52 protein-coding genes (2 of these 52 cut by a window edge) are annotated in these 57671 nt (G+C 40.7%); 31 read left to right on the plus strand and 21 right to left on the minus strand.

Going from position 1 to position 57671, the window contains the following annotated elements; translation table 11 throughout:
* Both KQP79_RS04375 and dnaA read left to right on the plus strand, forming a co-directional pair.
* Positions 1 to 241 carry the final stretch of an MlaD family protein gene (locus KQP79_RS04375; protein ID WP_004307978.1) on the plus strand. 653 nt of this gene lie to the left of the window's left edge, so the window shows 241 of its 894 coding nt (coding positions 654–894); its start codon lies beyond the left edge, outside the window; its stop codon occupies positions 239 to 241.
* Between the two features lie 351 nt (positions 242 to 592).
* The gene (dnaA, locus tag KQP79_RS04380; protein ID WP_004299347.1) at positions 593 to 2005 is read left to right on the plus strand and encodes a chromosomal replication initiator protein DnaA; all 1413 of its coding nucleotides are present in this window, start codon (positions 593 to 595) and stop codon (positions 2003 to 2005) included.
* Positions 2006 to 2116: 111 nt separating this feature from the next.
* On the opposite strand, the gene KQP79_RS04385 is transcribed toward dnaA, so the two are convergent.
* Positions 2117 to 2860: an NADPH-dependent oxidoreductase gene (locus KQP79_RS04385; protein WP_008024992.1), complete on the minus strand. Its 744-nt coding sequence runs from the start codon at positions 2858 to 2860 to the stop codon at positions 2117 to 2119.
* 284 nt (positions 2861 to 3144) lie between these two features.
* Here KQP79_RS04385 and KQP79_RS04390 point away from each other — a divergent pair, with 284 nt between their 5' ends.
* The 4 genes from KQP79_RS04390 (at position 3145) to folB (ending at position 10214) form a co-directional block, all read left to right on the plus strand.
* The gene (locus KQP79_RS04390; protein ID WP_004299345.1) at positions 3145 to 5688 is read left to right on the plus strand and encodes an adenosylcobalamin-dependent ribonucleoside-diphosphate reductase; all 2544 of its coding nucleotides are present in this window, start codon (positions 3145 to 3147) and stop codon (positions 5686 to 5688) included.
* Between the two features lie 131 nt (positions 5689 to 5819).
* Positions 5820 to 8501 carry a 4-alpha-glucanotransferase gene (locus KQP79_RS04395; RefSeq protein ID WP_004307977.1) on the plus strand — a complete coding sequence of 894 codons (2682 nt, stop codon included), beginning with the start codon at positions 5820 to 5822 and terminating at the stop codon, positions 8499 to 8501.
* A 302-nt stretch (positions 8502 to 8803) separates the two neighbouring features.
* Positions 8804 to 9856: an acyltransferase family protein gene (locus KQP79_RS04400; RefSeq protein ID WP_055235721.1), complete on the plus strand. Its 1053-nt coding sequence runs from the start codon at positions 8804 to 8806 to the stop codon at positions 9854 to 9856.
* A complete protein-coding gene (folB, locus tag KQP79_RS04405) occupies positions 9840 to 10214 on the plus strand; it encodes a dihydroneopterin aldolase (protein ID WP_008641030.1) in 375 nt (124 codons plus the stop codon). The genes KQP79_RS04400 and folB overlap by 17 nt, the downstream gene beginning before the upstream one ends.
* A gap of 407 nt (positions 10215 to 10621) precedes the next feature.
* On the opposite strand, the gene KQP79_RS04410 is transcribed toward folB, so the two are convergent.
* Genes KQP79_RS04410 through mtaB form a run of 4 tightly spaced genes read right to left on the minus strand, consistent with a single transcriptional unit; the run spans position 10622 to position 14428 of the window.
* The gene (locus tag KQP79_RS04410) at positions 10622 to 11146 is read right to left on the minus strand and encodes a methylglyoxal synthase (RefSeq protein ID WP_004306620.1); all 525 of its coding nucleotides are present in this window, start codon (positions 11144 to 11146) and stop codon (positions 10622 to 10624) included.
* Positions 11130 to 12179, minus strand: coding sequence for a glycosyltransferase family 2 protein (locus tag KQP79_RS04415; RefSeq protein WP_085931580.1), 1050 nt, complete (start codon positions 12177 to 12179; stop codon positions 11130 to 11132). Before KQP79_RS04415 ends, KQP79_RS04410 begins: the two co-directional genes overlap by 17 nt.
* 2 nt (positions 12180 to 12181) lie before the next feature.
* Complete coding sequence (locus KQP79_RS04420; RefSeq protein WP_061447782.1) at positions 12182 to 13105, minus strand: lysophospholipid acyltransferase family protein; 924 nt, start codon at positions 13103 to 13105, stop codon at positions 12182 to 12184.
* 3 nt (positions 13106 to 13108) lie between these two features.
* Positions 13109 to 14428, minus strand: a complete 1320-nt coding sequence (mtaB, locus tag KQP79_RS04425) for a tRNA (N(6)-L-threonylcarbamoyladenosine(37)-C(2))-methylthiotransferase MtaB (RefSeq protein WP_061447781.1) — start codon at positions 14426 to 14428, stop codon at positions 13109 to 13111.
* Between the two features lie 110 nt (positions 14429 to 14538).
* On the opposite strand from mtaB, the gene KQP79_RS04430 reads away from it, so the two are divergent.
* On the plus strand, positions 14539 to 16212 hold the full coding sequence (locus KQP79_RS04430; RefSeq protein WP_061447780.1) for a long-chain fatty acid--CoA ligase: 1674 nt from the start codon (positions 14539 to 14541) through the stop codon (positions 16210 to 16212).
* A 159-nt stretch (positions 16213 to 16371) separates the two neighbouring features.
* Positions 16372 to 16593 (plus strand): hypothetical protein, encoded by a 222-nt coding sequence (locus KQP79_RS04435; protein WP_004306615.1) that lies wholly within the window; start codon positions 16372 to 16374, stop codon positions 16591 to 16593.
* 88 nt (positions 16594 to 16681) lie between these two features.
* Here KQP79_RS04435 and KQP79_RS04440 read toward each other — a convergent pair whose 3' ends face one another.
* The 8 genes from KQP79_RS04440 to rpsF all read right to left on the minus strand — a co-directional run bounded on the left by KQP79_RS04440 (position 16682) and on the right by rpsF (position 24315).
* Positions 16682 to 17590 (minus strand): sugar phosphate isomerase/epimerase family protein, encoded by a 909-nt coding sequence (locus KQP79_RS04440; RefSeq protein WP_061447779.1) that lies wholly within the window; start codon positions 17588 to 17590, stop codon positions 16682 to 16684.
* Between the two features lie 145 nt (positions 17591 to 17735).
* Positions 17736 to 18602, minus strand: a complete 867-nt coding sequence (locus tag KQP79_RS04445) for a DUF1080 domain-containing protein (protein ID WP_004299334.1) — start codon at positions 18600 to 18602, stop codon at positions 17736 to 17738.
* Positions 18603 to 18640: 38 nt separating this feature from the next.
* On the minus strand, positions 18641 to 20128 hold the full coding sequence (locus KQP79_RS04450; protein WP_061447778.1) for a Gfo/Idh/MocA family oxidoreductase: 1488 nt from the start codon (positions 20126 to 20128) through the stop codon (positions 18641 to 18643).
* 12 nt (positions 20129 to 20140) lie between these two features.
* The gene (locus KQP79_RS04455; RefSeq protein WP_032841836.1) at positions 20141 to 21253 is read right to left on the minus strand and encodes a Gfo/Idh/MocA family protein; all 1113 of its coding nucleotides are present in this window, start codon (positions 21251 to 21253) and stop codon (positions 20141 to 20143) included.
* A gap of 237 nt (positions 21254 to 21490) precedes the next feature.
* On the minus strand, positions 21491 to 23155 hold the full coding sequence (locus KQP79_RS04460; protein WP_061447777.1) for a DUF6377 domain-containing protein: 1665 nt from the start codon (positions 23153 to 23155) through the stop codon (positions 21491 to 21493).
* 82 nt (positions 23156 to 23237) lie between these two features.
* Positions 23238 to 23681 carry a 50S ribosomal protein L9 gene (rplI, locus tag KQP79_RS04465; RefSeq protein WP_004307965.1) on the minus strand — a complete coding sequence of 148 codons (444 nt, stop codon included), beginning with the start codon at positions 23679 to 23681 and terminating at the stop codon, positions 23238 to 23240.
* 14 nt (positions 23682 to 23695) lie between these two features.
* Positions 23696 to 23968, minus strand: a complete 273-nt coding sequence (rpsR, locus tag KQP79_RS04470; RefSeq protein ID WP_004307964.1) for a 30S ribosomal protein S18 — start codon at positions 23966 to 23968, stop codon at positions 23696 to 23698.
* A 2-nt stretch (positions 23969 to 23970) separates the two neighbouring features.
* Positions 23971 to 24315, minus strand: coding sequence for a 30S ribosomal protein S6 (gene rpsF / locus KQP79_RS04475; RefSeq protein WP_004299329.1), 345 nt, complete (start codon positions 24313 to 24315; stop codon positions 23971 to 23973).
* A 160-nt stretch (positions 24316 to 24475) separates the two neighbouring features.
* On the opposite strand from rpsF, the gene KQP79_RS04480 reads away from it, so the two are divergent.
* Together KQP79_RS04480 and KQP79_RS04485 are read left to right on the plus strand one after the other, a co-directional pair.
* Positions 24476 to 24922 (plus strand): MarR family winged helix-turn-helix transcriptional regulator, encoded by a 447-nt coding sequence (locus tag KQP79_RS04480; protein WP_004299328.1) that lies wholly within the window; start codon positions 24476 to 24478, stop codon positions 24920 to 24922.
* Positions 24923 to 25062: 140 nt separating this feature from the next.
* Positions 25063 to 25239: a hypothetical protein gene (locus tag KQP79_RS04485; protein WP_004299327.1), complete on the plus strand. Its 177-nt coding sequence runs from the start codon at positions 25063 to 25065 to the stop codon at positions 25237 to 25239.
* A gap of 77 nt (positions 25240 to 25316) precedes the next feature.
* Here the strand turns inward: KQP79_RS04485 and KQP79_RS04490 are convergent, their stop codons facing one another.
* The 3 genes from KQP79_RS04490 to KQP79_RS04500 all read right to left on the minus strand — a co-directional run bounded on the left by KQP79_RS04490 (position 25317) and on the right by KQP79_RS04500 (position 30064).
* Positions 25317 to 26018: a response regulator transcription factor gene (locus KQP79_RS04490; protein ID WP_004306608.1), complete on the minus strand. Its 702-nt coding sequence runs from the start codon at positions 26016 to 26018 to the stop codon at positions 25317 to 25319.
* A 1-nt stretch (position 26019) separates the two neighbouring features.
* Positions 26020 to 27576 (minus strand): sensor histidine kinase, encoded by a 1557-nt coding sequence (locus KQP79_RS04495; protein ID WP_008025014.1) that lies wholly within the window; start codon positions 27574 to 27576, stop codon positions 26020 to 26022.
* Between the two features lie 331 nt (positions 27577 to 27907).
* Positions 27908 to 30064: an elongation factor G gene (locus KQP79_RS04500; protein ID WP_004299324.1), complete on the minus strand. Its 2157-nt coding sequence runs from the start codon at positions 30062 to 30064 to the stop codon at positions 27908 to 27910.
* A gap of 548 nt (positions 30065 to 30612) precedes the next feature.
* Here KQP79_RS04500 and hemW point away from each other — a divergent pair.
* From hemW to KQP79_RS04545, 9 genes are all read left to right on the plus strand, one after another.
* Positions 30613 to 31743, plus strand: coding sequence for a radical SAM family heme chaperone HemW (gene hemW, locus KQP79_RS04505; protein WP_061447776.1), 1131 nt, complete (start codon positions 30613 to 30615; stop codon positions 31741 to 31743).
* Between the two features lie 19 nt (positions 31744 to 31762).
* On the plus strand, positions 31763 to 32317 hold the full coding sequence (locus KQP79_RS04510; RefSeq protein ID WP_004307962.1) for an RNA polymerase sigma-70 factor: 555 nt from the start codon (positions 31763 to 31765) through the stop codon (positions 32315 to 32317).
* Between the two features lie 90 nt (positions 32318 to 32407).
* A complete protein-coding gene (locus KQP79_RS04515) occupies positions 32408 to 32842 on the plus strand; it encodes a hypothetical protein (protein ID WP_015531372.1) in 435 nt (144 codons plus the stop codon).
* Positions 32843 to 32869: 27 nt separating this feature from the next.
* Positions 32870 to 33748 carry a FecR family protein gene (locus KQP79_RS04520; protein ID WP_004307960.1) on the plus strand — a complete coding sequence of 293 codons (879 nt, stop codon included), beginning with the start codon at positions 32870 to 32872 and terminating at the stop codon, positions 33746 to 33748.
* Between the two features lies 1 nt (position 33749).
* Positions 33750 to 36452, plus strand: coding sequence for a TonB-dependent receptor (locus tag KQP79_RS04525; protein WP_015531371.1), 2703 nt, complete (start codon positions 33750 to 33752; stop codon positions 36450 to 36452).
* Between the two features lie 7 nt (positions 36453 to 36459).
* Positions 36460 to 37458 carry a DUF4249 domain-containing protein gene (locus tag KQP79_RS04530; RefSeq protein WP_008776242.1) on the plus strand — a complete coding sequence of 333 codons (999 nt, stop codon included), beginning with the start codon at positions 36460 to 36462 and terminating at the stop codon, positions 37456 to 37458.
* Positions 37459 to 37646: 188 nt separating this feature from the next.
* Positions 37647 to 37928: a LysO family transporter gene (locus KQP79_RS04535; RefSeq protein ID WP_004307957.1), complete on the plus strand. Its 282-nt coding sequence runs from the start codon at positions 37647 to 37649 to the stop codon at positions 37926 to 37928.
* Positions 37925 to 38533, plus strand: coding sequence for a lysine exporter LysO family protein (locus KQP79_RS04540; RefSeq protein ID WP_004326224.1), 609 nt, complete (start codon positions 37925 to 37927; stop codon positions 38531 to 38533). The genes KQP79_RS04535 and KQP79_RS04540 overlap by 4 nt, the downstream gene beginning before the upstream one ends.
* Before the next feature lie 292 nt (positions 38534 to 38825).
* On the plus strand, positions 38826 to 39182 hold the full coding sequence (locus KQP79_RS04545; protein ID WP_004326225.1) for a hypothetical protein: 357 nt from the start codon (positions 38826 to 38828) through the stop codon (positions 39180 to 39182).
* Positions 39183 to 39245: 63 nt separating this feature from the next.
* On the opposite strand, the gene KQP79_RS04550 is transcribed toward KQP79_RS04545, so the two are convergent.
* Entirely contained in the window at positions 39246 to 40313 is a 1068-nt protein-coding gene (locus KQP79_RS04550; RefSeq protein WP_061447775.1) for a DUF2027 domain-containing protein, read from the minus strand.
* Between the two features lie 187 nt (positions 40314 to 40500).
* On the opposite strand from KQP79_RS04550, the gene KQP79_RS04555 reads away from it, so the two are divergent.
* On the plus strand, positions 40501 to 41193 hold the full coding sequence (locus KQP79_RS04555) for an HAD family hydrolase (RefSeq protein ID WP_004316267.1): 693 nt from the start codon (positions 40501 to 40503) through the stop codon (positions 41191 to 41193).
* Positions 41194 to 41267: 74 nt separating this feature from the next.
* On the opposite strand, the gene KQP79_RS04560 is transcribed toward KQP79_RS04555, so the two are convergent.
* Complete coding sequence (locus KQP79_RS04560; protein WP_008640988.1) at positions 41268 to 42047, minus strand: response regulator transcription factor; 780 nt, start codon at positions 42045 to 42047, stop codon at positions 41268 to 41270.
* Positions 42048 to 42128: 81 nt separating this feature from the next.
* On the opposite strand from KQP79_RS04560, the gene KQP79_RS04565 reads away from it, so the two are divergent.
* A complete protein-coding gene (locus tag KQP79_RS04565) occupies positions 42129 to 42800 on the plus strand; it encodes a DUF1349 domain-containing protein (protein ID WP_004307952.1) in 672 nt (223 codons plus the stop codon).
* Between the two features lie 587 nt (positions 42801 to 43387).
* On the opposite strand, the gene KQP79_RS04570 is transcribed toward KQP79_RS04565, so the two are convergent.
* Positions 43388 to 44440, minus strand: coding sequence for a winged helix DNA-binding domain-containing protein (locus KQP79_RS04570; RefSeq protein WP_061447774.1), 1053 nt, complete (start codon positions 44438 to 44440; stop codon positions 43388 to 43390).
* Positions 44437 to 44985, minus strand: coding sequence for a WG repeat-containing protein (locus tag KQP79_RS04575; RefSeq protein ID WP_061447773.1), 549 nt, complete (start codon positions 44983 to 44985; stop codon positions 44437 to 44439). Before KQP79_RS04575 ends, KQP79_RS04570 begins: the two co-directional genes overlap by 4 nt.
* Before the next feature lie 186 nt (positions 44986 to 45171).
* Here KQP79_RS04575 and KQP79_RS04580 point away from each other — a divergent pair, with 186 nt between their 5' ends.
* The 6 genes from KQP79_RS04580 (at position 45172) to KQP79_RS04605 (ending at position 54758) form a co-directional block, all read left to right on the plus strand.
* Positions 45172 to 46401, plus strand: a complete 1230-nt coding sequence (locus KQP79_RS04580) for a 3-phosphoshikimate 1-carboxyvinyltransferase (protein WP_061447792.1) — start codon at positions 45172 to 45174, stop codon at positions 46399 to 46401.
* A gap of 12 nt (positions 46402 to 46413) precedes the next feature.
* On the plus strand, positions 46414 to 46983 hold the full coding sequence (locus KQP79_RS04585; protein WP_004306591.1) for a Crp/Fnr family transcriptional regulator: 570 nt from the start codon (positions 46414 to 46416) through the stop codon (positions 46981 to 46983).
* Positions 46984 to 47057: 74 nt separating this feature from the next.
* Positions 47058 to 47774 carry an SDR family NAD(P)-dependent oxidoreductase gene (locus tag KQP79_RS04590; RefSeq protein ID WP_009040867.1) on the plus strand — a complete coding sequence of 239 codons (717 nt, stop codon included), beginning with the start codon at positions 47058 to 47060 and terminating at the stop codon, positions 47772 to 47774.
* Positions 47775 to 48402: 628 nt separating this feature from the next.
* Entirely contained in the window at positions 48403 to 51636 is a 3234-nt protein-coding gene (locus KQP79_RS04595; RefSeq protein WP_008018912.1) for a SusC/RagA family TonB-linked outer membrane protein, read from the plus strand.
* Positions 51637 to 51649: 13 nt separating this feature from the next.
* Entirely contained in the window at positions 51650 to 53662 is a 2013-nt protein-coding gene (locus KQP79_RS04600) for a RagB/SusD family nutrient uptake outer membrane protein (protein ID WP_061447772.1), read from the plus strand.
* 346 nt (positions 53663 to 54008) lie between these two features.
* Positions 54009 to 54758, plus strand: a complete 750-nt coding sequence (locus KQP79_RS04605) for an N-acetyltransferase (RefSeq protein ID WP_032851604.1) — start codon at positions 54009 to 54011, stop codon at positions 54756 to 54758.
* A 56-nt stretch (positions 54759 to 54814) separates the two neighbouring features.
* Here KQP79_RS04605 and KQP79_RS04610 read toward each other — a convergent pair whose 3' ends face one another.
* Entirely contained in the window at positions 54815 to 55813 is a 999-nt protein-coding gene (locus tag KQP79_RS04610; RefSeq protein WP_061447771.1) for a M28 family metallopeptidase, read from the minus strand.
* A gap of 172 nt (positions 55814 to 55985) precedes the next feature.
* Between KQP79_RS04610 and KQP79_RS04615 the strand changes: the two genes are divergently transcribed.
* The 4 genes in view from KQP79_RS04615 to KQP79_RS04630 are tightly spaced (at most 13 nt apart) and all read left to right on the plus strand, a layout consistent with a single transcriptional unit that may run on beyond the window.
* Positions 55986 to 56429, plus strand: coding sequence for a hypothetical protein (locus KQP79_RS04615; protein WP_032811120.1), 444 nt, complete (start codon positions 55986 to 55988; stop codon positions 56427 to 56429).
* Complete coding sequence (locus tag KQP79_RS04620; RefSeq protein WP_004307944.1) at positions 56429 to 57238, plus strand: metal ABC transporter permease; 810 nt, start codon at positions 56429 to 56431, stop codon at positions 57236 to 57238. The genes KQP79_RS04615 and KQP79_RS04620 overlap by 1 nt, the downstream gene beginning before the upstream one ends.
* A gap of 13 nt (positions 57239 to 57251) precedes the next feature.
* Positions 57252 to 57665, plus strand: a complete 414-nt coding sequence (gene tsaE, locus KQP79_RS04625; protein ID WP_061447770.1) for a tRNA (adenosine(37)-N6)-threonylcarbamoyltransferase complex ATPase subunit type 1 TsaE — start codon at positions 57252 to 57254, stop codon at positions 57663 to 57665.
* Positions 57662 to 57671 carry the 5' end (the start) of an immunity 17 family protein gene (locus KQP79_RS04630; protein WP_004307942.1) on the plus strand. The gene runs 218 nt beyond the window's last position, so 10 of the gene's 228 nt are visible here — the first part of the coding sequence; the start codon lies at positions 57662 to 57664; the stop codon falls past the right edge of the window. The genes tsaE and KQP79_RS04630 overlap by 4 nt, the downstream gene beginning before the upstream one ends.

Consider the following 57671-nt stretch of genomic DNA (forward strand, 5'->3'; position numbering starts at 1 on the left):
TTTGAAAGAAATAGATTATGCAGCCACTTTCAAAAAAATAGACGAAACACTGGCTAACGTAAAAATACTTACAGAGAAATTAAACAGCAAAGACAACACGCTCGGCCTGCTCTTCAACGACCCGACTTTATACAATAATCTGAACGCTACAACAGAAAATGCAGCCAGCTTATTAGAGGACCTGAAAGAGCATCCGAAACGGTACGTTCACTTCTCATTATTCGGCAAGAAAGATAAGTAGCAAATTCTTGTTATATAGATTTCATCTAAATAACAAGGAGCTTTCAAAAGAAAGTAGATTGCTCTTCAAATGTCTATCTATAAACCGAAATAATATTCCCGTACAAACGTACAAAGATGAGAAAAAACGCTAAATTTAAGCATATAAGATATTAATATACAGATACTTACAAAATCGCAAGAGAGGGTTAGCTGACAGTGTCCGACAACAAATACATAAGTCATTGAAAGTAAACACATTATTGTTCGCATGAAAAAAACAAGAAAAAATAGATTTGTTTTTTCCGAATAAGATTCCCAATTTTGCAAACGTAGAAGTTTTGCTTAATTAATAAATGTATTAAAAGTTACTATGATTGAATCAAATCATGTCGTACTTTGGAACCGCTGTCTCGACGTAATTAAAGACAATGTTCCTGAGACGACATATAATACTTGGTTTGCCCCTATTGTTCCGTTGAAATATGAGGACAAAACTTTAATCTTACAGATCCCGAGCCAGTTTTTCTATGAAATTCTGGAAGAGAGATTTGTAGATCTAATACGCAAGACATTATATAAGGTCATTGGCGAAGGCACCAAGTTGATGTACAATGTCATGGTGGACAAGACTTCGATTCCGAATCAAACCGTGAATCTCGAAGCAAGCAATCGTTCTACCGCTGTTACCCCTAAAAGTATAATCGGAGGAAACAAAGCTCCCAGCTTCTTACAGGCTCCTGCCGTTCAAGATTTGGACCCGCATTTGAATCCCAATTATAATTTTGAGAACTTCATTGAAGGATACAGCAATAAACTTTCAAGAAGTGTAGCAGAAGCTGTAGCGCAAAAACCGGGAGGGACCGCTTTCAACCCGTTATTTCTTTATGGAGCATCCGGAGTGGGAAAGACACACCTGGCAAACGCAATAGGCACGAAAATCAAAGAGATTTATCCAGAGAAAAGAGTATTGTACGTTTCGGCACATTTGTTCCAGGTACAATATACGGATTCTGTACGCAATAACACGACCAATGACTTTATTAATTTTTATCAGACGATCGATGTATTAATCATTGATGATATTCAGGAGTTTGCCGGAGTCACCAAGACTCAAAACAACTTCTTCCATATCTTCAATCATTTACACCAGAACGGCAAACAGCTCATATTAACTTCAGACCGTGCTCCTGTATTGTTGCAAGGTATTGAAGAACGCCTCTTGACCCGTTTCAAATGGGGAATGGTAGCCGAGCTTGAAAAGCCGACGGTAGAACTTCGCAAAAACATTCTACGCAACAAGATACACCGCGACGGATTACAATTCCCGCCGGAAGTGATCGATTATATTGCCGAAAATGTGAATGAAAGTGTACGCGATCTGGAAGGTATCGTCATTGCTATCATGGCTCGTTCCACTATTTTCAACAAAGAAATAGATTTGGATTTGGCACAACACATTGTACATGGCGTGGTTCATAACGAAACGAAAGCGGTTACCATCGATGATATCCTCAAAGTGGTATGCAAACATTTTGATCTGGAACCGTCTGCCATACATACAAAATCCAGAAAAAGGGAAGTCGTTCAAGCACGACAGATTGCCATGTATCTAGCTAAAAACCACACAGACTTTTCAACTTCTAAGATAGGTAAGTTTATCGGTAACAAAGACCATGCAACGGTACTTCACGCCTGCAAAACCGTAAAAGGACAATTGGAGGTAGACAAAAGCTTTAGTGCAGAAGTACAGGAAATAGAATCGTTACTGAAAAAGAGAAACTGAAATTAAGTATAAAGTATAAAGTATTAAGTATTACCCTGGTGCGAAACCGTATAATAAAGCCTGTCCGCATGGATAATACTTTATACTTAATACTTGAAAAATACTTAATACTTATTTCAAGAATCCTTGCTGACGAAGTACTTTCAATAGATTTTCGGACATAAATTCGTTATCTTTCTTTGTGTAACGCACGTCCGTAAAGACTTGAGCCAATGTTTCTTTTTTATTTTCTTCGATAAACTGCTTGTTTTCCGGCAATGATTCTTTGTAGGCATAGAGTTTATCTATTTCTTCCGGTGTATAGTCGTGATATTTTTCATCGTGCACGGCAGCTTCCAAAGGCAAACGGTCTACTTGTGCGGGAATACCATCCGGATAGCCTACCGTTATTGTGGTGAGAGGGAATACCAGTTCGGGGAGTTGGAGGGTATCAATAATCATTTGAGGATTATAAGTGGTAGTTCCCAAATAACAAATGCCGAGTCCTGCTTCTTCCGCCAGCGTACAAAAAGTCTGTGCAACAAGCAAAGTATCCATAGACGCATTCATAAAAGACATTAAATTATCGTAGCCCGGCACTGCTTTCCGCTGTTCACACCATTTGCTGAAACGACGGAAATCAGCACAAAAAGTCAGTACGACTGGAGCATTTTTTACCATCGGCTGATTGAAATGAGCAGGCGAAAGTTTCTCCTTCATTTCCGCATCGCGAGTCACAATCACACTATAAAGTTGCATCCCACCCATCGTAGAAGCACGGAAAGAGGTTTCAAGCAAATCATTTAACAAACTCGGATTTATATCTTTAGGCAGATATTTCCGGATAGTTCTTCTGTTCTTTACGGTTTCAAACATATCTTTTTTTTGCAAAGATATAAAAAGAAAAAAATAATCCACCACACTAGTGGAATAGAATAGTTTTCTTTTTGGAGAACTTTAACCTTTGAACAAAATCCAATTCTAACTCTTTATCAAATACTTAGCATAAACAAATGGAAAACTTGCAACCTGTTAATAAATTAATTCATTTTTATTTTGATAGATGAAAAAACATTCTTAGCTTTGCGCCTACATTTGTTAACGATAAGTAAACTTCTACATATTACTTATTAAAAACGAGATTTAACACAAATTGAATCGTGGAAAAACAGATTTATTCTTACGACGAAGCCTATGAAGAATCTTTACGATATTTTCAAGGCGACGAGCTTGCTGCAAGGGTTTGGGTAAACAAATACGCAGTAAAGGATTCTTTCGGTAATATCTATGAAAAATCCCCGGAAGACATGCATTGGAGAATTGCAAATGAAGTGGCACGCGTAGAATCGAAGTATCCGAATGCGTTAACAGCAAAAGAACTGTATGATTTACTGGATCACTTCAAGTACATCGTCCCCCAAGGTAGCCCGATGACAGGAATCGGTAACGACTACCAGGTTGCTTCACTATCCAACTGCTTCGTTATCGGAGTGGACGGTGCAGCCGACTCTTATGGCGCTATCATCAAAATCGACGAAGAACAGGTGCAACTAATGAAAAGACGCGGTGGTGTAGGTCATGACTTATCACACATCCGTCCGAAAGGTTCTCCCGTTAAAAACTCGGCGTTGACTTCTACCGGTCTTGTTCCGTTCATGGAACGATATTCGAATTCCACTCGTGAAGTAGCTCAAGACGGACGTCGCGGTGCATTGATGTTGAGCGTGTCTATCAAGCATCCGGATTCGGAAGCATTCATTGATGCCAAGATGACCGAAGGTAAAGTGACCGGAGCAAACGTTTCTGTCAAGTTGGACGACGCTTTCATGCAGGCTGCCGTAGACGAAAAGCCGTATGTACAGCAATATCCTATCGACTCTGCCCAACCTACATTCACCAAGGAAATCGACGCTTCTACCTTGTGGAAGAAAATCGTTCACAATGCATGGAAATCGGCAGAACCGGGCGTTTTGTTCTGGGATACGATTATCCGTGAATCTGTGCCTGATTGTTATGCAGACCTGGGGTATAGAACGGTATCTACCAACCCATGCGGAGAAATTCCTCTATGTCCTTACGATTCTTGCCGCTTATTGGCTATCAATCTATATTCTTATGTGGTAAATCCGTTCAAACCGGATGCTTATTTTGATTTCGACCTGTTCCAAAAACACGTGGCTCTCGCTCAACGGATCATGGACGATATTATCGACCTCGAACTAGAGAAGATCGAACGTATCATGACCAAGATTGACGAAGATCCGGAAAACGAAGAAGTGAAACATGCGGAACGTGCACTTTGGGAGAAAATCTACAAGAAGAGCGGACAAGGTCGTCGTACTGGCGTAGGTATCACTGCAGAAGGTGATATGCTTGCTGCATTAGGATTGCGCTACGGAACGGAAGAAGCAACGGAATTCTCTGAAAAAGTACACAAGACAGTAGCTCTCGGCGCCTATCGTTCTTCAGTGGAAATGGCCAAAGAACGCGGTGCCTTCGAAATATATAATAGCGAACGTGAACAGAACAATCCGTTCATCCAACGCCTGGCAGCAGCTGATCCGAAACTGTATGAGGACATGAAGAAATATGGTCGCCGCAACATTGCCTGCCTGACGATTGCTCCAACCGGAACGACCAGTTTGATGACGCAGACCACTTCGGGTATCGAGCCTGTATTCCTGCCTGTTTACAAACGTAGAAGAAAGGTGAACCCGAACGATACGAATGTGCATGTAGACTTTGTAGACGAAACAGGGGACGCATTTGAAGAATACATCGTATTCCATCATAAATTTGTTACTTGGATGGAAGCTAACGGATACGACCCGGCCAGACGTTACACCCAGGAAGAGATTGACGAACTGGTTGCCAAATCTCCTTATTACAAAGCGACTTCTAACGATGTCGACTGGTTGATGAAGGTGAAGATGCAGGGAAGAATCCAGAAATGGGTAGACCACTCTATCAGCGTAACCATCAATCTGCCGAACGATGTGGACGAGGATTTAGTAAACCGCCTGTATGTAGAGGCATGGAAATCCGGCTGTAAAGGTTGTACCGTATATCGTGACGGTTCACGCTCTGGAGTGCTGATCTCTACGAAATCGGATAAAGACAAGAAAGAAGGACTTCCTCCTTGCAAACCGCCTACGGTTGTAGAGGTACGTCCGAGAATATTGGAAGCAGACGTTGTCCGTTTCCAGAACAACAAGGAAAAATGGGTAGCTTTTGTCGGATTATTGGACGGACACCCTTATGAAATATTCACTGGTTTGCAAGATGACGACGAAGGTATCTTGCTGCCTAAGAGCGTAACTTGCGGACGTATCATCAAAAATGTGGATGAAGACGGTACCAAACGTTACGACTTCCAATTCGAGAACAAACGCGGATATAAGACGACCATTGAAGGATTGTCAGAGAAGTTCAACAAGGAATACTGGAACTATGCAAAATTGATTTCCGGCGTGCTTCGCTACCGGATGCCGATTGAACAGGTTATCAAACTGGTTGGCTCTCTGCAATTGAACAGTGAAAGTATCAACACTTGGAAAAACGGTGTAGAACGTGCATTGAAGAAGTATATTCAGGATGGAACGGAAGCCAAAGGTAAGAAGTGCCCGAACTGTGGCAACGAGACATTGGTTTATCAGGAAGGCTGTCTGATTTGTACTACTTGCGGCGCTTCCAGATGTGGATAATAGTCCTACGTATGTTAATTAATATATAAACAAAAGATTAAAAGGAGTCCGGTGCGGCTCCTTTTATTTTTTATTCAAAAAAATGTCTTATACTTGCAGTGTCTTACATATACAATCAAAATCTAATATATATGATTCTATCATTTAATATTGAATACCGCACCAATTGGGGAGAAGAAGTAAGGATTTCCGGCTTATTTCCGGAATCAATTCCTTTACACACCACCGATGGTATCTATTGGACGGCAGAACTTGAGCTTGAAGTCCCTCAAGAAGGGATGACCATCAATTATAGCTATCAGATAGAGCAAAACGGAATAGTTATCCGCAAGGAATGGGACAGTTTTTCGAGATCTATTTTCTTATCAGGCAGCTCCAGAAAGATATACAGAATCAATGATTGCTGGAAAAATATTCCGGAACAACTGTATCTTTATAGTTCTGCTTTTACAGAAGCCTTACTGGCACATCCTGAAAAAGAGAATATCCCGCAAAGATATAAGAAGGGACTGGTTATCAAGGCCTACGCCCCACGTATCAACAAAGATTATTGTCTGGCAATTTGTGGCAACCAGAAATCATTAGGTCACTGGGACCCGGAGAAAGCGGTGTTGATGAGTGATACCAATTTCCCGGAATGGCAGATAGAACTGGACGCCAGCAAACTAAAATATCCGCTGGAATATAAATTCATCCTCTACAACAAACAGGAAAAGAAAGCAGACTGCTGGGAGAAAAACCCTAACCGCTATCTGGCAGACCCGGAACTGAAAACCAACGAAACGCTCGTGATTTCCGACCGATATGTTTATTTCGACATTCCCGCATGGAAAGGGGCAGGAATCGCTATACCCGTATTTTCTTTAAAATCAGAGAAAAGTTTCGGAGTAGGTGATTTCGGCGACTTGAAACGTATGGTAGACTGGGCAGTAAATACTCGCCAGAAAGTTATTCAGATTTTACCGGTCAACGACACCACCATGACTCATGCATGGACGGACTCTTATCCTTATAACAGCATTTCTATTTATGCTTTCCATCCGATGTATGCGGATATCAGGCAAATGGGAACTCTGAAAGATAAAGAAGCGGCATCGAAATTCAGCAAGAAACAAAAGGAACTGAACAGCCTCCCTGCTATTGACTACGAAGCGGTCAACCAAACTAAATGGGAGTTTTTCAACTTACTGTTCCGACAGGAAGGAGAAAAGGTATTGGCTTCCAAAGGTTTCAAAGATTTCTTTGAAACGAACAAGGAATGGCTGCAACCTTATGCAGTCTTTAGTTATCTGCGCGACGCCTACAAAACGCCCAATTTCCGCAAATGGCCGAGACACTCTGTTTACCAAGCGGAAGATATAGAAAAAATGTGCCAACCGAGAACGGCAGATTATCCTCATATCTCGTTGTATTATTATATCCAGTATCATCTGCATCTACAGTTGTTGTCTGCAACCGAATATGCCCGCCAACACGGTGTCGTATTAAAGGGGGATATTCCGATTGGCATCAGCCGCAACAGCGTGGAAGCCTGGACAGAACCCCATTACTTCAATCTCGACGGACAAGCGGGTGCTCCGCCCGATGATTTCTCGATCAACGGGCAAAACTGGGGATTCCCCACATACAACTGGGATGTCATGGAAAAAGACGGATACCGCTGGTGGATGAAGCGTTTTCAGAAAATGGCGGAATACTTCGATGCTTACCGGATCGATCATATCCTCGGGTTCTTCCGTATTTGGGAAATACCAATGCACGCTGTACACGGATTGTTAGGTCAGTTTGATCCTTCTTTACCGATGAGCCGGGAAGAAATCGAAAGTTATGGTCTAACGTTCCGGGATGAATATCTGCTACCATTCATCCATGAATCTTTCCTCGGACAGTTGTTCGGACCGCATACCCATTTAGTCAAACAGGATTTCCTTGAATCGGTTGATAACTCCGGACTTTATCGGATGAAACCGGGATTCGAAACACAACGGGAGGTAGAGCAATTCTTCGCCGGTAGAAATGATGAAGATAGTGTGTGGATTCGGGAAGGGCTTTATTCATTAATCAGCAACGTCTTATTTGTTGCGGATAAGAAAGAGGAAGGTAAATACCACCCGCGCATCGGTGTGCAACGGGATTTCGTATTCCGGTCGCTGAACGAAGAAGAGAAAAATGCGTTTAACAGACTATACGACCAGTATTATTATCACCGGCACAACGAGTTCTGGTATCAACAGGCTATGAAGAAGTTACCTCAACTGACACAATCAACCCGCATGTTGGTTTGTGGAGAAGATTTGGGGATGATTCCTGCTTGTGTGTCGTCGGTGATGAATGATCTCCGGATTCTTAGTCTGGAAATTCAGCGGATGCCTAAGAATCCGATGCATGAATTCGGGCATTTAAATGAGTATCCGTACCGGTCTGTCTGCACAATCTCCACTCACGATATGTCTACGTTGCGTGGCTGGTGGGAAGAAGATTATCAACAGACCCAACGTTACTATAATGCAACGTTAGGACATTATGGAGTTGCACCGACAACTGCCACCCCGGAGTTGTGCGAGGAAATCGTACGCAACCATCTCAACAGTAATTCCATTCTCTGTATCTTGTCTTTCCAGGATTGGTTATCGATAGACGGGAAATGGAGAAATCCGAATGTGGCGGAAGAGCGAATTAATGTTCCATCCAATCCACGAAACTACTGGAGATACCGGATGCATCTCACTCTGGAACAGTTGATGAAAGCAAAAACACTTAATGATAAGATTAGCGAATTGATTAAATACACAGGAAGAGATCTGAATAAATAGAATAAAAGGTACAAGTAACTTTCAAAAAGGATATTTTCCGGACACTACCGACGCGGATAACACTAGATTAAGAACGCTAAAAATCTATGTGATCCGCGTCATTCGTTTTTCAAGGATATATTGATAACAGAGGTAAAATAAGGAGTTTCAAAACATAGTCAACCATTTTTTTCGCAATAATATCATTACTATATATCATACTTTTTCGCTTTTCGCATCATTCGTTTATTTTTTCAATGTTCCTCTTTTTATTCCGATTTATAAAGTATCTTTGCGCCGAAAAAGAGAAATTAAAAGAGATAATGGAAGGCAACCAGAGCAGACGTATCGATTTTGTGGACTTAACCAAAGGAGTCTGCATTATCCTTGTGGTAATGGCACACGTTGGAGGGGCCTTCGAACAACTGGATACGAATTCGATGTTATCCTGTTTCCGCATGCCGCTTTACTTCTTTATCTCGGGAGTGTTTTTCAAATCATACGAAGGCCTGCTCGGATTCATCCTACGAAAAATAAACAAATTGATTATTCCTTTTCTTTTCTTCTATCTAAGTGCATTTCTAATGAAATACATTGTTTGGAAGATTGCTCCGGGGGTATTTCAACTGCCTGTGTCGTGGAATGAACTCTTGGTTGTATTTCATGGACACGACCTTATCAAGTTCAATCCACCGATCTGGTTTCTACTCGCATTATTCAATTGCAACATCCTGTTTTATCTAATTCACTTTCTGCGCGAAAAGCATCTGCCTGTCATGTTCGCTGTGACAATCCTGATTGGTTGCGCAGGATTTTATCTCGGAAAATTACAGATAGAGTTACCCCTGTATATAGATGTTTCCATGACTGCCCTCCCCTTCTATGTGGCCGGTTTCTGGATCCGACGGTATAATTTCTTTCTATATCCCAGCCATCGTTTCGACAAACTGATACCGGTTTTTATTGTATTGGCACTGGTGGTAATGTACTTTACCGCTACCACATTGGGTATGCGTACCAACAATTATGCGGGAAATATTTTTCAAGTATATATCGCTGCGTTTGCAGGAATATTTATGATTATGTTACTTTGCAAAAAAGTGAAAAAGATAAAGGTTGTTTCTTACTTGGGACGATATTCAATCATCACCTTGAGTATTCATGGCCCGATACTTCATTTTTTAGGTCCATTAGTCAGCCGTTATATTCACAATAGTTGGGCACAAGCAAGCGCACTTCTGCTTATAACATTAAGCATCTGCCTTCTGCTCACACCCGTCTTTCTTAAAGTGATTCCACAAATGGTTGCACAGAAAGACCTGTTAAAAGTCAAACAAGATCACACTAAAAAGACAGTATATGAAGATAAACAGTAGCTATATCCTTTTGAAGGAAATTCGTTGTTACGCCTATCATGGAGTCGCACCGCAAGAAAATCTGATTGGAAATGAATATCTCATTGACCTGAAACTGAAAGTGGATATCAGCAAAGCTGCCCGGACAGATGAGGTTGCCGACACTGTCAACTATGCTGAAGTACATCAAGTGATAAAAAATGAAATGGCTATTCCGTCAAAGTTACTGGAGCATGTCAGCGGACGGATTATACAAAAACTCTTTGACCAATTCCCTTGCATTGAGAAAATAGAGCTCCGGCTTTCCAAACGGAATCCGCCAATGGGAGCAGATATAGAATCAGCAGGCATTGAACTGCAATGCAGCAGAGATGAATGATATATTGCTCTATAAATGATATGACGTAAACTAGCAGAATACAGATTAAAATCACTTGCAAGAACTCCCCTTGCCATTATTTCGGAACAATTGGGAATTGTTGTTAGCATACACAATATGCAAACGCAAACTTCCTAATTGAAGTAGAAAAGATAGTGACGGTATATGCTTGTGATAGTGACGCTATCGTTGTCATATACCGTCACTATCCTTACTGGATAGCGTCACTATTTTATAAAGGGAACTCACCAACAACTTTTCTCAATTGATCCATTATTTCCAGTTGAGTATAAACAGGGGATAATTGCCTTATAAACACGCAGATAATACAATTTTAATCTGTATTATCTGCATTATCTTATTAAATAATAGGCAATCCGCTTCTATTATTTACACTCCGAACCGACTTATTTTCTCTTCTTTTTTCTTCGATTTACCGATTCGACAGCCTCCGTCACCACAGGTTTATCCTGGAAACGTTTCGTATAACTGGAATAGTCCGGATGAATACGTTCGTAATCAGGATCCATAAATAACGGACTGGAAATAATATGATCTGCCGTAGAACGGTTACAACAGAAAACTATATTTTCTACACCGGCCAAACGGGTTAATGCTTTCACATCCGTATCATGCGGTTGCAGTGTCATGGGATCCGTGAAGAAAAAGAGATAATCAATCTGCCCATCCACAATACGTGACCCCATCTGTTGGTCACCACCTAACGGACCTGATTTTAAAATCGTAAAATCCCACTCTTCATCAGGATGTTTCTCCTTCAATGCTTCCAATATCAAAGTACCTGTAGTACCCGTACAGTAGAATTTATTACCCATCAACAGTTCCGAGTTCCATAGCACCCATTCGATGAGGTCTTTTTTCATTGCATCGTGTGCTACCAGCCCGATGCCTCTTCTAACCTTTGATTCCATTTGCTATCCTTTTAAAATCCGACAATTGAGAGAACCGTCTGCATCCTCTCGCATAAAACTGCCACAAGATACTACTTTTTGTCCGTTCAGGTATCGGATTCAAAGTTTTTTTTCTCATATTCTCTTCACGGGATAAAGAAAATGACGAACATAGTTGTTTATACTCTTTCCGCGCACGTATCACAGCACGAGCATTGTCCCAGTGCCCTTGCAACAAGAAATTAAACGCTGCCACATAATCGAGACAGGCCCGGATACGCATCACTTTATTTAACTCCTTCTGTGGAAGATTCTTATAGAGCATGACAAGATTATTACGGAAATTAAGAAAAGTCTTACGAGGATTCTCTTTTTTAAGAGTAGCTCCTCCTACATGATAGACAATACTTTGAGGTACACAGACAATCTCACGATTCCGCGAACGAAGTCGCCAGCACAAATCTATTTCTTCCATGTGAGCAAAAAAACGTCCATCCAATCCTCCTACATTCACATAATCAGTGTGCCGGATAAACAACGCTGCCCCCGTTGCCCAAAAAACAGGAATCACCGTATCATATTGGCCTTCATCCTTCTCCACAACTCCCATTATACGCCCCCTGCAGAAAGGATAACCATATTTATCAATAAAGCCACCAGCCGCTCCGGCATATTCAAAATATTCTTTTTGTCGTTGACTTCGTATCTTCGGCTGACAAGCAGCCACCTCCGGATGAGCATCCAAATAAGCAATCATTGGTTCCAGCCAATGCTCCGTCACCTCGACATCTGAATTCAAAAGAACTACATATTCTGCGTCGACCTGCTGCAATGCCCAATTATATCCATCGGCAAAGCCATAATTTTGGTCGAGCACAATCGTTCTGACAGAAGGAAATTCCTGTTGAAGCAAACTCACAGAAGTGTCCGTAGAGCCATTATCAGCTACACAGACCTCAACCCCCTCCCCCTCTGAATAGCGGACGACGGACGGAAGAAAAGTACGAAGCATATCGCACCCGTTCCAATTCAAGATTACAACTGAAACCTTCATCATTATTCTTTCTTCTTATTCAATTCCTTCTGTTCCAGCTGATCAGCCTCTTCTTTGGTTAATTTCCAGCGTTTATGAGACCATAACCAGTATGCCGGTTCCCTGCGAATCGTTTGCTCCAACCTATGGGCAAACATTTCCGTGATTTCTCCTTCTCTTGTTTCTTTCGGTGTTTCCGTCATTAACTTGAACTCCGCTTCACAATACCCTCTACGCTTCTTACTAAGCTCACAATAAAAAACAGGAAAGTTCATCATTTTAGCAATACGCTCCGCACCATCCAGGAAAGCCGTCTCCTGCCCCAAAAAAGTAGTCCAGTATTTATCATACCCACTGGGCCATTGATCGGTAATCAGCCCAACTACCATCTTTTTCCCATCACGTTTCAACTTAATAATTTCACGTGCTGTAGAATGTTTCGGGATATTATATCCCCCGAAACGAGAACGAATACGTTTAAATAATTCGTCCAGATATTTATCTCTCAATGGTTTATAAACTTGCACAGGGACATCTTCCGGTTTCATGATTGATCCCATACCTATTAACCACTCATAATTGGCGTAATGAGGAATCATTACTATAATACCTCCATACTTTTCAGTTAGTTCCAGATATTGCTCCGTATTCTTATAAGTCATTCTTGCACAAAGCTCTTCGGCAGACATATGCAACAATTTCAAATCTTCAAGCATATAATCCGACAAATAGCGATAAAACTTGCGTTCTATCTGTAATCTCTCCGCATCAGTTTTTTCCGGAAATGATCTCAATAGATTTCCCCGAACTACTTTCCGACGATATTTTCCAACACGATACATCAGCAGATAATTTAAATCCGAAAGCATATATAAAATCCGGAACGGAAGAGCTGAAAACAGCCACATTCCACTGTATACCAACCAATAGATAAGTTTTGATCTCATAACTTATATCAAAATTGTACCTTTAAGTGCTGTCATCTCCTCATTAAACTCTCCCAGACGTACATTAACTACCTGATTATCCAGCGAGTCATCACTTTCCACCTCTACACGAATATAATTCTCCGTAAATCCATGCATCGGAGCACCAGTTTTCGATTTTTCCATCAATACCGGCATTGTCTGCCCGATATGACATGCATAAAAAGCCTGTGTCTTTTGGTCCGATAGTGTCAACAGACGTTGACTACGTTGATGCTTCTCTTCCGGAGAAACCACATATTCTATTTTTAAGGCTTGCGTTCCAGGACGTTCGGAATAGCTAAACACATGCAACTGCGTCACATCCAGTCCATCAATAAACTGATAAGCCTGTTCAAAGTATTCGGGCGTTTCTCCACGGGTTCCCACAATCACGTCCACTCCGATAAAAGCATCCGGCATCACCTCTTTTATCTTCCTTACTTTCGAAGCAAAAAGAGCAGTGTCATAACGACGGCGCATTAGCTGCAAAACCTCATCACAACCGGATTGCAAAGGGATATGAAAATGAGGCATAAAACTGCGGGAGTGAGACACAAACTCAATAATCGCATCAGTCAACAGATTGGGTTCTATGGAAGAGATACGATAACGTTCGATTCCTTTAACCTGATCCAATGCTTTTACTAAATCAAAGAAACTCTCTCCTGTTGTTTTGCCAAAGTCTCCGATATTCACTCCGGTCAGAACAATTTCTTTTCCTCCCTCGGCAGCCGCTTGACGGGCCTGTTCAACCATGGAAGCAATAGTCCCGTTACGACTTCGTCCCCGGGCAAAAGGAATCGTGCAATAAGAACAAAAGTAATCGCATCCATCCTGCACCTTCAAAAAGAAACGGGTACGGTCTCCCCGTGAACACGAGGGAGAGAATGAACGGATATCTTTGGTCGTCGTAGTGATAGCTTCTCCTTTTTCATGCTTTTGGAGGTCGCCCAGATATTGAAGCAATTCTCCTTTCTGTTCCGCTCCCAACACTACGTCCACTCCATCTATCTTTGCCACATCACCGGGCTTCAATTGCGCATAACATCCGGTCACTACCACAAAAGCACCAGGGTGTTGTTTTACCAGACGATGAATCGCTTGCCGGCATTTCTTATCCGCCATCTCCGTCACCGAACAGGTATTTACCACACAGATATCAGCTTTCTCTCCTTTACGCGCAGTCCGAACTCCTGCCTCACGCAGAATTTTACCAATAGTTGAAGTCTCTGAAAAATTTAATTTGCAGCCTAAAGTATAATAAACGGCTGTCTTATTTTGAAATACAGTGGTATCTATCATAAGCTGTTATAAACACATTAACTTTGCAAAGTTACACATTATTATTAGTAAAACGCTTTTGGATACGAAAGTTTATTCCTATTTTTGCACAATTCACTAAAAAACGTGCAATGATTAAAGAGAATTTCATTAAACTATACGAAAATAGTTTCCGTGAAAATTGGGATCTACCTTGTTACACAGATTATGGAGAAGATACCCAATATACTTATGGGGAGGTAGCTGAAAAAATCGCCCGTTTACATCTGTTATTCAAACATTGTAGCCTCCGCAGAGGGGATAAGATTTCAGTTATCGGCAAAAACAACGCTCACTGGTGCATCGCCTATATGGCAACCATCACGTATGGAGCAATCATTGTTCCCATCCTTCAAGACTTTACCCCCAACGATATTCATCATATCGTCAATCATTCCGAATCTGTATTTCTGTTCACCAGCGACAGCATTTGGGACAATCTGGAAGAGGAAAAACTAACGGGACTGCGAGGCGTATTCTCACTGACCGATTTCCGGTGTCTTTATCAGCGTGACGGAGAAACCATACAGAAGTTTCTGAAAAATACCGATAAAGAAATGCATTCTTTGTATCCGAAAGGATTTGCCCGCGAAGATGTTCAATATACCACTTTATCCAATGATAAAGTGATGCTATTAAACTATACTTCCGGAACCACCGGTTTCAGTAAAGGAGTGATGTTGACAGGGAACAATCTGGCAGGAAATGTCACTTTCGGTATCCGCACCGAACTTCTTAAAAAGGGAGACAAAGTACTCTCTTTCCTCCCACTCGCTCATGCATACGGCTGTGCGTTCGACTTTCTGACTGCAACCGCTGTCGGCACCCATGTCACTCTGCTTGGTAAAACTCCTTCTCCGAAGATTATAATGAAGGCTTTTGAGGAAGTGAAACCCAACCTTATTATTACTGTCCCGCTAGTGATCGAAAAGATATATAAGAATATCATCCAGCCACTCATTAATAAAAAAGGAATGAAGTGGGCACTCAATATTCCGCTGCTCGACACACAGATCTACAACCAGATATGCAAAAGACTGATTGATGCACTGGGAGGTCGGTTTAAGGAAATCATTATCGGCGGCGCCGCTATGGACAAGGAAGTAGAAGAATTCTTCTACAAAATTAAATTCCCTTTTACTATAGGTTACGGTATGACGGAATGTGGGCCACTAATCAGCTATGCCCCTTGGGATGAGTTTGTACTAGGCTCTTCCGGAAAGATTCTGGATATAATGGAAGCACGTATCTATAAAGAAACCCCTGAAGCAGAAACCGGAGAAATCCAGGTTCGGGGAGAGAATGTGATGGTGGGCTATTACAAGAATCAGGAAGCAACGCAGGAAGTATTCACGCAGGACGGCTGGCTACGCACCGGTGATCTCGGTTCCATGGACAGCAACGGAAATATTTTCATCCGGGGACGCCTCAAGACCATGATCTTAAGTTCAAGCGGACAGAACATCTTCCCCGAAGAGTTGGAAACAAAACTGAATAACCTGCCTTTCATTCTTGAAAGTCTCGTTATTGAACGCAACAAAAAATTAGTAGCACTCGTTTATGCCGATTATGAAGCGTTGGATTCTCTCGGATTAAACAATCCGAATAACCTGAAAACAATCATGGATGAAAATCTTAAGAATCTGAACAGCAATGTAGCCGCTTATGAAAAAATCAGCAGAATCCAACTTTATCCTACGGAATTTGAAAAAACTCCCAAAAGAAGCATAAAAAGATACCTATATAACAGTATTGCTGTCGATTAGCATGTTCTAAAACATACGAAAAAGGGAGAAAAGTAGCTAGTTACAAAAAAAATTATAAAAAAAGTTGGTATTTCGAGAACAACATATTGAAAAAGTACATAACTTTGCAGCGTTTTAATAAAGCAATTGATTGTATTACGTTTTTAAAAAGCAAAGAAAATGAAAAAATTAGTTTTGATGGCCGTAGCTATCGTAGCAGTATCATTCGCATCATGTGGTAACAAAGCAGCTGACGCAGCAAAAGCAACTGCAGATTCTATCCGTATCGCTGACTCAATCGCAGCAGTAGAAGCAGCAGCTCTTGAAGCTGAACAAGCAGCAGCCGCAGCAGCAGATTCTTTGAATGCTGATAGCACTGCAACTGAAACTGTAGCTGAATAATTCAGAAACAGCTTAGAGAGAATTGAAAGTCTGCCATGCAAAAGCATGCACAGACTTTTTTTATGCTTCAATTTTAGCAATTCACACGCTATTTAGCGTATGAACTCTTCACAAAAGGAGCGTCCAACAAATAATCCAAGCTCACTTCCACACTCTCTTCTACCGGCATACTATAACCCTCGATTTCAGCAACGAGATAGTTAACACCTGCAGTTTTTGCATTCTTAAAGATAGCGTCAAAACCTACCATTCCGCTTTGTCCGATCTCTCTGTGATCCTTAACATGGAATATCTTGAAGCGGCCGGGATATTTATTAAAATAATCAACAGGACTGTTTTGTCCGCGAACTACCCAATAAAGGTCCATCTGGAAGAAGACATATTCAGGATTCGTATGTTCCAGCATATAATCATACATTACTTTATCTTCTACTTTCTGAAATTCATGAGCGTGATTATGATATCCAAATGACAAACCTTGTTGTTTGCAACGTTTGCCTATCTCATTAAAATAAGTGCAATATGTATTCAAATCTTTAAGCGTTTTTGGAACATCCATCCAAGGAGCTACGATGTACTTCATTCCTGCAGCTTTATGATCGGCAATACACTGATCCCACCATTGAAGAGACTCTGACAAGTCACCGGAAGCCAATTCTTCTTTGGACAATTGTCTGGTACAATGTGAAGACAAAACTTTTAATCCTGCCGATTCGACATCTTTCTTAAACTGTTGGGGAGTCCGGTCATAAAATTTACCGTTGTTATAATTGGCAGCTTCAACACCGGTATATCCCATGTTTGCCAATTTCTTCAGAAGAGCAGTATAAGTGGGGTCACACTTACCATCTTTATTGTCTACCTTATTCAATATATCTCTGACAGAATAGAGTTGAATAGCTACTTCTTTTTTAGCTTTCTTCTTAGTTTGTGCTGTCATTGCCTGTGGAATCATGAAAAGAGCAGCCAACGCACATAAATAAATTTTTGTTTTCATATAATAGATATCAGGGGATTACAATTATTAGATTTATATAGAAAAAACAGGCACGGATTACACAGACTTCACGGTTACTCTATGGCAATCGCCATTCAAAAAAACGTGAAATACGTGTAACTCGTGCCTTCTTATTACTATTTGATTAGTCCAAAACCTTCACGCGGATGTTGCGGAACCAAACATCATCACCGTGATCTTGCAAACCGATGAAACCTTCGTGATTTTCGCCACCACAGTTATTCAGCAATTCAAATGCCAAAGGCCATTTATCTTCGCTGAACTTACTTGCCTGCAACATATCAGTCCATTGTTTTGTCCACAAATGATATTCAAGTACGTTTTCATCGTTTTGTCCATGAACCACTGTACCTTTATAAACCATAATCTTAGCCTTGTTCCATTCGCCAAACGGTTTAGAGTTTTGAGGAACTGCCGGAATCATGTCATACAAAGAAGCCGACTGACGATTGTTATCTTTACCCAATTTAGCATCCGGATGATTGGCATTATCCAGGATCTGATATTCAGGTGCGGAAATATAAATAGGTTCAAGCACATCATTACCATCTTTGTCTTTAGAAGTAACTTCCTGAGCTAAATACAGAATACCTGAATTGCTACCTTTAGCAACCTTCCATTCCAATTCCAACTCGAAGTTTTTAAATTTGTGAGCAAAGATCAAGTCACCACCATCACCGTCTTGAGCTTCACCGCCGCCAGAACCGTTGAATTTGATACAGCCATCTTCGATTGTCCATTTAGTAGGAACACGGTCTTTTCCATAACCACGCCATCCGTTAAATGTTTCACCATCAAAGATTGTGATATAACCATTTTCGTCAACAGGCAGATTCAAACTATCAGTTTCCGGTGCTTTCAATGATTTAGAGTAAGACAATGCAACTTTGCTCGGTTCTTCCTGAGCATTTGCTTTTTTCTGACCACCGCAAGAAGCAAAAACTCCTGCAGCAAGACAACAACAAGCTAATGGATAAAATACTTTTTTCATGATAATAACGATTTAATTTTTTATCTTTAATTTCTAATTTATCTCGGCATATCAGGCAGTCTCCAGCCGTCACGATAAGTATGTTTCACTAATTCAGCAGCAAACTGTTTCGCATTAATCGGATCAGTCCATGTCTTGTCAAATGTCGGATGACCATCATGAATCTTGAATCCGTCTTTGATAACGGTGCGGATCGTTTCGTTATCACCAATATTCGTAAAGCACATGTTAGCTCCATCCCATTCAAGAGTCTTATTCAGCGCTTGCAAACGAATAGCCAATACACCCATTGCCACCATTTCATTCATTGGTCCGGCTTCTGAGAAATCAGACTTAGTCATGATACGGTTAGATTTATTTTCTTTACATGCACGTACCCAGTCCATCTCGTGACCACCGTTCATAGCATTGGGAACACGACGACAAACCTTTGGCACATTTGGTTTACGACCAGAAAGCAACCAAGGATTCTGTCCATAACATCCGCAAATCAAAGTATCTTTCGTTCCGTGGAAAATAGTCAAACCACCACCACTCTGCATCAGTTGTTTTCCTTCCGGGAATCCTTTCGGACGTTCAGGCATCATACCGCCATCGTACCAATGTACTTCCACTTCAGGCATAGCTACTTTCGGCATATTTTCACGAGCAGGGAAAATCATTTTCACATGCTGTGCCTGCGGAGCACAAGCATTCAACAATAAAGTAGATGACCCTTCCACTTTAGTAGGATATTGCAATTTCAATGCTCTAAACGGCTGATGCAAAATATGGCAAGCCATATCGCCTAATGCACCTGTTCCATAATCCCACCATCCACGCCAGTTCCAAGGATGATAAATAGCATTGTAAGGATTCATTTTAGCAGGACCTGTAAACAAATCCCAATTCAATGTGCTAGGAATTTTATCAACCTTTTCAGGAACATTCAATCCTTGCGGCCAAATAGGACGGTCTGTCGCACATTCCACCTTAGTTATATCACCGATTTCACCATTCCAAATCCATTCGCATACCAAATCCGTACCTTCATCCGATGAACCCTGATTACCCATCTGAGTAACAACACCTGTTGAGGCAGCTAATTTTGTCAATAAACGAGATTCATAAACAGAGTGGGTCAACGGCTTCTGACAGTACACGTGTTTTCCCATTGTCATTGCATCAGCAGTGATGATAGCATGAGTATGGTCGGCAGTTGCAACAATTACACCGTCAATAGATTTACCCATTTCATCATACATTTTACGATAATCCCAGTATTTTTTAGCCTTGGGGAATTCGTCGAACACACCTTTTGCATACTTCCAATCCACATCACAAAGAGCCACAATATTTTCAGTGCCCTTTACGTGATTAATGTTGGCATGTCCCATACCGCCAATACCCACAGCTGCAAGATTTAATTTGTCAGTAGGCGAAACATGCCCGTGACTCATACCTAAAATTGTACTGGGAGCAATGGTTATACCTGCTAAAGCAGCGGCTCCCGTTTTGAGAAACTTTCTCCTCGAAATGTTTGACATGATTTTATTTGTTTAAGGGTTAATAATCTTTGGAAGGTTGCCATGCAACAATCCATATCCATTTTTCATGTTTTTTCTTCGCTCGCGTATTTGCTCCAAAGTGCGCAAATTACCAATAGCAGGCAAATCGTGTTTGCGGGTATCTTTTAAGAATGTCCACGCATATTCGGATGCAATGGCCGAATCGCGCATGGACGGTAAGCGAGAACTGCGCTTTCCGGTTTCTACCGAATCAGCAAACAGGTCACACAATACGTCTATATTCTTGCCACCGAAAGGCTTCTCTACACGGATGGTCTGATTGACACCGTGCAGGTCGACAACAGCAGTATTGAAGTCATGCGTCATACGCACAACTCCTTTTGTACCTATAATATCTACATACGAATTATGTGTCTGGTCTTTAGATAATTGCCCATAAACAAACCCTTGGGTAATATCAAAAACTACACCATTTTGAAAAGTTCCGTGACATTGTACCCACCAAGGATCTTTGTAGTTCCACATATTCACCCCCTGGGCATTCCATGTTCTGTAATCACAACCTGCATACCAACGGGTAATATCTACATAATGCATTCCACAATCATGGAAAGCAGGTCCCTCATACTCATGACCTTCACCCGGTGCCAAGCCGGGAGTCATATGACAAATACGGATAATAGCCAGCTCTCCAATCTCCCCTTGCTGGATATATTCTTTCATCAAATTATGATACCAGGAATTCCGCAGATACAAGTTTACTGTAGAAATGAGGTTTGTGTTTTCCGTCATTTCTACAACCTTCCACTCATTTTCCATTGTATCTGCAATTGGTTTCTCTGAAATAATGTGTTTGCCGTAACGAATAGCTTTTTCTATTTGTCCCATCCTCGAGTCAGCTAAAGTAAAAAGCCCGACTACCTGCACACTTTCATCCTCGAAAATCTTTTGATTATCTTCTACTATAAGGGATCCAGGAGCTAACTCCTTGGCTAATTGACGTGATTCCGGATCGGTATCACAAATATAAGCAATATTCCACCGATCACTTTTTGTCATCGCTTCCCAATAGAATCTTCCCATCCTACCGAAACCGATAATTCCAACTTTAATTCTCGTGTCTACTGAAGATTGCGTGTTCATAATTAAGCATAGTGAATTTAAGTACAAATAATAGGTAAAGTATCGATTTTCACCCTCAGCAGATGAGTAGAAAACCGATAATGCAAAACTAGCCAAATAAATAACGGCTTATTTGACTTACACAACTTTATGTAGATAGAAATTCATCCTTTTACACTATTAATCAAGCAATTAATACTTTCAAAGCATCCAAAAAATGTAGATGATTTGGAACAGTCTCCAACACTAAAATAGCACTTATGTCTCTTGTGTTGAACTAATTTTCATAATTTCATTCTCAAATTCATCTCTGTCGACAGCTGCCTTATTTCTCATCTTCGTGCGATAATTATAAACCGTACTTGTAGAGCAACGGAGGAAGTTCGCTATCTTCCCACTATCCGTAATACCCAAGCGTAATAAAGCATAAATACGAAGTTCTCTGTTCAATAAAGCATCCGGTTTTAAAATAATTTTCTCTTCATCTTTCAACAGGGCGTTAAAATCAGAAACAAAAGTGGGATACAACCCCAAGAAGACCTTATCAAAACGAGTGTATAAAGCGCTAAGCTCTTCGTCGATAAGCGCGGATGATTTTAGCTTCTTAATCAGTTCATCATAGTATTTATTAATAGCTATTTTATACAGCATATTCTGATATTTCTCCATTTTATGGATATAGCTAAAGCATACGTCAAAGAATTCGGCTATATAATACTCCTTTATACTATTAATTTCGCACAACTGATTATTTGTATCATTCAGTTGGCTGTTCATGCTATTCAGTTTGTTGTTCAATCGCAAAAGTTCCTCATTACTCTGTGCCAATGCCTGTTTTATTTTCAACGTCTTTTTCATCTGAATATAGATGAAAAGCACCAACAGGACTAAAAGAAAAAGGATAATACTTGTAGAAATAAGAAAAGTAGTCAGATGCGACCGTGATCTGGCCTGCTCCGCCTGATAAGCTGTATTAATAATAGAATTAAATTTATAAATTTCGATGGCACGGAAATGAATACCGGAAGATATAACGTCATCGATAGCAGACTGTGTAAATTTAAAGGCATCAGCTAAATTCTGTTCATCATAGGCTATCAATGCAAGAGATTGCAGGGATGCATTTTCCCGCGTAGCATTCCGGGTATCGGCTATTGCCGACAACATCAGGTATTTTTTTTCCTCATCATACTTTTTCTGATGGTGACATAACCTAGAATACGAATGAGTTATCATGGCATAATTAGGCGTCCCCACTTCTTCAATCTCCAACAGTTCCTTAAAAATCTCTTTCGATTTCAATGTATCACGCCAAATATAATAAGAAGCCTGGGACATTCGATAATCCCAAGAAGTGTGGTCAATGAGGGCAAACAGAGAATCTTGATAAGCAGCCTGCTGCTTACCATACAGATTATTGGCGACAGAAATCGAATAGTGTCCCCAAAAACTGGAATAAGTTTGATAATAGTTTATTAATAAATCTCTGGGAAGTTCTGAAGTCTTTATACTTTTCAAAATAATCTCCGCTTCGCGGAACCTGCCACACATCGAATATAAAAGGCTAAGATGTAAAGACGACTGGTTGGTGAAATAAGGTCTATTCAACTGGCGGGAAATCTCAATATTGCGATCAACATAATGGATGGCTGAATCAATATGAAACTTTTTATATTCATTATATAACCGTAGATTGATTCTATATTCTCCTTCAAGAGTCAAACCGGGACTTCTCAACATACATTTTATCCGGTTTATCCGATCCTCTTTCTCTTTAACAAAGACGTGTTTTTCATCTATCACTCTACGCAAAGAATCAGTCAATAGTTTCAACTCATTATTTGCATAAAGAACACTGCCAATTCCCAAAGCAATCAGCAGAAGCAAAAACCTCTTCTTTAGAAAACAATAGTTGAATTTCATAATAGTAATAGCAAAGATAACAAAAAAAAGCGATTTATTCGTTCAGAACAAATCGCTTTTCATATATGAAGTAAATTTGCTCTTATTCAGCAACTACCTCGAAAGGAATTTCTACCGAAACCTCCTTGTGAAGCTTAACGATAGCCTTGTAGCTACCAACTTCTTTCACAGCGTCTTTTACAACGATGATCTTTCTGTCAACTTCATGACCCAGTTTAGACAATGCTTCAGCAATCTGGATGTTACCAACAGAACCGAAGATAGTACCGGTTGAGCTAACTTTAGTTGCGATAGTCAAAGAAACGCCTTCCAACTTAGCAGCCATAGCTTCAGCATCTTTCTTGATTTTCTCAAGTTTGTGAGCGCGCTGTTTCAGTTCTTCAGCCAACATTTTCTTTGCAGAAGGAGAAGCGATGATAGCTTTTCCAGTCGGGATCAGATAATTACGACCGTATCCGGATTTCACGTTTACGATATCGTTCTTATAACCCAAGTTTACTACGTCTTCTTTTAATATAATTTCCATACTTTTCCTCCTTCTTATTTCATCATGTCAGTTACATAAGGCAGCAATGCCAAGTGACGAGCTCTCTTCACAGCCTGCGCGATACGACGTTGGAACTTCAAAGAAGTACCTGTAATACGACGCGGAAGGATTTTTCCTTGTTCATTCAAGAATTTCTTCAAGAATTCAGGATCTTTGTAGTCGATATACTTAATACCACTCTTTTTGAAACGGCAGTACTTTTTCTTCTTAACGTCTACTGACGGCGGAGTTAAATATCTGATTTCTGATTGAACTTGTTGTGCCATGATTAATCCTCCTTTTTGTTTGATTTAACACTTCTTCTTTTTGCAGCGTATTCAGCAGCATACTTATCCATCTTGAAAGTCAAGAAACGGATTACGCGTTCATCACGACGGAAATTAATTTCCAGCTTGTCAATTACAGTAGGATCTGCATTGAACTCAATCAGTTGATAAAAACCTGTAGACTTTTTCTGAATTGGGTAAGCCAATTTCTTCAGTCCCCAGTTTTCTTCATTAATAATCTCAGCACCTTCAGCTTGAAGAACGCCTTTGAATTTTTCTACCGCTTCCTTCATCTGAACATCAGATAAAACGGGAGTTAAAATGAAAACGGTTTCGTATTGATTCATACTTCGTTTAATTAAATAAATAAATTATTTGATTTTAAATGCGGGTGCAAAGTTAGACATTTTATTTTGAACTACAAATATTTAATCTTTTTTTGTATCCGAAGATAGGATTTATCCGGGAAGAGACTTACCTTTGCAAAGTTGTTTAAACAATAATTTCATGATAGAGCAATTCAATTTCGACATTCGACTTATATTTGCCATATTAAATGGCAAAGTTTCTGCGGCAATCAACCGGAAACTGTACCGTAACTTCCGTCAGAACGGATTGGAAATCAGTCCCGAACAATGGACGGTACTCATTTTCCTGTGGGAAAAAGACGGCGTGACGCAACAAGAGTTGTGTAATGCAACTTTTAAAGACAAGCCCAGCATGACCCGTTTGATAGATAATATGGAACGGCAACATCTTGTTGTGCGCATTTCCGATAAAAAAGACCGCCGCACCAACCTGATCCATCTGACCAAAGACGGAAAAGAACTGGAGGAAAAAGCGCGTGTCATTGCCGGACAGACTCTGAAAGAGGCTCTTCACGGTATCACTCTCGACGAATTGAGCATTGGACAGGAGGTACTGAAAAAGGTGTTCTACAATACAAAAGATTAGATAGAAGAACTTCTCTCCAAATCATAAAATCCACTAAATCGTGCATTTATAATGGAATTTTTATCCAAATAATTTCGCCCGTTAAAGAATTATGCTTTAATTTGTGACTGGAATATTATAATCTATTAAAATACACACACATGAAAGGTTTATTAAAGAACTTAGGATTGATATTAATCTTGGTCGGAGTAGTCATCCTGCTGGCTTGTTCCTTTACAGGAAATGTAAACAACAACGCCATCCTGGGTACTTCAGTAGTACTTGTAGTACTGGGACTCATTTCTTATATTGTTATTAATAAGAAGATCGCTGATTAATTTCGCAAAATCAATAAAAAATCCCGGAAACGAATGTTCCCGGGATTTTTTATTTGGAGTTATCTCAAACGCAATCATTAAGATTCAACTTCCGGAGTAATCAGCTTATAGCCTTTTCCGTGAATATTGATAATTTCGATTGAATCGTCTTCTTTCAGGTGCTTACGTAATTTCGTGATATACACGTCCATACTACGGGCATTGAAATAGTTATCGTCAATCCAGATTGTTTTCAGAGCAAAGTCACGTTGCAAAATCTCATTGGCATGTGCGCAAAGCAATCCAAGCAGTTCAGACTCTTTGGTAGTCAGCTTAGTCTGTTTGCCATCTGACGACAGAATTTGTTTCTGTGTGTCGAAAGTAAACTTACCAATCTTATAGATATTGCTTTCTTTGTTCTTCTTTCCACGAACACGTCTCAAGATTGCTTCAATTCTGAATGTCAATTCTTCCATACTAAACGGTTTGGTGATATAATCATCCGCACCGATTTTAAAGCCTTCCAGGATATCTTCTTTCAACGTTTTAGCAGTCAGGAAGATAATAGGAATTTCAGCATTTGCTGCACGGACATCCTGTGCCAGTGTGAAGCCGTCTTTTTTAGGCATCATCACGTCAAACACGCACAAGTCATATTTATTCTTCAAGAAAGCCTTATAACCGGCTTCTCCATCAGGATATAACTCAGCAGAATAACCTTTTGCCTGTAGATATTCTCTTAAAAGCATGCCAAGATTTTCGTCATCCTCGCACAATAAAATACGCAGTTTCTCGTCCATATCAATTATTTTTTAATAAAGGTAATGCAATAATAAATTTAGTTCCCACGTTCAGGTCGCTTTCTGCCCGGATGGTTCCCTTATGATCCAATATAATTTTTCTCACATAAGCCAATCCCAGTCCAAAGCCCTTCACATCGTGCAGATTACCCGTATGTACACGATAGAACTTTTCAAATATCTTTTTCAGGTTCTCTTTTTTGATACCGATACCGTTATCCTGTATCGAAATCATCAGTTTACCCGACTCATTCCACGTTCTCACTTTCAGTTCCAGATCCTCTTCCGGTTTCTTATATTTCACCGCGTTATCCATCAGATTAAAGATTACATTCGTGATATGCATCTCGTCTGCAAATATAACAGGATCGGTGGCCTCAAGGTTCGATGTTATCTTACCATTATACCGTTCCACTTTCAGCGCAAAGGTATTGACAACTCCTGCAATTAAGTCATTCGCATCAATCTCCTTCATCTTCAAAGTTGCCTTCTGACGCTCAAACATCGACATCTGGAGCACCTTTTCCACCTGGAAGCGCAAACGCTTGGTTTCATCATTAATCACTCCCGATATATGCTGGAACATCTGCGGCGATTTTCCCACCGCGGGATCTTTCAACATCTGGGCTGCTAATGAAATGGTAGATATCGGTGTTTTAAATTCGTGCGTCATATTATTGATAAAGTCATTCTTCATCTCCGTCAGTTTCTTTTGCCGGAATACGATATAAATCGTAAAGATGAATGTCACTAACAATACCAGTGTAAATATCAGCGACGGAATCATGAAACTGATGGAGTCAAAGATATAATCTTTCTTCCCCGGAAAGTGCACTTTCAAGATACTCATTTTTGCAGGCGGGTCATTCTTGAACAATGCCTGCTGATAAGCGTCTTCACTTCCCTTTGCTTCATAATCCGCACAACGGTAGACTTCCCTGCCGTCTTTGTCGATCACCGTAAAGTGATAAGGCAAATCTATACTATTATTATATAAGCTCGATTTCAGATAGTCATCCAGTTCTTTAAACCGTACTCTGTCTCCAATCGACTTGTCACTTCCTCGGTAAATCATCTGCCAGGCCACTTCATCGAGTAATGCCCGTTGATACATATACCGATTCTTGATGGCTTCCACTAATGAACGCGAAGTTTCCGGAATAGTCTTTGTCCCCCTGTAAGGAGAAATCATAGCCTTCGGAAGCTCGGAGGGCTTAGTGGTCATCACTTTCAGCTCAAAATCCGAATATACCTTGCCATCCTTAGACTTCACCGTAAACCGCTGCGTTTGCTGAATCAAGTTGTCTTGTTGTATGGAAGCATTATTCGCAATCAGCGCTTTTCTTTCTGCTTCTGAAATATCTTCGATCAACCAACGTCTGGTCTCTGCATATTCCACATCCTTGGAAACCTGATCCAGGCTATTGCGCACAGCCGAATCAAACTGTTCCTTACGGGTTTTCATCATTTCCTCTATATAACTTACCTGCAAATACAGCAGACTAAGGAAGGAAAGCCCCATTACAATACCTAATATCCAAATTGTTGACTTCTTCATAGCAACAAAATTAACACTCCCTAATTAACACTCCTAATGCATTAACTTGATTTAACCGGAACTTCCCGGAAATTAACCGTAAGGAGCTATTTAGGTTGTATTCTGATTACTACAACAATAAAACCCCTCCTTTGGTTTGCAAATTTAATAAAAAATTAAATCTTCTCCTTGTGTTTTTCCATCTTTATTAATCATAGTTAAACAAAAACCGCCCCCTTTTACTTAAAAAAGGCGGCGGTTTTAACGTTTTAGTTGATTCTTTATGCCTAACAGATGATAAATACCGAATATTATAGTGAATATTCAATCAATTATCACCTATCATTTATACTTATTCTTCAGTTTGTTTAGCTTCAAAGTCCTTCATTAACTTATCTTGAACATCCGTCGGCACAAGCTCATAACTAGAGAATTTCATAATGAACGAAGCACGTCCACCCGTGAGAGAGCTAAGCGCCGTAGAATAAGATGACATTTCTTTCAAAGGTACTTTCGCAACCAGTTTCTCAAAACCTTTTTCACTACTCATACCCATAATCATGGCACGACGTCCCTGCAGATCTCCCATCACATCTCCCATCCTATCAGACGGAACGAACACTTCTACATCATAAATCGGTTCCAGAATTTTCGGACCGGCATTCTTGAAGGCTTCACTAAAGGCATTACGTCCGGCAAGCATAAAGGAGATTTCATTCGAATCTACCGGGTGCATCTTACCATCGTAAACAATAACGCGCACGTCACGAGCATACGAACCCGTCAACGGTCCTTGCTCCATACGAGACATAATACCTTTCATAATAGCAGGCAAGAAGCGGGCATCGATAGAACCACCGACGATACTGTTAACAAACACCAGTTTACCCCCCCATTCCAATGGTATCTCTTCCGTACCTCTCACGGTAATCTTAAATTCCTGTCCATTGAACTTATACGTTTCAGGCACAGGCATACCTTCTTTATAAGGTTCTACGATCAGGTGAACTTCACCAAATTGACCGGCACCACCGGACTGTTTCTTATGACGATAGTCGGCACGGGCAGCCTTTGTAATCGTTTCACGATATGGAATCTTCGGTTCTTCATATTTTACCTGAAGTTTTTCGTTGTTTTCCAAACGCCATTTCAAGGTACGAAGATGGAATTCTCCCTGACCGTGTACCAAAGTCTGTTTCAGTTCTTTTGATTGCTCAATCACCCAGGTAGGATCTTCTTCGCGCATACGGTTCAGGATACTCATCATCTTTTCCACATCCGCTTCATTCACCGGCTTAATGGCACGGGTATATTTAGAGTTCGGATATTTGATAAAATTGAATTTGTAGTCACAATCCTTACCGTTCAGCGTATTACCGGTTTTCACGTCTTTCAGTTTCACGGCAGCACCGATATCACCGGCCTGCAATTCTTCCACCTTGACACGGTTACCACCGGCTACCACATAGATTTGCGCGATACGTTCCTTCGAACCACGGTCGGCATTCAGCAAATCGTCTCCCTCATGAACTTTACCGCTCATTACTTTAAAATAGGAAACTTCACCGATATGCGGTTCCACACTTGTCTTGAAGAAATAAAGAGATTCCGGTCCATTGGAGTCCGGAGCCACTTCTTTACCTTCCGTATTCTGTACCTTCGGCATTTCAGATACAAAAGGAACAACGTTACCCAAGAATTCCATCAAGCGGCGAACACCCATATCTTTACCTCCGCAAACACAGAATACAGGGAACATACCTCTGGCGATCAATCCCTTACGGATACCTTCACGCATTTCGTCTTCTGACAGGGAATCTTGCTCGAAGAATTTCTCCATCAGATTTTCATCATTCTCGGCAGCAGCTTCTACCAATGCTTTGTGCATCTCCATAGCCTTATCCATTTCTTCTGCCGGAATATCTTCGATTGTCGGAGCCCCTCCTTCGGGTTTCCATGAGTATTTCTTCATCAACAATACGTCGATCAGCGCATTAAAGCCCGGACCGGTAGCTATCGGATATTGGATAGGAACAACCTTAGAGCCGTATGCCTCTTTCAGCTGTTCGAGGATATTATCATAATCGCATTTTTCATTATCAAGCTGGTTGACTAGAAAAATAACAGGTTTATTCAGCTTTTCTGTATAACGGAAGTGATTTTGTGTACCGACTTCGACGCCATATTGGCCATTGAGAAGGATAATTGCTGTGTCGGTCACATTTAGTGCAGTCACTGTGCTGCCTACGAAGTCGTCCGATCCCGGACAGTCAATAATATTAAGTTTTTTGTTATTCCATTCTACATGGAGAACGGTGGAGAAAACGGAGTAACCATACTCTTGTTCAACAGGAAAATAATCGCTAACTGTGTTTTTTGCGGCAACAGATCCGCGACGTTTTATAACACCACTCTCGAAAAGCATCGCTTCCACGAGAGTGGTTTTCCCAGAGCCAGAACTTCCCAACAAGGCAATGTTCTTGATTTCATTAGTCTGATATACTTTCATAATATATAAGATTTTAGTAATTACTCAGTATGTTTCTCACATACCATTAATTTTGTGATGCGCAAATTAGGGATTAATTGGGGGAAAAGCAACACTTATGGCAGTGTTACTAAACAATGTTATGTAACACATCTTTAACACGAACATTTTCGAATCGGGTTAAAAATTATTTTCGCATGGCTATAAACTAATTTCATAGTTGCAACGAGTAATCCGGCACGATGTTATTTTTAGTTGTTTTCCTTCCATACAATAGTTTCCCCGTTGCCTAATCAGTTTTCGTTTGACTTAAGTCAAGCGATAGTTTAACTTTAGTCATTCTATCGTTTGACTTAAGTCAAACGAAAACCCGGCTACAAGTTCGAATCTTATTTATAAAAGAAAAGATCTTAAATTCAGCATTGCAGGAAATTATCTTCTACTAATCGATGGGAGAATTATCTATTTAGCGTATTCCCGCCCCACTATAAATAATTTCCGTCAACAGCTTTTTTGATATATCTAATAATAGTCTTACTTTTACACCCACAAACCCAAACAGCATAGCTATGGCAGGTATCTATCTTCATATTCCTTTTTGCAAAACGCGCTGCATCTACTGCGACTTTTACTCAACCACTCGCAGCGAACTCAAAACCCGTTATGTACAGGCTCTCTGCCGGGAGTTGGCGATGCGTAAAGAATACCTGAAAGGAGAAGATATAGAAACTATTTATTTCGGTGGCGGAACCCCGTCTCAACTGGAAAAAGAGGATTTTGAACAGATTTTTGATACCATCCGCGAGCACTACGGATTGAATCATTGTCAGGAAATCACTCTGGAAGCTAATCCGGATGATTTATCGCAGGAATATCTGGAAATGCTTTCCTCACTTCCTTTCAACCGCCTCAGCATGGGAATACAGACTTTTGATGACGCTACGCTCAAACTATTGAGACGCCGCCACAATGCCCGTACAGCCATCGAAGCAATTGACAGATGCCGGAAAGCCGGTTTCCAGAACATCAGTATCGACCTAATTTACGGATTGCCCGGAGAAACAAAAGAACGATGGGAAAACGATCTCCGCCAGGCTATCAGTCTGAATGTAGAGCATATCTCCGCCTATCACTTGATTTATGAGGAAGATACACCTATATATAATATGTTAAAACAGCACCAGATATCCGAGGTAGACGAAGACTCCAGTTTAGAATTTTTCACATTACTGATAGAGCATTTGCAGAAAGCAGGATTTGAACACTATGAAATTTCCAATTTCTGCCGCCCCGGAAAATATTCCCGCCACAACACTTCCTATTGGAAAGGAATAGCTTATCTGGGATGCGGACCATCGGCACATTCTTTTGACGGAATGACACGGGAATGGAATGTGTCTTCAATCGACACCTATATAAAAGGTATAGAAGAAGACTGCCGTGCTTTCGAGACAGAGTATCTGGACCCAACGACCCGCTACAACGAATTTATTATCACTACCATACGTACCGTATGGGGAACACCTATAGAGAAACTGAAACAGATGTTCGGCAATGAAATGTGGGAGTATTGTCAAAAAATGGCTGCACCTTATCTGAAAAATGGTAAACTGGAGGAATACAACGGGGCTTTGCGCCTGACGCGTGAAGGGATTTTTATTTCCGACAGTATAATGAGTGATTTACTTTGGGTAGACTAACCAAACAAACAAAAAGCCGATGACCGAATCAGAAGTAAGAAAGTTATTGCGGCAAATGAAAGAACTGGATTCGCAAACTGCTTTCCGGGACTTTTACAACATGACTTATGACCGTCTCTTTCGTATTGCCTATTATTATGTGAAACAGGAAGAATGGTCGCAGGAAATCGTTCTCGATGTATTCCTGAAACTATGGAAGCAACGCAGCAATTTGCTTGATGTGAGAAACATTGAAGATTATTGTTTCATTCTCGTCAAAAATGCTTCGCTCAATTATCTGGAAAAAGAATCAAGACATACGCTTATTCATCCCGATTCTCTGCCGGAGCCTCAAGAACAGAGCTATTCACCGGAAGAATCGCTCATCAGTGAAGAGCTGTTCGCTCTTTACGTAAAAGCACTCGACCGGCTTCCGGATCGTTGCAGGGAAGTGTTCATCCGCATCCGTGAAGAAAAACAGAGTTACGCACAAGTAGCAGAAGAATTAGGCATCAGCATGAATACAGTGGACGCACAACTTCAGAAAGCAATCACACGTTTAAAAGAGATGATTAGCCGGGCTGAAATAGATTAACATTCTTTTAGACAAAGAGCGTAGGGAGTTTCTGTCACCCTCCGGTCTTTATCAACAAATAAGTCAATCAATCACTAAAAAAGACAGAAAATGAAAAAGCTAAATGACGCAAACATGGGGATCTTTGTCCTTCTTTCAGTTTGTCTGTGCCTGTTTTCATGCAACAATGACAACGACAACCTACCAAAGGACTATGCAGGATTTGAACATTCGAAGGAAACAGTAGAATGTGAAAGCGACAAATCCGAATGTGAGTTGAAAATTAAAATCGTTGCAACAGAAAAAACAAAAGAAGACCGGACGGTAGTACTTGCCACACCTCCTCCGGTAATAGGACAAGCAGCAGTGGTACAGCTAACAGAAAAGAAAGTAATCATCAAAGCGGGTAAGAAGTCAGCAACAACTGTCATAAAAATCTATCCTAAACAGATGATATTGAAGAAGCAGAATGTCACTTTATCCTGCACTCCCCAGTGGAAAGAAGGAGGGATCAGCAAACTGACCATTCTGTTGAAACGAAAATAACAGATCAAAAGTAATACAGAAAGAACTATGAAATTTACCGATACGGAATTAGAAGAAATACTGAACAAGCTCGTCGCTTCCACGCGTTCACCGCGAGGGCGGTTTTCAGCAACAGCCAGTTACCCGGAACTAGAGAAAAGACTGAAGTCATATACCCGGCGTCTGACACTGATACGTACTTTCTCGGCAGCGGCGGCAGTAGCTCTACTTTGCCTATCGGTATGGACAGCCTATTTATATATGCAACCGGTCACGATACAAACGGTTTCCACCTTGGCAGAGACACGCACGGTCTGTCTTCCTGATGGCAGCACCGTCACTCTCAACCATTATTCTTCACTTTCTTATCCTGAAAAGTTCAAATCGGACAAGCGGGAAGTGGAGCTAAATGGGGAGGCTTATTTTGAAATAAGCAAAGACAAGAAACATCCGTTTATCGTGCAGACTGAAACGATTGACGTTCAGGTGTTGGGAACTCACTTCAACGTAGATGCCTATCAGAACAATCCAGATGTAAAGACAACGTTATTGACAGGTTCGGTAGCAGTCAGCAATAAAAGTAAGTCAGTTCGTATGATTTTGAAGCCGAATGAGATTGCTATATATAATAAGGTGGAAGAAAAACTCACCCGCAAGGTTTTAGAAAACGTAGAAGATGAAATTTCCTGGCGGCAGGGAGAGTTTATATTCGACGACCTACCTTTGCAGGAGATTGCCCGCGAACTATCCAATTCATTCGGAGCAACGATTCACATAGCCGACACGGCTTTGCAAAATTACCGGATCACAGCACGCTTCCGCAATGGAGAAGACCTGACAACTATTTTATCTGTATTACATAATGCCGGTTATTTCGACTACTCACAAAACAATAAACAGATTATTATCACTGCTAAACCAGACTAAGATGAATATTATATTCCAAGATCGCTTCCCTGTCAGAACCATTGTTCTGATAGGGGTAGCATTCCTTATCACCACACAAATATACGCGCAAAATGCGGACGCCCGACTTTCGCTGACACTACGAAACGCCACATTGAAAGAATTCGTCAAACGGATTGAGAATTCAACCGGATATTCCTTTATCTACAGTGAGGAAATTACCATAAAACATAAAATCAATTTGCAAGTAAAGGATAAGCCTTTGCGTGAGATACTTGACCTTGCGTTCAAAAATGAGCAGATCAGTTATCAGTTCACCGGCCGGCATATCCTTCTGCAAAAGAAAAAAGAATCAAAAACTGTAAGCCGCAAGTTCACTATCAGCGGATATGTCACTGATGGGACGTCTTCCGAGACGTTGATTGGAACCAACATCATTGAGAGTCATCAAAATCAAGGAACAACCACCAATCCTTACGGTTTTTACAGCATCACCCTGCCCGAAGGAGAAACCGAACTGCGTTTCTCCTATCTGGGCTATGCCACAGAAGCGCATCATTTTACGCTCTCACAAGATACATTATTAAATATCCGCATGCAGGGTAACACGCAATTGCAGGAAGTAGTCATCGTTTCCGACAAAACCGAGACAGGAACTATAGCCACCCAAATGGGATCTATCGAAATTCCAATGACGCAAATAAAAAATACTCCGAGCATACTGGGAGAGGCAGATGTAATGAAAGCCATCCAACTGATGCCCGGCGTACAGGCAGGAGTAGATGGATCTGCCGGACTGTATATACGTGGTGGAAGCCCGGATCAAAATCTAATCTTACTTGACGGGATTCCTGTATATAACGTAGACCATATGTTCGGATTCTTTTCGGTTTTTACTCCGGAAGCCGTCAAAAAAGTAACACTATTCAAAAGTTCTTTTCCGGCACGTTTCGGCGGACGGCTTTCTTCTGTCATCGACGTCCGTACCAATGACGGAGATATGCAGAAATACCACGGCACACTTAGTATCGGACTACTAACTAGCAAAATCAACCTGGAGGGTCCGATTGTGAAAGGGAAAACGTCTTTCAATATTTCCGCCAGACGTTCGTATCTCGACCTCATCGCTAAACCATTCATGCCGGATGACGAGGAATACAGTTATTATTTTTATGACATCAATGCCAAAATCAATCATAAATTCTCCGACCGGAGCCGCGTCTATCTATCTGCCTACAATGGAAAGGATCATTTTGCTGCCAATTATGATGGAAATACAGATTTCAAAGACGGAAGCAAAATGAATTGGGGAAACACGATTCTTTCTGCCAGATGGAACTATGTATTCAACAACCGTTTATTCTGCAATACGACAGTCTCCTACAGCAACTATTTATTCGACATCAACTCATATACCAACAATCAATATCTCGGCAGTAGCGGTACATCATTTACCAACCGGTATTCAGCCGATTACCGTTCGGGAATCAATGATTGGAATTACCAGATCGACTTCGATTATAATCCATCTCCCAAACACCACCTCAAATTTGGAACAGGATATATCTATCATCGTTTCCGCCCGGAAGTTATGACCTCTAAAATCTCCAATAAGACAGGAGATAAAATAGACCTGGACACAACCTACCACAGCATAGCCAACAACCGGATTTACGGACATGAGTTATCCGCTTACCTGGAAGACAACATCAAGATGAATGATCGTCTGCGCCTGAATCTCGGACTGCATTTCTCATTGTTTCATGTGCAAAAACAAAGTTACTTTTCCTTGCAACCACGTGTTTCCGCACGCTATCAATTGGGAAAAGATGTAACCCTGAAAGCATCTTATACCCAAATGAGCCAATATGTACATTTACTATCGTCAATGCCCATTGCCATGCCTACGGATTTATGGGTTCCGGTCACTAAAAAGATCAAGCCAATGCGCTCCCACCAATATTCATTGGGCGGATACTATACGGGAATCAAAGGATGGGAATTCTCGGTAGAAGGGTATTATAAGGATATGTATAATGTGCTGGAATATAAGGAAGGCGTCAGTTTCTTCGGTTCTTCCTCCGGTTGGGAAAACAAAGTGGAAATGGGCAAAGGACGTTCGGCCGGCATTGAGTTTATGGCACAGAAAACCCTTGGAAGAACAACAGGATGGTTGTCCTACACTTTATCCAAAAGTGATCGTCAGTTTGCCAAAGGCGGTATCAACAACGGTGAACGGTTCCCATATAAATATGACCGAAGACACAATATCAACCTGACAATCAACCATAAGTTCAGCGACCGTATCGACATCGGTGCTTCCTGGGTGTTCTATACAGGTGGAACAAGTACAATCCCTGAAGAGAAAACCGCTGTCATCCGTCCTAGTGACGGCACAAACAACGGATTTGGGGGAGGATATGGATATGGAGATTATTTTGATTCAAGCATAACTTCACCCACCATCGGAGAAGCTTCATATGTGGAGCATCGTAATAATTACCGGTTACCAGCCAGTCACCGGTTGAATGTGGGAGTCAATTTCAACAAAAAGACCAAACATGGTATGCGTACCTGGAATATCAGTCTGTATAATGCATATAATGCGATGAATCCTACCTTTGTATATCGCAGCACCAGCAAAAACGATCCCAACAAACCGATTATCAAGAAGTATACTATACTTCCATTAATTCCATCATTCACTTACACTTATAAATTCTAAACCCATTATGAGAACTCGTATATGTTATCCATTTATCCTGTTAATAGCATTGCTGACAACAGTTTCTTGCGAAAACGAACTCCCTTTTAGTGTAAAGGACAATCCCCCCAAACTAGTGATGAACGCACTAATCAACGCAGACAGTCTGACCAACGTTCTCTATCTCAATTTCACGGGAAGAGGATACGCCACTCATGTAGAAAATGCCACGGTGGAAGTACGCGTTAACGGACAGTTATCAGAAAGTTTACGTCCGCTCCCACCCCAAACGGAAGGAGATATGCAATGCCGCTTCCATATTTCCAGCAAATTTACTCCCGGAGATGTAGTTCGTATCGACGCCCTCACAGACGACGGACAATATCACGCATGGACTGAAGTGACCGTACCACAGCGTCCACATGAAATAGCTGATATCGATACGGTCACCATTCCAATGACAAAGTATTATTATACGCAGAATTTTCTCCGATACAAAATCAATATCAAAGATCGATCCAACGAAGATAATTACTACCGGCTTATCATGGATAAGCAAATGACAGTGAAAGACTATAATGAAGAAACAGGGGAATTTGTCAGCCGGACAATACATCGCTATCATTTTATATCCCGCGAGGATATTGTGCTGACAGACGGACAGCCCACCAACAGCGATGACGAAGACAACGGCATGTTCGACACCGTAAAGAATATATATGGTGTATTCGACGACTCACGATTCAAAAATACATCTTACACAATGACGGTTTACAACCAGACAGATATTGACGGATTTCCTGAATACGGCACCAATGTAAAGATGGATATTATTGTACGTCTTTTAAGCATCACGGAAACAGAATATTACTATCTGAAAGCACTTAACCTGGTAGATTCCGACGCTTACGATGAAACAATAAATGAACCAATCAAGTACCCCAGCAATGTACATGGAGGAATTGGGATGATTGGAATCAGTACGGAGACAAGTAAGATCATTCATATAGAAAAACCACAACGATGAAAACAAATCATAAATTATGGATAGCAGACTGCGATAAACCGTAGTTTTGAAGATTCACCGTCTGTCAATGCCGCTTGCGTGGATGATATGGTCGAATGTCTGTCAATAGCCATGAAAGAAATCGTGGAAGAGATTAGCCAAGATTTACATTTAATACTATCTTTGCAGCCAAAAAGCAGGCACTAACTATGTTTATCATTATTGGAATTATGCTGACAGGCATGCTTCTTGGCTACTTGTTACGCAGTAAAAGACTATCATGGATACACAAGATAATCACTCTCCTTATATGGATTCTTCTCTTTCTTCTCGGAATAGATGTAGGGGGTAATGAATCTATCATCAAAGGATTACACACTCTTGGACTGGAAGCTGTTATCATCACGGTAGCTGCGGTCATAGGAAGTACTCTATGCGCATGGGGGTTGTGGTACCTATTATATAGTAAAGGAAAGGAGACAAAAGCATGAAAGGTAGTTTGATTATCGTCTCTTTCTTCATTATCGGTACTCTTTGTGGAGTTTATCATCTTATTCCATACGACTTCACCGACAGCAAGCTCAGTTACTATGCCCTCTGCGGACTCATGTTCTGCGTAGGCATCAGTATCGGCAACGATCCGAATACTTTGAAGAGTTTTCGCTCCCTGAATCCGCGGCTTGTATTCCTTCCCATCATGACGATCATTGGCACATTAGCAGGTTGCGCCGTAGCAGGAGCCTTTATGAGCCAACGAGGTCCTTTAGACTGTATGGCAGTCGGAGCCGGATTTGGCTATTATTCACTTTCCAGCATTTTCATTACCGAATACAAAGGTCCCGAATTGGGAACTATTGCGTTACTTTCCAATATCATGCGTGAAATCATCGCTTTGCTGTGTGCGCCATTATTAGTGAAGTATTTCGGAAAGCTAGCCCCTATTTCTGTTGGTGGAGCCACTACAATGGATACCACTCTTCCTATTATTACCCGATATTCGGGAAAAGAATTTGTAATCATTTCCATTTTCCATGGTTTTGTTGTTGATTTCAGTGTTCCTTTCCTAGTCACGTTCCTTTGCTCAATATCATTTTAATAGGAATAAATCCTAAAAAGCAGATTATTTCCACTATCGTTTTCGCACACGTATTACAAATATGTTTCATAAAGAACCGTTTTTGTATCAAAAAGCATATCATCTCTTGACTTACATCAAGAAATGAGGCTAAATAGAATCTTTTTCTTTTCTTTATTTTTATGCTATAAAACATATTCTTATATTTGCATAGGTAAAAAGAAAAAACTAAGCGCTTAGACTAATTTTCAATAGGTATTAGATTTGTTTTTAGGAATAGTTTTTAGGTATAACAATTAAAAAAGTAGGTATTATGAAACGTTTAGGATTAACATTAGTGGCAGCGCTCTGCCTTGCTGCTACAACATTTGCAGCCGGAAATCAACCTACAACTGCAAAATGGGAAGGTAACATCAATGTTAGTAAATTAGGTAAATATTTGAACTTGAATTCAGTTCAGAGTGAAGAAGTAGCCAATATTTGCGATTATTTCTCCACACAGATGTCAAGAGCCACAACAGCGAAGAAAGATAAAGAAGCAAAATTGCGCAACGCTGTTTATGGTAACTTGAAACTGATGAGAAAGACTCTTAGTGCTGAACAGTACGCCAAGTATGCCGCATTGATGAACATCACTTTACAGAATAAAGGTATTGAACTGAATAAGTAAAATGATTAATATGTAAAAGAGAGAGAGGGTGGAAGCCGGTTGGCTTCCACTTTTTTTATACTGTTATTTAATAGTCACCATCGTAGCCCCAAACCCATATTCTTGGAAAGAAGCATCCTGATAACGGCAATTATTATATTTCCGTTTCAATTCATCAATGACAGCCTTTCGAAGTACCCCATCTCCCTTGCCGTGAATAAAGACAATCTTCTGTTCACGCTTATTCTTATAAGTTTCCATCACTTCGCGAAACTTATCCAATTGATAATTCAGTATTTCAGCATTGCCCATCCCTTGAGTATCATCCAGCAAAGAATCGATATGAAGATCTATTTCAATAATTCCGCTCTTTCCGCCATGAGTAGTATGGTTTGGTTTCACAATAGGTTGTGACTTCGGTTTATCTACAGATTTCTTCTGCAACAAAGCCTCTTGAATCTCCTCCGCCGAAACATATACTTGTTTGGCAGGCATATCATCTTTCACAATGTCATAAATCAAAGCCGGTTCTTCAAAGAAATCAGAATCGCTAAATGTATGAAGTTTATAGAACTTCACGGTATCGATCCGTATCTCCACACTAACAGCCGGTTTGATAGCCGCAGGCTTACCGTCCTTGAAAGCGATCAACTGAACAGCCACCCGCTCCATATCATTCAATACATCTTTGGTGAACTCTTCCAACAGCAATTTTGTATTAGGCTCCACCAAACCGTGCGAACGGTTCTTCCATGCTTTTCCTTCTGCACTCAAATAAGTGTAATACAAATAATAATTGCTATCATTTACCAAATAAGTCTCGAAAGGAGTAGTCATCATAGCCTTTGCATCTTCAGGCACATAAGCCAGAAATACATTCAGCGTATCTCCCCCCTTCACTTCCGGCTGGCGTTGAATGACGGGCATCTCCGGTTTTATCGGTTTAGCAGGTCCCTCTTGTTTCGGAGCAGAAGAAGTCGGTTTACGCTTCAAATTATAGTCATCTGTTTCAATCACGACACACTCGCGTATCGGCATTGGAATATCAAACCCATCTGCATCTTCTACCAACACAAAATCCTTTCCCTGGAATCCAGTTACGATTCCACCGCCTACCTCACTAAGAAAGCGTACTTTATCTCCTATTTTCATTATTGTATATCCAATTAAAATTCAAACTCAAAAAAACGAGTAACAAAGATAGAGATTTCTATGAAATTAAATGGAGATTCGGTTCTAAAAACAAACCGTCTGCCTTTATTCCTCTTTTTATTGTAACTTTGCACCCGACGAAATACCAAACATATAATCTAAAATTCACCATTAACGACGAAAACCGATGAAAGAACTTATTAAAGTCATTGCTTTTGATGCAGACGATACCTTGTGGAGCAATGAACCTTTTTTCCAGGAAATAGAGAAACAATACACAGACCTATTAAAGCCTTATGGCACTTCTGAAGATATTTCAGCCGCTTTATTTCAAACAGAAATGAATAATCTGAAATATCTCGGCTATGGAGCCAAAGCCTTCACCATTTCTATGGTAGAGACAGCTTTGCATGTGAGTGGACAAAAGATTTCAGGTACAGACATCCAACATATTATTGAATTAGGCAAATCATTACTAAAAATGCCTATTGAACTATTGCCGGGAGTAAAAGAAACGCTTAAAGTGTTGAAAGAGAAGGGTAAATACAAATTAGTAGTTGCCACTAAAGGAGACTTACTCGATCAGGAGAATAAGCTGGAACGTTCCGGATTAGCCTCTTATTTCGATCACATTGAAGTGATGTCCGATAAAACAGAGAAAGAATATCAACGAATGTTGAATATCTTACAGATTGCTCCTTCCGAATTTGTCATGATTGGCAATTCTCTGAAATCGGACATTCAACCTGTTCTATCGCTGGGAGGATATGGTATACATATTCCTTTTGAAGTGATGTGGAAACACGAAGTAGTAGACACATTCACACATGACCATCTGAAACAGGTGAAAAGATTTGATGAGTTGCTACTTTTGTTTTAAATAAGTTCTGTTCTTTCTTCAGATAAGCTTTAAATCTGAAGAAAGAAATCAGTGAACAATGCCATCTTATTGGATTACAAATCCAACAGTTTCATCAATTCAGCAGCCCGACACGCTTCTATCGAATTACCGACAGAGAGTTTCTCCAAAATATTCTGCCGGTGTCGATTGACTGTATTCACACTAATATAAAGGGCAGCTGCAATTTCTTTACTAGATAGTCCTTTACGTATACAGCGAAGTATTTCTTTTTCGCGTTCGGATAGGATATTGCGATGTTCTTCCGAAAAAAAGAGCGTTTCGACCTCTCCACGTTCCATATGGGTAATAGTGGGACATATCCCCTGCTCCGTTCGTTGATCTGCAGACAAGGTATAAAGACAAAAAATCAACCATACACTTCCGGAAGGAGTATTTTCCATTATCTGCACTAGGTTATCAATATACTGATAGACTCCTTTCTCATTCATCATACGTATTCTGCATCTTCCCCGGTACTTCAACCGTTCTTCGGAAGACATCGAAAAGGTCTTCTGAAAAAACTGATACTCCAATAACCGCTTTTCTACCAAGTCTTCAGGATGAATACGCCGATAAATACAATCTTCATCCATAGAATCAATCACACTCAAAGCAGCTTCTTCGGGAGTTAAGCCTAGAAAATGCGCCCAAGGATGAACGGCAATATAACTTTTCCTATTCGAAAGATCTGAAATAACAGCACATCCACCATTAATCTCCGTCAATGAATGAATAAAGCGTTGATGTTGCTCTACAACTCCATTGTCCAATATTTCATCGGCTATCAGTTGTGTCGCATAAACTTCATCTATTTCCTTTTGTAATACATCCATCTTATAAAATGGTTATTATTCAGTATTGTTGCACACGGAGGTATGAGCTATCTTTGCACCACAAAGATAATCAAATAAGAAATGATCATGAAACATTTAAAAATCAAAATCATGTCAATAGCCTTTATGGCAGTAGCAACTTCTTCTATGGCACAAAGTTTGAATAAGATGAACTGGCTGAACGAGCCTCAACAGTGGGAAATAAAAGATGGCAAAACCTTAGTGATGGATGTTCCTGCAAAAACAGACTTTTGGAGGATTTCTCATTATGGGTTCACAGTGGACGACGGACCTTTCTATTATGCGACTTATGGTGGAGAATTTGAAGCCAAAGTAAAGATAACCGGCAACTATGTCACCACCTTTGACCAAATGGGATTAATGCTGCGCATCGACCATGAAAACTGGATAAAAGCAGGTGTGGAATACGTCGACGGCAAACAGAATGTAAGTGCCGTAGTTACGCATCGGACTAGTGACTGGAGTGTAGTACAATTGCCGGATGCTCCCCGCTCTATATGGATAAAAGCAGTCCGTCGCTTGGATGCAGTAGAAATATTTTTCTCACGTGATGATAAAGAATATATTATGATGCGCACGTGTTGGTTGCAAGATAATTGTCCTGTCATGGTAGGATTAATGGGAGCTTGTCCGGACGGGAAAGGGTTCACCGCTACATTCGAAGAATTTAAAGTGACTCCATTAGCCGATCAACGAAGACTGGAATGGGCAAAAAGGCAAATGAACAAATAAAATCAGTCCTGATGCTATTTATTTAAATAGAGAGAAAGCTCTATTATAATATAAATGCGGTAGTATATCTTACTTTAAATGTTCTATTTTTAATATGATGAGTATAAATAGCATCACACGGATTTCCTCTTCCAGCAGTTCTGTTGTATAAAATAATGCAAGAATATACAGTTCCCGAGGAGTTTTTTACATAAAAACAGTCAAAAGATACACTATAATAAACTTATTGACAATCGTTTCTTTAAAAGGAGTAACCAGTTCCTTTTAAAGGAACGATTCATTGATCGGTGAGAAACACTTTATTCCTTTAAAAGGAGCATATAAAACTTTATTTTAAGTGCTATCCCAGAGCTAACCTACACCTGAAACAGCCAACACTCCACATATCAATTTGAGACAAAACAAAGGCAAGTTCTATACATCTATTCTATAAAAGACGCAGACTAAAACAAATTATTCCAAAACACAATCGATTTATTTCTTTTCTAAATTCGAAAACAGCAAATCCGTCTCATTTTCAACTCATGCCTAAATATATCCTGCATATATAGAATTATACAACGATAAAATATACGTTTTTTCATATATTATCGCCAAAACCGTATATACTTATCTTTCTCACGATCCAACGCACCTTCATCGACACAATCACCCAACCGGAACCATGAATGTTCTATCAATGAGCCTCTCTTTTTAACAGACTTATCCCAGTTTCCTATCACTTGTCCTTCATGAAGAACAATCGGATAAAACAGACCATTATTGGTAAATGCTTTCGAGTAATGCTCTTTAGGCAAAACGTCTGTCCGGTCTTTATAACCAAGCAAATATTCATCATAAGAAGGAAGAAGATGCAAACTGCCGGTAACTTTTCCACGAGTCCGGCAATCTTCATGAATATACCATGTCTGTCCATTCCATTCTTCTGCCGTTAATTCCGAATCAATCAAATAAATAGCTTGACGTGCATCTGTAATAGGCAGCCCCGACCACCAGACAAAATCTTGCAAAACAGCAGGAGCATGACTACGAAAATAGCTTCTAGCCAAACGAGCCAAAGATTCATCTTTGGTCAATTCCGGCATCGGCGGAACACGCTCTTCCAAAAGCGCATACGTACATTTACTTCCTTTATCTTCCCCACTACATACAATCCCCACCTGCTCCGCACGAGCCATAAAGCGGGTCATACGATGATTATCCGCTACAATCCCCGAACGGTTAAAATGCTCGGCAATCTCCTGCCTCGTCAAGCTTTTCTTCCCACAAAGAATTTTCTCCAACAGATTATGACTTTTCGTATAGAGTTCTTCAGAAATTTCCAAGTCATGCCCTTTCGCATAAGACTCATTAGCAGATATAATACGCCCGGCGGAAAGTTTCAACATCCACCGGATATCTTCTGCTGCTACGAGATGCCATGTCGGACGCATTACATGAGTCCGCAGGATTTCACCATCACGCAGTGCTTTTTCCACAGTTTGAATCGTTGCCGACTTCAAACGCATTCCTACTGCCCATTTCACCATGGAATAATTCTGTGCCTGCATAGCTCCCATCCAGGACACAAGTTCCTTGGGTTGAGAGAAAAGAGGACTTAATAACTGTTGGTTGAGTAAACGTATATTTGGTATTTTCATTTTAATTTATTGCCATTTTTATCAATATAAAACCAATCATCACTTTGCCAGGTCCAATTCTCCCCATAATCATCCAATGCCTTTTTTTCCCCAGTATAGGTCACTTCGGCCTTGCCGTCCTTGAAAGGGCAAACGAAAGCAAACTGTGGTTTGATGATAACATTCCCCAGTGTATCGGCAAACCCCATCAGCATCTCATCATTTATGATACGAAAAAGCCCTTCCTCTACATAATCCGGTCCATTATCAAAACTAAAGGCATAAAAAAGTTTTTCTCCTTTGTTATTAATAGTTGTCCATCCGGGTTTATGAGGTTCCATTACAAAACCGATATGCCGTATTGTATCACTTCCTCCATAATGATATTTACCAAAGGGAACAATCGTATCACCTTGCTCATTCAAATAACAGACAGAAGATCCTAATTCCGGATATTCAGTTGACATATAAGCAATAAGGATTGAATGATCCGACTGTTTTTGACCGTCCAAACAACCAGTCATAAAAATGCAAAACAATAAGGCATACAAAGATTTTAGTTTCATGAGCTTATTATTAGTATATTGCAAATATAAAATTTCTTTCCATACAAATCATTGTTAATGATAAAAAGAATAAATAAGAAGATACAGATATTGCCTCAACTCCTTAGCCAAGAGTCAAAACCAGTTGGAAGTCTCCGAATAAATCTCTACTTTTGTACTCCATAACAAAGAATAGATCAAGAAATGATGCTCTATAAACTCATCCCTCCTTCAGTAGTAACAGCAACTATCCAGTTGCCGGCTTCTAAAAGTATCAGTAATCGTGCATTAATCATCAATGCGCTGGGCAAAGGTATTTATCCTCCTGAAAACCTGTCCGATTGTGACGATACACAGGTGATGATAAAAGCTCTCACCGAAGGGAAAGAGACGATTGACATTATGGCTGCGGGCACTGCTATGCGTTTCCTTACCGCCTATTTAAGTGTGACTCCGGGGGAACGGACAATCACAGGAACAGCCCGTATGCAGCAACGCCCGATACAGATATTAGTCAATGCGCTCCGGGAATTAGGAGCTGAAATAGAGTATGTCCACCATGAAGGATATCCTCCCTTATGTATCAAAGGGGCAGAGTTGAAAGGAAATGAAATAACCTTGAAAGGAAATGTAAGTTCCCAATATATATCTGCTCTATTGATGATAGGTCCGGCACTCAAAGACGGTTTGACTTTGCATTTAAGCGGAGAGATTATTTCCCGCCCTTATATCAATCTTACATTGCAACTGATGCAGGACTTTGGAGCCAAAGCCGCATGGACTTCTCCCAGTAGCATTTCCGTTGCTCCACAACTCTATCAGAGCATTCCTTTCAAAGTGGAAAATGACTGGAGCGCAGCTTCCTATTGGTATCAGATTGCCGCCTTATCTCCCAAAGCAGAAATTGAATTATTGGGGTTGTTTCCTAACAGTTATCAGGGAGATAGCCGGGGAGCAGAAGTTTTCTCACGCTTAGGTATAACTACCGAATTTACATCGCAAGGTGTGAAACTGAAAAAAACAGGCAAAGCGCCGGAAAGACTGGAAGAAGACTTTGTCGACATTCCGGATTTGGCACAGACATTCGTTGTTACCTGTGCCTTGCTGAATGTCCCTTTCCGTTTCACCGGATTACAAAGCCTGAAAATAAAAGAGACTGACCGTATTGCCGCCCTGCGAGCCGAGCTTAAAAAGCTGGGATATATGATCAAGGAAGAAAATGACAGTATATTAATGTGGAATGGCGAACGATGTGAACCGGAAGAAACTCCGGTGATTGAAACCTACGAAGACCATCGGATGGCAATGGCATTTGCACCGGCAATTATCCGCCATCCCAATTTACTTATTGCCGATCCGCAAGTCGTTACCAAATCATATCCCGGATATTGGGAAGATTTGAAACAGGCCGGATTTCAGGTTATAAACGAAGGCTAATTTTCATACGCTGTGGAAGATTTCAACAAATATACTTCCCACATCAACTACTCCCCTATTGTAGATTTTGTATTACAACAGGGGAAGCAGACCTATTATAAGAAAGGAGACTACTTTTCCCGCCAGGGAGAAGTATGCAAAACAATGGGGTTCGTCAGTTCCGGTTCTTTCCGGTACTGTTGCACCAACAGTGTAGGCGAAAACAGCATTGTAGGCTATACTTTCGATCATTCTTTTGTTGGCAACTATCCGGCTTTTCAGTTACAGGACAAATCAAATGTAGATATACAAGCCTTGTGTGACTGCTCGGTATACGTAATCAATTATCAGCAAATGGCAGACTTCTACGATACCAACGACGCTCACCAAAAGTTAGGACGCCGCATCGCAGAAACGTTATTGTGGGAAGTCTACGACCGGATGATTTCAATGTACAGCCTGACACCGGAAGAACGCTATCTTGAAATTATCAACCGTTGTCCCGACTTACTGAAACTGATAACTTTAAAAGAACTGGCTTCCTATCTTCTGATTCGTCCCGAAACATTAAGTCGTATCCGAAGAAAAGTCGTACAAAAATAAATTCTTGATTTCAATCAAGAGTTTATTTATTCCCTACCCTTACTTTTGCGGGCAAACAAAGTATATTGTATTTCATGAAAAAAATTATAATTATAGGTGCAACTTCCGGCATCGGTCGCGGATTGGCAGAAGTCTATTCTCAAGAAGATTATCTTATCGGCATTACCGGTCGCAGAGAAAATCTATTAGAAGAGGTATGCGCCCGGGACAAAGACAAACTATTCTATCAAGTGTGCGACATCACCGATACACAAGCTACCATTTCATCCCTCGAAACTCTCACTCGAAAAATGGGTGGAATGGATATATTGATTATCTGTGCCGGGACCGGAGAACTAAACCCCGAACTCTCCTACCAATTGGAAGAACCTACCTTACTAACGAACGTGATAGGATTCACCAACATCGCAGACTGGGGTTTCCGATATTTCGAACAGCAAAAAAGCGGGCATCTGGTTACTATTTCCTCTGTTGGAGGTACGCGCGGCAGTGGCATCGCTCCCGCCTACAATGCGTCGAAAGCCTATCAAATCAACTATATGGAAGGATTACGACAAAAAGCAACTAAATCTCCTTATTCTATTTACACTACCGATATTCGTCCCGGATTTGTAGACACCGCTATGGCAAAAGGAGAAGGATTGTTTTGGGTTACTCCCGTTGATAAAGCTGTGAAACAAATTAAAAAGGCTATTTCTAAAAAGAAAAAAGTAGCTTTCATTTCCCAAAGATGGAGATATGTAACTATCCTGTTTCGTCTGTTGCCATCTGCTATTTATTGCCGGATGTAATGATAGATACTCCATAGCCAACACATATTTGTCTAAGTAAATCTAATGAAAAAACACCTGCCCCAACTGTTTATACAGATATTGGTATCTACCAAATTCTAGTTATGTATATAAGTCTGTACGGGAATCATATTAATGATAATAGCTAACTCACAAATAAACAGCTCTCTTACAATTGGAGGACACTTTTAGGGTTCAGTAATCAATGATGAAAAAATAAGTTCTTTCAGAACTAGGATGGTTTATAAAATTAGAATTAACGGCACAAATATATAATATATTTTAATACATAGCATGTATTTTCAAAAATAATATCAAATTCTCATTCATTTTTTCTTTTTAAGAATACCCAAAGCCGTATTTTATCTTCATATTGAAATGAAACTACTTGTTTATTTCATCATCCTTGTTATTTCATCTAACACAAACAGGTACGAAATAGATATAAAATGGGTATAAAACAAGTAGAAAAGATCGCTTAAAAGAAGACTCTTTTTTTGAATTTAAGGCTTTGAATCCAACGTTTTACGCACGGAATAAGTTCTGAAAGAACTTATTAAAAGTAATTCCGGATTCTAGGAAAAACTCTAAATTCAATGCTATGTTAAAACAACTAAAGTCAGTTAGTATGTTGTTGTTCCTACTGACAATGTCAGTAGAAGCAGCTTATCCGGAAACTGGTGAAAGCACTCTAAAAGTTTCCGTTGTACAACAGGGTACTACTTGTAAGGGTGTAGTAAAAGATGCAGCAGGTGAAACCATCATCGGTGCATCCGTCGTAGCCAAAGGTACGACGAACGGTACAATCACCGGAATCAACGGTGACTTCTCTTTAAACAATGTAAAAACCGGAGATATTATTGTAGTCTCTTTTGTTGGTTATCAGACTCAAGAAATCAAATTCACAGGACAATCATTGAATATCATCCTTAAAGACAATACACAAACATTGGATGAAGTTGTTGTGGTTGCTTTTGGTACACAAAAGAAAGTGAATGTAACAGGATCTGTATCTACGGTAGGAGCAAAAGAAATTTCGGCACGTCCCGTTAACTCTACCATAGAAGCTTTGCAAGGTATGGTTCCGGGGATGAATATCTCTACTGGTGATGGTGGTGGCTCCTTAGGTTCAGACAAAAAATTCAATATTCGTGGTGTTGGAACAATTGGAGCTGGTTCAAAGGTAGAACCATTGGTGCTCATTGACGGTATGGAGGGAGACATGAACGCTATCAATCCACAGGACATTGAGAATATTTCTGTACTGAAAGATGCAGCCGCTTCCTCCATTTATGGCTCGCGGGCACCAGGTGGAGTCATCCTGATTACAACAAAGAAAGGTAAGTCGGGAAAAACGGTAGTTAACTATAATAACAACTTCCGTTTTGTATCTCCCTTGAATATGCCTGAAATGGCAGATTCATACAATTTTGCTCTGGCAGTCAATGACCAGTTAACTAATGGTGGACAGACTCCCATGTATAGCGCCACCAAACTTCAACAAATTCTGGATTTTCAAGCAGGAAAAAGCACACAATATATGTGGCCGACCGATGCGGGAAGATGGAATTCATTCGATGATCCCCAACGGCAAGACGTGATGCCTACCGGCAATACCGACTGGTTAAAAACGTTATTTGGTAATAGCTTTACCCACGAGCATTCATTGAGCGTAAATGGTGGAACGGATAAAATACAATATTATCTTTCTGCGAATTATCTGGACCAAGGAGGTCTCTTGAAGTTTGGAGATGATAACAAACAACGCTACTCCTTTACTGCAAAAATCAATGCGGACTTAACCAAATGGTTGAAAATAAGTTATAGTATGCGTTTTAACCGGACGGATTATGAAGCTCCTTCATTTGCCGGAGGCGATATCAAAAGTAATGTATTCTATTTCGATGTATGTCGCTACTGGCCTGTCATTCCGGTAGTAGACCCAAACGGATTCTATACTGTCGAATCCAAGATTTACCAATTAACAGAAGGAGGCCGATATAAATCACAAAAAGACGTGATGGCACACCAGCTTGCTTTCATCGTGGAACCCATCAAAGACTGGAAAATTAACGTAGAATTGAACTACCGTTCCAACTATAATTTCAACCATACCGATTATCAAACCGTTTATGGTTATGATGTGAGTAAAAATCCCTACATTATTGCCAATCAAACTTCCAGCGTTACAGAATATGCTTATAAGAGTAATTTCTTCAATCCGAACATCTTTACCGAATACGGCAAATCATTAGAAAGCGGGCACAACTTTAAAGTGATGCTGGGTTTTCAGAGCGAACTATTCAAACAACGTGATATTACCGCTTCCCAAGACGGTATCATGTCGGAAGTGGCTACCTTAAACACCACGCAGACAAATGCACAAAACAGAGGAGGGTACTCCGAATGGGCTACAGCCGGCTTCTTCGGACGTGTTAATTACGACTACAAAGGACGTTATCTGGCTGAAGTAAATATGAGATATGACGGCACTTCACGTTTCCTTCGAGATAACCGCTGGAATCTGTTCCCATCATTCTCCTTAGGATGGAACATGGCCCGTGAAGCATTTTTTGAAGACCTGACCGATTTAATCAGCACATTCAAAATACGTGGTTCATGGGGTGAATTGGGCAACCAAAACACAGATAACTGGTATCCATTCTATCGAACTATTGATATTAACAAAGACCAATGGGGCAATTACGCACTAGGCAGTTGGCTGGTAAATGGTGTAAAACCAAATATTTCCAAAGAATCTGCGCTGGTATCTTCCTTACTGACATGGGAAAAGACGCAAACACTGGATTTAGGTTTCGACTTATCTATGCTCAACAATCGTTTGAATGTAACATTCGACTATTTCCAGCGTAAATCTAAAAACATGGTAGGCCCCGCCCCCGAACTACCCAACCTCTTAGGCATTGCCGTTCCCAAAGTAAACAACCTCGATATGACTTCCAAAGGTTGGGAAATACAGGTGAACTGGCGCGACCAGATACGCGACTTTAAGTATGGAGTTACCTTATCTTTGTCAGACAATCAAGTGGTTATTGATAAATACCCCAATCCGTCAAACACAATTTTAGATAAAGACAATAATAATACGTATTATGCAGGCGCTCACGTAGGTGATATATGGGGATTCCAAACAATCGGCATCGCAAAGACCGATCAAGAGATGAAAGATCATTTGGCCGGTATGCCCAATGGCGCACAGGATGTACTCGGTTCCGGCTGGGGAGCAGGTGACATCATGTATGCGGATTTGAACGGTGACGGCCAGATCAGCAGAGGTAACAAAACACTGGCTGATCATGGTGATTTGAAGAAAATAGGCAACAGTACACCACGCTACAACTTTGGTTTGAATCTGGATGCCGCCTGGAAAGGGTTCGACCTTAAATTATTTTTCCAAGGAACGATGAAACGTGATTATATGCCGGGGAGTGGTTCTACAATGTTCTGGGGAGCAGTAGGCTACTGGCAAACCAACTTTTTCAAACCTCATCTGGACTATTTCCGCGGAGAAGATACGACTAATCCGCTAGGAGCTAACCTGGGTGGTTATTATCCGCGTCCTCTCGAGAATGATAGAAACCGTAATCCACAGACCCGATATTTGCAAAATGCGGCTTACTGCCGTCTGAAAAACGTTACTTTAGGTTATACATTACCTAAATCTTTGACAGAGAAATTCTGCGTAAACAATCTGCGATTCTTTGTTTCAGCAGAGAATTTATTTACTATTACCAGTCTGGCCGATACGTTTGACCCCGAAACTGTTGGCATCGGCAACTGGGACGGATGTACCTATCCGCTATCCAAGACTGTATCATTCGGTTTAAGTGCAACATTTTAAATGATAAACGATTATGAAAAAACATATTAAACTTTTGACAATAGGAACATTGCTATTGGGCGGACTGACCGGTTGCAATGATTTTCTCGACAGGGAACCACTGGATAAAGTAATTCCTGAAAAATATTTTGCATCCGAAAGTGATCTGGCTGCATACACAATCAATGCTTACCCATTTGAAACAGTGACCGATGCGTATGGCATCAATTTCTTCGGCAAAGATAATGATACTGATAACCAAGCCAGTGGTGACTCACCGGCCTTCTGGATACCCGGGCAAAAGAAGGTGCCGTCTGGTGAAGGCGAATGGGACTGGAGCAAAATACGAACCTGCAACTATTTCTTTGATAATACTTTACCGAAATTCGAAGCAGGCACTATTACCGGCAATCAGGATAATGTGAAGCATTATATCGGAGAAATGTACGTGATCCGGGCATACAATTATTATAAATTATTGGTTTCTTTAGGAGATCTACCTATTATCACTACTGCATTGCCCGACATAGAAGAGACTTTGGTGGAATCCAGCAAGCGCCAGCCGCGTAATAAGGTGGCACGCTTCATTCTGGACGATTTGCAAAAAGCAACAGAATTGTTGCTTGATAAAAGTCCCGGTGGCAAGAATCGCATCAGCAAAAACGTAGCTCACTTGCTACGTGCACGCGTTGCCCTCTTCGAAGCAACTTGGGAAAAGTATCACAAAGGAACAGCTTTTGTACCCGGTGGAAAAGGATGGCCGGGTAATCCCGCAGATGTAAGCGGTTTTAATAGTGATGCAGAAGTGGCTTATTTTCTTGATGAAGCAATGAAGTCATCAAAAGTGGTAGGCGACTATATCGTCGGAAAACTGGCAGACAATACCGATACCCCCGAAGGTATGAACGCCAGTCTGGTTTCCATCAATCCTTACTACACCATGTTCTGCGATGAAAACATGGAAGGATATGATGAAATACTGATGTGGAAACAGTTCAAGGAAGGATTGGTAACCAGCAACTTGCAAATGGAGTTGGCACGCAATGGCGGTGGTTCCGGATGGACTCGTGGCATGGTCAATTCGTTCCTGATGCGCAATGGGCTTCCCATCTATGCAGCCGGTTCCGGTTATAATCCCGATTGGGAGAAAGAAGGAGTAAATTCCACTTTACAGAATCGTGATTCACGCATTGTTATCTTTACCAAAAAGCCGGGTGATGCCAACACCGAAAATAAAGGTGATGTGAATTATTACGGTGATGACGGAACTCCCAGTTATTGCTCAATCCGTTTCATTTATGGCGATAAAGGAAGTTTGGCAACAACCGGATTCATCATCAAAAAAGGCAAACACTACTCCAGTCACATGGCAAATGACCATAGTGCGGGAACATCAGGTGGTATTGTTTTCCGTGCGGCAGAAGCCATGTTGATTTACATGGAAGCTTCGTATGAAAAAAATGGTAGAATCGACGGAACAGCCGACGGATATTGGAAAGCTTTACGCCGACGCGCCAAAGTGGACGAAGACTATAATAAGACAATCGCTGCAACACAGATGAGCGAAGAGGCTAAAGGCGATTTCGGTGCTTATTCTCATGGCCAATTGATAGACGCGACGTTATATAATATCCGCCGTGAACGCCGTAACGAACTTTGTGCAGAAGCTTTGCGCTGGGAAGACTTGAAACGCTGGCGTGCATGCGACCAGTTGATATCCAAACCTTACCGTGTAGAAGGTATGCTATACTGGGGAAGCAACTATGAAACGCAACTGGCAGATTTATGTAAAGTAGATCCGGCAGAAGGTAATATGTCCTCACCTGATTTAAGTAAATATATTCTTCCATACGAAAAAATCACGAAGAATAATCTGATTGCCGGGCAGAAGGGATTCCTCTTTACACCTGCTCATTATCTGAATCCGATAGGTATGGCTGTATTTCGTCAGACAGCCTCGGATAAGAATGATTTTACAAGTTCAGTCGTTTATCAGAACCCGGGATGGAAGATTGAAGGCGACACCGGCGCACAACCTGTAGAATAATAAAAAGATAAAAGAACAACTCTTTGAGTTTACAAATATATCGACCTTAATATTATATATCTGTTATCTTTTTATTTTTATAAACTTCATTGTCTCGCTCCAGATTAGGTAGAACTGCGGTCAATCTAATCCTAAGTTAGGCAATGAAGTTTTACATTCGCATGAGTTCTCGTTCAACATCCTCTGCAGATGTATAAAAAGTCTTTATGATTTCCATAGTCACCCAACAGAGATTATCCGCAAAATTCACTACATTTGTATTTGCTTATCTGTCAACCGGGCTAATCAAGTATTACAATTACTACACTATCCGATTGATAATATCTAACTTGAAACAAAGGTGTATATGAATACTGACTTTACAAACTTAACAACAGAAAATCTTTCTAATGAGCATTTATGCTGCATCATCCGCAGCAAAAAGTCTCATCCTGGTATTGAAGCAAAACGGCAATGGCTTTCCGACCGGCTGAATGAAGGCCATGTCTTTAGAAAGTTAAACGCCAAAGCTACTGTTTTTATTGAATATGCCCCTCTTGAAACAGCTTGGGTTCCCGTCATCGGCGACAACTATTATTATCTGTATTGTTTATGGGTGCTAGGTAGCCCCCGAGGAAACGGATATGGGAAAGCATTAATAGAGTACTGTATAGCCGATGCCAAAGAAAAAGGTAGATCCGGCATTTGTATGCTTGGGGCAAAAAAACAGAAGAGCTGGCTTTCCGACCAATCATTTGCAAAGAAATTTGGTTTTGAGGTGGTTGACACTACTGATAACGGATATGAATTGCTTGCTCTTTCTTTCGACGGAACAGTACCGCAATTTGCGCCAAATGCCAAAAATCTGAAAATAGAAAGTGAGGAACTGACGATTTATTATGATATGCAATGCCCCTACATCTATAAATACATTGAAATGATCAAACAATATTGTGAAGCAAATGATGTCCCTGTTTCTTTTATTCAAGTAGATACGCTACAGAAAGCAAAAGAGTTACCGTGTGTTTTTAATAATTTTGCTGTATTTTATAAAGGAAGTTTTGAGACTGTGAATTTGCCACCTATCGACTATTTAAAAAGAATACTCAAAAAATAAGAAATACAATCCTGACTTTTCCCGCTAATTATCAGGATTGTATTTTATCTGCTTCATTAAAAAGACTTCTCATTTGCCATCTTCCACATATTGAGAAAAGAGGCTTTGGTGATTTCTACGACCTTATCCCAATTCAATCGGTCGGCATGATCGGAAGGCTGGTGATAATCAGGATGCCCGTCCGTATGATACCAGATGATCGGAATACCTACTTTGGCAAACGAACCGTTATCACTTCCTCCTATCGGATTTTCCCAGGCGCGGTAATCCGGTTCCAATTGCAAACCGTATTTTCTGATATCCTCTTTCAACCAATCCCCAAAGACCGGATGGGCGGCTGTGTAGAAATAAACGACTTGTTTGGGTTGTTGAGGTTTGTTGTTACGGCCAATCATGTCAAAGTTCAGATAGCCTTTGATTTGAGATAGGAAAGGACAAGTTTGTACAAAATATTTAGAGCCTAGCAGTCCTTTTTCTTCTCCATCCCAAAAAGCAAAGATTACATTTCTTTCGGGTTGCTGTCCACTGGCTAAAAAGGCTCTTGCAATTTGCAGCACTGCCGATACACCGGAAGCATTATCGTCAGCACCATTGTATATTTGGTCGCCATCAAGTACAGGATCAATACCTAAATGGTCGAAATGAGCCCCCACAATCACATATTCTTTGGTATTTTTACCGGGAATCATTCCCAATACATTCCTCATGGTAAGCTTCTGATGAACTTCCTGTTTCAGTTTTGCTATGGAATCAGGATGTACTTCCAGACGTCCTTTTTTCTGACGTTCTTTACGGTAAGCATCAAAAGGCTGGAAATAGCTGTCAGCCAAAGGCGATACTCCCATCCATTGCAACAAAGAAACAATATATTCTGAAGTCACACGCGAACCATGAAACCCAGCCTCACGCCCTTGCAATTCATCACTAGCCAAAAAGTTGATAGTAGCTTCGGCAGAGGAACGGTTAATTGTATTCAAGGCCCTCTCAATAGGAGATTGGGCAAAAGTAATGTTTCCAACCAACAGTAACGCTAATAGTAAATAATCTCTCTTCATTGTACTTCAAATATCTTAAGTCATTTTCATTGATTGGTGAAATTTAATTCACCCGCCAATGTTTATTTTGTAGGTAACATACAAAAGTACGAAAGAAATAGATAGCATACATGATAGAATGCAAATTTATAAGTAACTTTGCACAAAATTGATTGGTAACTGTTATATTGTCATGTGGATACTTATTATAAGTCTGGTGTTGCTGGGTGTCATTGCGCTGATAGCCGGAATTATCCGCAACAAAAGACTGCAAAAGAAAATAGAAAAGGGCGAACTGGACCGTATGCCGGAAGTGAAGGAAGTAGATGTGGAATGCTGCGGACAACACGAAGTATGCGAACGGGATAGCCTGCTGGCAGCTGTCAGCAAAAAAATAGAATATTACGATGACGAAGAACTGGATCAGTTCATTGGCAGGGCAGGAGATGCGTATACAGAAGAAGAAACAGAAATGTTTCGGGATGTATTGTATACGACACTGGATGTAGAAGTGGCCGGATGGATACGTAGCCTTCAGCTCCGTGGCATTGAATTACCGGATGATCTCAAAGACGAAGTTTTTCTGATTATCGGAGAAAGAAGAAACGTAGAAGTAAAAAAAGCAGATGAGAGGTGATGGATTTACTACAATATACATTCTTTCAACACGCCCTATTGGGAAGTCTGCTGGCAAGCATTGCCTGTGGGATTATCGGTACATATATCGTAACCCGCCGCCTGGTATTTATCAGCGGAGGAATCACTCATGCTTCTTTCGGAGGGATCGGGTTAGGATTGTTTGCCGGAATTTCCCCGATACTCTCGGCAGCCGTATTCTCGGTATTATCGGCTTTTGGTGTCGAGTGGCTTAGCAGACGGAAAGATATGCGCGAAGATTCTGCCATTGCAGTATTCTGGACGTTAGGGATGGCACTCGGAATTATGTTCAGCTTCCTGTCGCCGGGATTTGCGCCTGACTTATCGGCTTACCTCTTTGGCAATATCCTGACCATCAACCAAATCGATTTATGGATGCTCGGCATATTGGCACTAATACTGACCGGATTCTTTTATCTGTTTATCCGCCCTATCGTATATATTGCTTTTGACCGTGAATTTGCACGTTCGCAAAAGATTCCGGTAGAGATATTCGAATATGTGTTGATGATGTTCATTGCGCTGACAATTGTAGCCTGCCTGCGTATGGTAGGCATCGTACTGGCCATTTCTCTTCTCACCATTCCACAGATGACAGCCAACTTGTTCACTTATAGTTTCAAGAAGATTATCTGGTTATCAATCGGCATCGGTTTCTTGGGCTGCCTGGGTGGATTATTTATTTCTTATCACTGGAAAGTCCCTTCGGGAGCTTCCATCATATTCTTCTCTATCCTGATTTACGCTGTTTGTAAAATCGGAAAGAGTTGTTGCAGGAAAAAGTCATAATAATAGATAGTATATGGAAATCAAAATTCAATCACTGGAAAGTATCTATGAAGCAGCCCGTGAATTTATCGCTGCTATGGGCGACAACACTGTATTTGCTTTATACGGAAAGATGGGTGCCGGCAAAACGACATTTGTCAAAGCGCTCTGCGAAGAATTGGGCGTAACGGATGTTATCACTTCTCCTACTTTTGCCATTGTCAACGAATACCGTTCGGACGAAACCGGAGAGTTAATCTATCACTTCGATTTTTACCGCATCAAGAAACTAAGCGAAGTGTATGACATGGGCTACGAAGACTATTTCTACAGTGGCGCTCTCTGCTTTATCGAATGGCCGGAACTGGTAGAAGAATTACTTCCGGGAAATGCCGTAAAAGTAACGATTGAAGAACTGGAAGACGGAAATAGAGTAATCAGACTATGACCGGAC

This window comes from Bacteroides sp. DH3716P (assembly GCF_025914115.1).
In the GTDB taxonomy this organism is placed as follows: domain Bacteria; phylum Bacteroidota; class Bacteroidia; order Bacteroidales; family Bacteroidaceae; genus Bacteroides; species Bacteroides ovatus.

Bases quoted from the DNA above. Each gene is read 5' to 3' on its own strand.
- dnaA (WP_004299347.1), top strand. From the start codon at position 593: ATGATTGAATCAAATCATGTCGTACTTTGGAACCGCTGTCTCGACGTA.
- KQP79_RS04385 (WP_008024992.1), bottom strand. From the start codon at position 2,860: ATGTTTGAAACCGTAAAGAACAGAAGAACTATCCGGAAATATCTGCCT.
- KQP79_RS04395 (WP_004307977.1), top strand. From the start codon at position 5,820: ATGATTCTATCATTTAATATTGAATACCGCACCAATTGGGGAGAAGAA.
- KQP79_RS04400 (WP_055235721.1), top strand. From the start codon at position 8,804: ATGGAAGGCAACCAGAGCAGACGTATCGATTTTGTGGACTTAACCAAA.
- folB (WP_008641030.1), top strand. From the start codon at position 9,840: ATGAAGATAAACAGTAGCTATATCCTTTTGAAGGAAATTCGTTGTTAC.
- KQP79_RS04410 (WP_004306620.1), bottom strand. From the start codon at position 11,146: ATGGAATCAAAGGTTAGAAGAGGCATCGGGCTGGTAGCACACGATGCA.
- KQP79_RS04415 (WP_085931580.1), bottom strand. From the start codon at position 12,179: ATGAAGGTTTCAGTTGTAATCTTGAATTGGAACGGGTGCGATATGCTT.
- KQP79_RS04420 (WP_061447782.1), bottom strand. From the start codon at position 13,105: ATGAGATCAAAACTTATCTATTGGTTGGTATACAGTGGAATGTGGCTG.
- mtaB (WP_061447781.1), bottom strand. From the start codon at position 14,428: ATGATAGATACCACTGTATTTCAAAATAAGACAGCCGTTTATTATACT.
- KQP79_RS04430 (WP_061447780.1), top strand. From the start codon at position 14,539: ATGATTAAAGAGAATTTCATTAAACTATACGAAAATAGTTTCCGTGAA.
- KQP79_RS04435 (WP_004306615.1), top strand. From the start codon at position 16,372: ATGAAAAAATTAGTTTTGATGGCCGTAGCTATCGTAGCAGTATCATTC.
- KQP79_RS04440 (WP_061447779.1), bottom strand. From the start codon at position 17,590: ATGAAAACAAAAATTTATTTATGTGCGTTGGCTGCTCTTTTCATGATT.
- KQP79_RS04445 (WP_004299334.1), bottom strand. From the start codon at position 18,602: ATGAAAAAAGTATTTTATCCATTAGCTTGTTGTTGTCTTGCTGCAGGA.
- KQP79_RS04450 (WP_061447778.1), bottom strand. From the start codon at position 20,128: ATGTCAAACATTTCGAGGAGAAAGTTTCTCAAAACGGGAGCCGCTGCT.
- KQP79_RS04455 (WP_032841836.1), bottom strand. From the start codon at position 21,253: ATGAACACGCAATCTTCAGTAGACACGAGAATTAAAGTTGGAATTATC.
- KQP79_RS04460 (WP_061447777.1), bottom strand. From the start codon at position 23,155: ATGAAATTCAACTATTGTTTTCTAAAGAAGAGGTTTTTGCTTCTGCTG.
- rplI (WP_004307965.1), bottom strand. From the start codon at position 23,681: ATGGAAATTATATTAAAAGAAGACGTAGTAAACTTGGGTTATAAGAAC.
- rpsR (WP_004307964.1), bottom strand. From the start codon at position 23,968: ATGGCACAACAAGTTCAATCAGAAATCAGATATTTAACTCCGCCGTCA.
- rpsF (WP_004299329.1), bottom strand. From the start codon at position 24,315: ATGAATCAATACGAAACCGTTTTCATTTTAACTCCCGTTTTATCTGAT.
- KQP79_RS04480 (WP_004299328.1), top strand. From the start codon at position 24,476: ATGATAGAGCAATTCAATTTCGACATTCGACTTATATTTGCCATATTA.
- KQP79_RS04485 (WP_004299327.1), top strand. From the start codon at position 25,063: ATGAAAGGTTTATTAAAGAACTTAGGATTGATATTAATCTTGGTCGGA.
- KQP79_RS04490 (WP_004306608.1), bottom strand. From the start codon at position 26,018: ATGGACGAGAAACTGCGTATTTTATTGTGCGAGGATGACGAAAATCTT.
- KQP79_RS04495 (WP_008025014.1), bottom strand. From the start codon at position 27,576: ATGAAGAAGTCAACAATTTGGATATTAGGTATTGTAATGGGGCTTTCC.
- KQP79_RS04500 (WP_004299324.1), bottom strand. From the start codon at position 30,064: ATGAAAGTATATCAGACTAATGAAATCAAGAACATTGCCTTGTTGGGA.
- hemW (WP_061447776.1), top strand. From the start codon at position 30,613: ATGGCAGGTATCTATCTTCATATTCCTTTTTGCAAAACGCGCTGCATC.
- KQP79_RS04510 (WP_004307962.1), top strand. From the start codon at position 31,763: ATGACCGAATCAGAAGTAAGAAAGTTATTGCGGCAAATGAAAGAACTG.
- KQP79_RS04515 (WP_015531372.1), top strand. From the start codon at position 32,408: ATGAAAAAGCTAAATGACGCAAACATGGGGATCTTTGTCCTTCTTTCA.
- KQP79_RS04520 (WP_004307960.1), top strand. From the start codon at position 32,870: ATGAAATTTACCGATACGGAATTAGAAGAAATACTGAACAAGCTCGTC.
- KQP79_RS04525 (WP_015531371.1), top strand. From the start codon at position 33,750: ATGAATATTATATTCCAAGATCGCTTCCCTGTCAGAACCATTGTTCTG.
- KQP79_RS04530 (WP_008776242.1), top strand. From the start codon at position 36,460: ATGAGAACTCGTATATGTTATCCATTTATCCTGTTAATAGCATTGCTG.
- KQP79_RS04535 (WP_004307957.1), top strand. From the start codon at position 37,647: ATGTTTATCATTATTGGAATTATGCTGACAGGCATGCTTCTTGGCTAC.
- KQP79_RS04540 (WP_004326224.1), top strand. From the start codon at position 37,925: ATGAAAGGTAGTTTGATTATCGTCTCTTTCTTCATTATCGGTACTCTT.
- KQP79_RS04545 (WP_004326225.1), top strand. From the start codon at position 38,826: ATGAAACGTTTAGGATTAACATTAGTGGCAGCGCTCTGCCTTGCTGCT.
- KQP79_RS04550 (WP_061447775.1), bottom strand. From the start codon at position 40,313: ATGAAAATAGGAGATAAAGTACGCTTTCTTAGTGAGGTAGGCGGTGGA.
- KQP79_RS04555 (WP_004316267.1), top strand. From the start codon at position 40,501: ATGAAAGAACTTATTAAAGTCATTGCTTTTGATGCAGACGATACCTTG.
- KQP79_RS04560 (WP_008640988.1), bottom strand. From the start codon at position 42,047: ATGGATGTATTACAAAAGGAAATAGATGAAGTTTATGCGACACAACTG.
- KQP79_RS04565 (WP_004307952.1), top strand. From the start codon at position 42,129: ATGATCATGAAACATTTAAAAATCAAAATCATGTCAATAGCCTTTATG.
- KQP79_RS04570 (WP_061447774.1), bottom strand. From the start codon at position 44,440: ATGAAAATACCAAATATACGTTTACTCAACCAACAGTTATTAAGTCCT.
- KQP79_RS04575 (WP_061447773.1), bottom strand. From the start codon at position 44,985: ATGAAACTAAAATCTTTGTATGCCTTATTGTTTTGCATTTTTATGACT.
- KQP79_RS04580 (WP_061447792.1), top strand. From the start codon at position 45,172: ATGCTCTATAAACTCATCCCTCCTTCAGTAGTAACAGCAACTATCCAG.
- KQP79_RS04590 (WP_009040867.1), top strand. From the start codon at position 47,058: ATGAAAAAAATTATAATTATAGGTGCAACTTCCGGCATCGGTCGCGGA.
- KQP79_RS04595 (WP_008018912.1), top strand. From the start codon at position 48,403: ATGTTGTTGTTCCTACTGACAATGTCAGTAGAAGCAGCTTATCCGGAA.
- KQP79_RS04600 (WP_061447772.1), top strand. From the start codon at position 51,650: ATGAAAAAACATATTAAACTTTTGACAATAGGAACATTGCTATTGGGC.
- KQP79_RS04605 (WP_032851604.1), top strand. From the start codon at position 54,009: ATGAATACTGACTTTACAAACTTAACAACAGAAAATCTTTCTAATGAG.
- KQP79_RS04610 (WP_061447771.1), bottom strand. From the start codon at position 55,813: ATGAAGAGAGATTATTTACTATTAGCGTTACTGTTGGTTGGAAACATT.
- KQP79_RS04615 (WP_032811120.1), top strand. From the start codon at position 55,986: ATGTGGATACTTATTATAAGTCTGGTGTTGCTGGGTGTCATTGCGCTG.
- KQP79_RS04620 (WP_004307944.1), top strand. From the start codon at position 56,429: ATGGATTTACTACAATATACATTCTTTCAACACGCCCTATTGGGAAGT.
- tsaE (WP_061447770.1), top strand. From the start codon at position 57,252: ATGGAAATCAAAATTCAATCACTGGAAAGTATCTATGAAGCAGCCCGT.